This is a genomic window from Nocardia sp. NPDC051570, from assembly GCF_044454005.1.
Classification (GTDB): domain Bacteria; phylum Actinomycetota; class Actinomycetes; order Mycobacteriales; family Mycobacteriaceae; genus Nocardia.
The window spans coordinates 277,630-332,949 of record NZ_JBITDI010000010.1 but is presented as its reverse complement, the minus strand read 5'-3'; the positions used below and the strand labels follow the sequence as shown (position 1 = coordinate 332,949).

Here is a 55,320-nt window from a genome sequence, read left to right as displayed (position 1 = left end):
CGCCGATTTCACGCCGGTCGGCTCCTGCTCCGGCACCACATGCTCCCGTATGCCTCGTTCGACTGTCTGTGCCTCGCAGGCTAACCGGCGGCGGACATGTTCTCAATGGCGAATGCCGCCGGTCATAGCGGATCGCATCCCTATATGTGAACGGATCTCTGATACCCGTTCGGCATGTGCCGATGCCCAATTGATGTTGGACTGGCATCAAAGGCCGCTCCTAGCCTGCAGGGGAGCAGATTCATGCGACCGAAGGACCGATCGTGACCGCCATGTTGTCCCTGGAACAGGTGCGTGGGTTCGTCGCGGTCGCCGAGGAGGGCAACTTCCGCCGCGCCGCGCAGCGATTGCGGATGACCCAGCCGCCGCTGAGCCGCCGGATTCAGAAGCTCGAGCGCGATATCGGGGTGCCACTACTGGACCGCACCCAGCGGCAGGTGGCATTGACCCCCGCCGGGGCGGTCTTCCTGACCGAGGCGCGCCGGCTCCTGGCGCTGGCCGAGGCGGCCCCGAGCACCGCGCGATTGGTCGCCGCGGGCCATACCGGCACCGTGCGGATCGGCTTCACCGCCACCGCCGGATTCGGCTTCCTGGGCCCGTTCCTGAATCGGATCTCCGCCGCCCTGCCCGCAGTCGAACTGATACTCGGTGAACAGGTCAGTGCCGTGCAATTCGACGAATTGGCCAGCGGCAGACTGGATCTCGCACTGGCCCGGCCACCGTTCGACCACGCCGAATTCGACGGGCGGCTCGTCCATCGCGAACCGCTGATGCTGGCCGTGCCCACCACCCACCGGCTCGCCACCGCCGATCCGATCCCGGTGCGCGAGCTGGCAGGGCAGCGCATGCTGGTCTACGCGCCCGGCCCCGCGCGCTACTTCGCCGAGTTGATGACCCGGGTGCTCGCCGGGGTGTCCTACGACCCCGCCGACCGGCTCACCCAGGTGCACACCATGCTCGCGCTGGTGGCGGCCAGTCGCGGCCTGGCGCTGGTGCCGGAGACCGCACGCCATCTGCATCCGGACGGGGTGCGCTATCGGCCGCTGGCGGGGGTGAGCGATCGCGCGGAACTCTATGCGGTGTGGCGGCGGCGACCGGCCAATCCGGCCCTGCGCCGCGTCGTCGATCTGGTACAGACCTGGACCGACCTGTTCGAGGAGGAAAACGGTGTCGCAGCTGTCCGCCGATGAGCTCGGACCGGCATTGGGCCGCGGCCTGCTGTCGTTCCCGGTCACCCATTTCGACGAGGAGCTGGCCTTCGACGAGGCCGCCTATCGCGAGCACATCGACTGGCTCGCGCACTACGACGTGGCGGGCCTGTTCGCCGCGGGCGGCACCGGTGAGGGATTCTCGCTGACCAGCGGCGAGATCGATCGCGTGGTGCGCGCGGCCGTGGCCGAGACCGCCGGGCGGGTGCCGGTGATCGCGCCCGCGACCGCCGGAACCGCGGTGGCCGTGGAGCAGGCGCGGGCCGCGGAAGCCGCTGGGGCGCAGGGCATTCTGCTGCTGCCGCCCTATCTGACCGAGGCCGGGCCGGAGGGACTGATCGAACATGTGGCGGCGGTCTGCGCGGCCACCTCGCTCGGGGTGATCTTCTACAGCCGCGCCAATGCCGCCTGTGACGATGTGACCGTGGCGCGCATGGCCGAGCGCTGCGCGAATCTGATCGGCTTCAAGGACGGCATCGGCAATATCGAGACGATGACCCGCATCTACGCCCGGCTCGGCGACCGGCTCACCTATATCGGCGGCCTGCCGACGGCGGAGACCTTCGCGCTGCCCTACACCCAGATGGGCGTCACCACATACTCTTCGGCGATCTTCAACTTCGTGCCGGAGTTCGCCCTGGACTTCTATCGGGCAGTGCGCGCGCAGGACCACGAGGGCGTCTATCGGCGGCTGCGAGCGTTCGTGCTGCCATATCTCGATATCCGCGATCGCGGGCCAGGCTATGCGGTCTCGATCGTCAAGGCGGGTCTGATGGCGGCGGGACGGCCGTCGAGCCGGGTGCGACCACCGCTGACCGATCTGACCGAGGCCGAACTGCGCGAACTGACACAACTGGTGAAAAGCATTGTCTGACAGGGACTCCCCCGGGCTCGATCGGATAACCGGAATTCGGCTCTCCTCGATCGCCGTGCCGCTGGGGCGCGGCATCGCCGGTATCAAGATCAAGGTCGGGCATCCGGACCGGGACTTCGATACACCGATCGCCACCGGTGAGATGTCGACCAACGTCGCGGCCCATGCCGAATTGGTCCTGGCCGGTGTGGACGGGAGGCGCTGATGTCCGTTGCCCTGCCGTCGATTACCGGGGTGCGGCTGACCCCGATTCTGATCGCCGATCCGCCGCTGCTGAATCTGTCCGGGGTGCATCAGCCGTATACGCCGCGGCTGATCGTGGAGGTGCTGACCTCCGCCGGGGTGATCGGCCTGGGCGAAACCTACGGTGACGCGGTCTATCTGGAGCGCGCCGCCGCGCTCTCGCGGGAGCTGATCGGGATGTCGATCGGCGCGGTCAATGCCGTGGCCGGGCTCGGCCGGGGCGCCGATGCGCTCCTGAACGACGCACCCGCGGCGAGCGGATTGCGGGGTGTGCTGACCACCGACAAGGTCCGATCGAGTGTGGTGTCGGCGTTCGAGGTGGCGGTATTCGACGCGCTGGGAAGGCATCTCGGCGTTCCGGTCCATACGCTGCTCGGCGGGGCGGTGCGCGATCGGGTCGAGTACTCGGGCTATCTGTTCTACAAGTGGGCCGAACATCCGGTCGAGGGTGCGTCGAGCGACGACTGGGATGCGGCGCTGGATCCTGCAGGCATCGTCGCACAGGCCCGGAAATTCCTGGCTTACGGTGGATTTCGATCCTTCAAGCTGAAGGGCGGGGTGCTGCCACCCGAACAGGAGATCGCGGCGATCCGCGCACTGGCCGCCGAATTCCCCGGCGCACCACTGCGTCTGGATCCCAATGGCGGCTGGTCGATGCGGACGGCGCTGCAGGTGGCCGAGGAGCTCGCCGGGACGATCGAATACCTCGAGGACCCCACCGCCGGACTCGACGATCTCGCCGAACTGCACCGACGCACTGCGATCCCGTTGGCCACCAACATGATCGTGACCTGCTTCGACGAGATCCGCCCCGCCTTCGACCGCGACGCGGTCCAGATCGTCCTGTCCGACCATCATTTCTGGGGCGGCCTGCTGGCCACCCGCGATCTGGCCGCGATCTGCCGGACCTATGGCCGAGGACTGTCCATCCACTCCAACACCCATCTCGGCATCAGCCTGGCCGCCATGACCCAGGTGGCGGCCACCGTCCCCGACCTCGATTACGCGTGCGATACCCATTACCCCTGGCAGTCCGAGGATGTGCTCACCGAGCGGTTCCGCTTCACCGACGGCTGTGTCGCCGTGCCGGATGCCCCCGGCCTGGGCGTGGATCTCGACCGTGCCGCCATGGCCCGGTTACACGAGCGATGGAAGGCCTTGCCGGAGTATCGAAACCGCGATGACGTCGCGGCCATGCGCCGCGCCGACCCCGCCTACCGGGCACCGGCCGCACCCAAGTTCTGAGCGGATTACCCCGCGGGCTCGTTCAGCCAGGCCGTGGTCCAGGATCGGGCTATGCGCAGGGCGCGGGCCGGGGGCATGCGCTCGGGTTCGGTGACGACCGCGATGGCGAAACCGTCCAGCAGGGCGAGGAATTCCGCGGCCGCCTCGACGGCCTCGGACGCGCGGTCGGGGTTGGCCTCGGCGAGCACACGGGCGAGGATATTCTCCATATCCTGCCACTGGGCCCGGTGCAGCGCGGCGATCTTCGAATCGTGGGTGGAGCTGTACACCAGGGCCAGCCACACCCTGGTCAGGCGGTCGCTGCTGGCGGGCGGCACGAGCAGTTCGGTGAGGCGCTCCAGCTTCCGCACAGGGGGCGCGTCGACGATGCCCGACCCGAAGAAACGCTCGGTGTACTCGTGTCGCACATGCTCCCAAACACTCAGCAGCAGTTGGCCTTTGGTCGAGAAGTAATACTGCACGGTCCCGATCGAGACATGGGCGCGGGCGGCAAGGGTGCGAATGCTGACCCCCTCCATACCGCTCTCGGAGATCACATCCGCGAGCCGCTCGAGCAGTTCCCGCCGCCGGTCGCTCTGGACGCCCGATTCCGCTGCCTGCCTAGCGCCCATCGCGCCGACCCCTCTCTCGCCGGTTGCGGTCCTGATAGTAATGCCACGCCGCCACGCCGAGTTGTCGCGCGACGGCACCGGACAACCGTATTGGAGAGGGGGTCGATAGCTTCGCGCCCGAGGACGGGCGCTATTCGCCTGCGGCGCGGCGGATTTCGCCGCCGGCGGCGCGGTTGCGGGTGGCGCGGGCCGCGGCGGCGTCGAAGGGTTCGAGGTGGTCGAACATGGGGTCCTCGTCGTCCACGTCGAGCACCACGGCGCGGCGGCGCAGGGCGCGGGCGGTGTCGCGGTCGAGCGTCGGGCGCTCCTCGTGGGGCTGATCCTCGTCGTCCTCGTACTCGTCGTCGTCGGCTTGCGGGTCGCGCGACAGGCGCGCGGCGCGGCGGCGGCGGATCTCCTCCTCCATGCGCACCTGGCGGCGCAGGTAGATCAGATAGGTGACCAGCACGATGCCGGACAGCCCGCAGGCCCACCACAGCATCGGCGTGATCACCATCGCGAAGCCGCCGAACAGCAGCATGCTCAGCACCAGACCGAGCGTCGACCGCTGCCGGAACCGGTAGCGCGCGGCCCGCGCAATCGCGTCGGCCTCCGGATCGTAGCCGCCGCGGCCGCGCCGCGTCGGAACGAAATCGCCTGCCTCGGATTCGAATTCGTCCTCGGCTTCGTCGATATCCCGGGGCGCCGACGGGCGGGCGGGTAGCGCCGCGGCACGCGGGCGCTCGGGGACCTCCTCGCCGCGGTCGGTCTCGACGTTGTCGGCCGGGGCGACATCGGCTTCGGCCGCGATATCGCCGGACTCCTCTTCGTCACCGCCGTCCGTCTCCGCCTCGTCCACCTCGGCATCGATCACCTCGGCATCGGTGGCGGACTCGGCGACGGGCGTCTCGGCCGGATCGCCCGCACCGCCGGTCGTCTCGTCCTCGATGACGGGCTCATCGGCCGATGTCGTCATCCGATCCTCCGCATCATCCCCGTGGGAAAGCTTTCTCTGCACGCGAGCCGGTATCCAGTCCGGATCGGTTTCGTGCCCGGCACCGGGTCCCTTCCTCATGCGTCGCTTGGTGCCGCCGCGGTGCAACACCCGGGTGGCCAACGCCGCATCGGTGGTTCGCCGAATCCGCGGATGCCGGTCGGCCAGCATCGGAAACAGCACGAAGACCCAGAGCACGACCAGACCGATCCACAAGATCGAATTCGGCATCGCACCCACACCTCCGTCCCCGCCTGGCCGTTGTCCCTTCGACGGTTCTCACATCCAGCTCATGTCCCACACGGTGTCTCGGCAGCGCAGCACGTGTAATACGGCCGCAGTGTCGGGCCACTTCGCAGGCTCCCTTCCGATAGCGCGGAACGCACCACCGACGTCCGTAGGCTAGTTCGGCGCCACAGGAATATCCCGCAGGCGCGCCGTCCACATCCGCCACATAGGTAACAGGGGCACGGCCGTCAGGGCAATGTCACGCGACCGGCTCGGATGAGCCGGTCGACGACGGTTCCGGAGACCTCCTCCGCGGTCATCGCGACCAGGAGATGATCACGCCAGGCGCCGTCGACATCGAGATAGCGGCGCAGCAGACCCTCCTCACGGAAGCCGACGTTGCGCAGAACCGCTTGGCTGGCAAGGTTTTCCGGGCGCACCGTGGCCTCGACCCGATGCAGTCCGACCGGGCCGAAGCAGTGGTCCAGGCCCAGCGCCAGCGCCGCGGTCGCGACGCCCTGCCCGCCCATATCCTTGGCCACCCAGTAGCCGATCCAGGCCGAGCGCAGCGCGCCGCGCACGACATTGCCGATCGTCAGCTGGCCCGAGAACGACCCGTCGACCTCGATCACGAGCGGAATCATCGCGCCGCGGCGCGCCTCGGCCTTGAGGCTCGACCACAGCGACGGCCAGTTCGACGCGTGATTGCGCGCCTCCCAGGTGCCACGCCCGGTCGGCTCCCACGGTTCGAGATGGTCCCTGTCGCGCACGCGGATTCGGGCCCAGGCCGCGGCATCGCGCAGCCGGATCGGGCGCAGCGTGACGCGTCCGGCGGCGACCCGCACCTGGCCCAGATGCGCGGGCCAGCCCGGATGCTGGGCGGCCCGGAACATGTTCATATCCATCAGTGTCCCGCTGCGGCCGTTATCCGCGCTGCGCGAGGAAGGCGACCGGAACCTCGTCACCGGTGCGAATCTCGGTGACGTCCGGCTCGATGACGATCAGACTGTTCGCCTCGGCCAGGGTCGACAGCAGATGTGCCGAACCGTTCACGCCCAGTGGCTGAACCAGGTATTCGCCGGTCTGCTCGTCGCGCATGAGTTGTGCGCGGAGGTATCCGCGGCGGCCCGGCATCGAGCTGATCGGCATGATCGTGCGCGCCTGTACGATCCGGCGCATGGGATGGCGACGGCCCAGCGCGATCCGGATCAGCGGCCGCACCATGACCTCGAAAACTACCAGCGCCCCAACGGGATTCGATGGTAGTAGGAAGGTCGGGACCTCATCGCGGCCCAGCCGTCCGAAGCCCTGCACCGATCCGGGATGCATGGCGACGCGGGCGATCTCGAGCTCGCCCAGCCCCTCCAGCGCCTCGCGGATCTGCTCGGATACCCAGCCGCCGACCGCACCGGCGATCACCACGACCTCCGAGCGCACCAGCTGCCCCTCGACCACATCGCGCAGCCGCTTGGGGTCGGCGCTGACGATGCCCACCCGGTTCACATCGGCGCCCGCATCGCGCGCGGCCGCGGCGAGGGCATACGAATTCACGTCGTACACCTGGCCGGGGCCGGGCGTGCGATCGATATCGACCAGTTCGCCGCCGATGGAGATCACCGACAGCCGCGGGCGCGGATGCACCAGCACCTTGTCGCGTCCGACCGCGGCGAGCAGTCCCACCTGCGCGGGACCGATGATCGTGCCCGCACGCACCGCGATATCACCGGGCTGCACATCGTCGCCGATGCGACGCACGTAATCGCCGGTGCGCACGGGTTCGAAGACCTTGATGCGGGCCCGCCCGGCGTCGGTATAGTCCAGCGGCAGCACGGCATCGGCCAGCGTCGGCAGCGGCGCGCCGGTGTCGACGCGCACGGTCTGGCGCGGCTGCAAGCGGATGGGCTGACGCGATCCGGCCGGAACCTCACCGACCACCGGCAGCGTGAGATCGACCGGATTACCGTCCTCGTCGCGGATATCCACACCGGCGCCCTGCACGTCCACGCTGCGCACGGCATAGCCATCGATCGCCGCCTGATCGAAACCCGGCAGCGGTCGTTCGGTGACGACGTCCTCGGCACACAGCAAACCCTGGGCCTCGGAGATCGCGACCCGCACGGGCCGCGGGGCGACGGCCGCCGCGGTCACCTTGATCTGCTGGTCCTCAACCGAGCGCATGCAGCCCTTCCCTCATGTCCAGTGTTCAACGCGGCCGACCGGACCCGGCCGCCCGCGTCACTCGGACGAGGTCAGCTGCGGGTTCCAGTCGGGAGCCAGCCGACGTTCGAGCCACTCGCGCAACTCGGGGCCGTATTCGTCTCGCTCCAATGCGAAATCGACCGCAGCTCGAAGATAGCCGCCAGGGTTGCCCAGGTCGTGGCGCGACCCACGGTGCACCACAACATGAACCGGATGCCCCTCGGCGATCAGCAGTGAAATCGCGTCCGTGAGCTGCAGTTCCCCGCCCGCACCGGGTTCGATGCGCCGCAACGCGCCGAAGATCTCCCGATCGAGGATGTAGCGGCCCGCGGCGGCATAGGTCGAGGGCGCCTCCTCGAGGCTCGGCTTCTCCACCATGGCCTTGACCCGCAGGACATTCGGATTGACCGCGTCCGGCACCGGCGCGACGTCGAATACGCCGTAAGAACTGACCTGATCCTTCGGCACATCGATGGCGCACAGCACCGAGCCGCCGCGCTTGGCCCGCACCCGGCACATCACCTCCAGCACACCGCTGGGCAGTACCAGATCGTCGGGCAGCAGCACCGCGATGGCGTCCTCGTCGGCGTCGAGCACCGATTCCGCCTGGGCCACCGCATGACCGAGGCCCAGCGGCTCCTCCTGCACGACCGAACTCACGTCGAGCAGCCCCGGCGCGCGGCGGACCTTCTCCAGCAAATGGAACTTGCCGCGCGCGGCCAGCGTGCCCTCCAGCACCATATCCTCGACGAAATGCGCGACCACGCCGTCCTTGCCGGGCGAGGTCACGATCACCAGCCGATCGGCGCCCGATTCGGCGGCCTCGGCGGCGACCAGCTCGATGCCGGGCGTATCCACCACAGGCAGCAGCTCTTTCGGCACGGTCTTGGTCACCGGCAGAAAACGGGTCCCCAGCCCGGCCGCCGGCACCACCGCGGTGCGGAAGCAGGACGGCGTGGCCGATCCGGCATCTGCAGTCATAAGGCACACCCTATCCATCGACGTGGTCTCCGGCACCGGCTTCGAGCGGGCCCGGCATCCCGGAAAGCCTAGGGGGCCTCGGTGGTTGCGGCGAGGCCGTTCCGGACTGCTTGGATCGATTCCCCACCGGCGCGCTCGCGAAACCCCCGAACCCGATAGCTCACATAGGGTGGCGCTGTGGACGTGGCCGGTCAGCGTGACAAAAGGCAGTGGCGGACGGAGTTGCTCGCGCGGCGGGCGGCGGTGCCGGACGATATCCGGGCGGCGGAATCGGCGGCGCTGGTGACTTCGGTCTCGGCGCTGCTGGCCGACGGTCCCGAATGGGTCGCGGCCTATGTACCGGTAGGGGGCGAGCCGGGGTCGACCGCCATGCTCGACGCGCTGCGCGCCGGCGGGGTCCGGGTGCTGCTTCCGGTGACCGGTCCGCCGGGGCCGCTGGACTGGGCCGAATATCAGGGGCCGGGCTCCTTATATCCGGCCCGGTGGGGACTGCTGGAGCCCATCGGTCCTCGAATGTCCTGTGCGGCAATCGAATTAGCCCAGGTCGTGCTGATCCCGGCACTGGCGGTGGATCTGCGCGGCGTCCGGCTCGGGCGGGGAGTCGGATACTACGACCGGACCTTGCCCGCGGCCCGGGCGCAGGCCCGGCTGATCGCCGTGGTGCGCGACGACGAGCTGGTCGAACGACTGCCCGAGGAACCGCACGATCGGCGAATGGGATGGGCCCTGACACCGGGCGGCGGGCTGCGACATCTGGACGGGAATTAACTCCGGATTGGTACCGTTGGCACTGTCGGTTGTAGAGTGCTAGCCGACGGAGACTGTGGAGGTTGGAGTGCCTACTTACTCGTATCAGTGCACGCAGTGTGGCGACAAGTTCGATATCGTGCAGTCGTTCTCGGACAATGCGCTGACCACCTGCGAGAAGTGCGACGGCAAGCTGCGCAAGCTCTTCAATTCGGTCGGCATCGTATTCAAGGGCAGCGGGTTCTACCGCACCGACAGCCGCAACGGCTCCTCCACCGCGAGTGAACCGGCCAAGGCGAGCGAACCGGCCAAGAGCGGGACCAGCGCGTCGAGCTCGGATTCGTCGTCCTCGTCGTCGAGTTCGTCGACGAGCTCCTCCAGCACGTCGACCGCGGGCACCGCGGCCTGATCCGCATCCGGCCCGCCGCGCTCCGCGGCGAGTTGTCCACAGCCGGTTCGTTATCCACAGCTCGGTACTGAGCAGCGGTTTTCCGGGCGGTACGGCCCTGCCTCGGCCGTAGTGTCGCGGCCATGCGACTGCGTCCGAATCCCGGTGAACGAGGTGGTACCGCCGATCTCGGGCGGGAACCGCCCTGGGAATTCCTGCTCCGGCATCGGCCGTCCTGGGCCGATCTCACCCTCCTGCGGCGGGTGCTCGCCGCCGCACTCGCCGTCTTCGCCGCCGTGCTGTTCGTGCGCGGCGATCCGGCCGCGCGATCGATCGATGTGGTGATCGCCACGCGCGATCTGGCACCCGGTCGAATCGTGTCCGCCGAGGATCTGCGCCGGGTCGCGCGCCCGGCCGGACTCCTGCCCGAGGGCAGCGTGCGCGAGATGTCGGCGTTGCTGGGTGCGACCGTCTCCGGGGCCGTCCGCGCCGGCGAGATTCTCACCGATCTCCGCGTGGTCGGCGCCCGTCTGGCGCAGGTGGCGGCGGGGGTCGTCGATGCGCGCATCGTGCCGATCCGCCTGGCGGACAACGCCGTTGCCGATATTCTGCGCGTCGGCGATCGGGTCGATGTGGTCGCGGCCGAGCGAACCGATACCGACCCGACGCGCGCGGGGCCGCCACGCACCCTGGCCACCGATGCGGCCGTGGTGTTGGTCACCACCGCCGATCGCCGATCCGGACCGAGCGGCGAGCGGATCGTCCTGATCGCCCTCGATTCCACCCACGCCCTCGGCGTCGCGGCCGGATCGCTGCGCACCGAACTGACCGTGGTGTTCCGCTGAAAGCTCGGGCTTCGCCGGACATTTGCCACAGAACTCCATTAACATCCCGACTATCCGGTTCGATAGTGATCGGTGATCGTCCCGGTGGCCTTGACCAGATCGGCGGCGCGGCAGCGGCCACGCCGAATGAGACAGGAGCCGCAATGCTGAAGGGTTTCCGGGATTTCCTGCTTCGGGGGAATGTCATCGACCTGGCGGTCGCGGTCGTGATGGGCACCGCATTCGTCGCGATCGTGACGGCATTCACCACCGGGATCGTCAACCCGCTGCTGGCCGTATTCGGCGGCACCGGCGAACTGGGGCTCGGGTTCCGACTGGTCTCCGATAAACCGGCCACGTTCATCGCGGTCGGCCCGATCATCACCGCGGCGATCAACTTCGTGATCATCGCGGCCCTCCTGTACTTCGCGGTGGTGCTCCCGGCCGCGCATGCCAAGAAACGCTGGGGCAAGTCCGACGAATCCGCCGTAACCGACACCCAATTGCTCACGCAGATCCGCGATCTCCTCGCGGAGAGCCGCGACAGCGCGGGCGGGCGTCACGAATCCTGAAGCGGAGCAGGGGAATACGGCACTCGATGCGAAAACGCCAATGGGCCCGGCGATTTCGCGCCGGACCCATTGTCAATCGCGTGTTGGTAGCGGATATCAGCCGAGGCTGAACGGCTGACCCCACACCGTCGTCCAGGTGATGACGTTGTCGGTCTCGACCTCGACGCTCACGAAGTTGCGAGCCTGTGCGTAGCCCGCACAGCCGGTCAGGCCGATGGTCTCGTCGGACCAGGCGACCGAGCCACTGCCGTTGTGGAACGGGTTCTTGGTGGAGTGGCTCTCGTTGCCGTAGTCATCCGGCGCCTCGCGGTCGAGGATGTAGAACGCCTGCGCCACGCCGGGGCCGAGGGTCAGGTTGCCACCGCCGCCCATGCTGGGCGTGACGGCGACACTGTTCTGGCCCTTGCTCCAATCGACTCCGACACTCGGCTGGGCGCTCGCGTCGCCACCCGAGATGTTCACCTGGCAGCCGACCACGTAACCGGGACGGATGATGCCACCGACGGCTGCGTTGTTGCCCGACAGCTGAATATGGGCGGTGCCGGAGACCCACGCGTTGCGATGCAGCGGGGTGGAGCCCATGGACGGGTTGATGTTGGCCGACTCGCCGTCGACCCAGAGGTGCACGACGGTGCCGTCGGACAGGGTCTTGGTCAGGTCCGCGCCCGGCAGCGGCATGAAGGTGTCGGCGTTGGCGGCGCCGGTGGAGAACAGGCCCAGGGCGGCGGTCGCGACAGCACCGATGCCGGCCGCGCGAGCCACGGTCTTACGGATGTTCATGTTTTGGTCCCTCATAGGGTGAATCGCTATATGCGAGAAAAGGATTGGCAGGAGACGACCACATCAGCCGATGCTGAACGGCTGCCCGTAGAGGGTGGTCTTCGAGTAGTGGTCGCCAATGACCTCGACGACGGTGATCGCGCGCGCCTGGGCGTATCCCGCGCAGTTCTGGATCTGGATCTCGGCGTCCTGGTACTCGACCGAGTAGGTACCGGGCTTGGTGATGTCCTTGCTATCGATCTGCACGAACGCCACCTGGCCGGGGCCGAGCTTCAGACCGATCGAACCACCGAGGGTGCCGCCGGTGAGGTTGATACTGCCGGAGACGCCGGCCGAGATCGCGTCACTACCGATGTTGACCTGGCAGCCGACAATGTAGCCGGTGGTCACCGCAGAGGCGCCGTGCGTGGACGAGCCTTCGGTGCCCGGCGCATTGGTCGCGCCGTTGTACGGGCCGACCTTGCCGATGGGAGCGTTCGGCACATCGGCGATCGCATTACCCGAAACCCAGACGGTACGACCAGAGCCGTTGTCCGCCAGCGAGGGCGAGACTGTGGCATGTTCACCGGTGCGGGTGATCACAACGCCATCGGGACCAAGCTTCTGACCGTCCGGCAACGGTACGAAGACGTCGGCGTTGGCAGCACCGGTAGAGAAAAGGCCAAAGGCCACGGCCGCGGCCGCGCCGATGCCCGCGATACGGGCACCACGCCGCAAACCGTTGGTGCGGTTCTCGCTCATACTTCCCCTCATCAGGTTCTAACAGTCAGCCTCGACCATCGAGGCTGTAAGCGGTCCCTTTCAGGCGCAGCTCAGTTTGTCGGCGGATTGTTGCCGTCGTGTAACCGACGATCAATTTCCCGCCAAACTGCCGGAACCGGGCCCAGTTCCGATGAGGTCGACGCGAGGCGCCTTCCCCGAGCCTTCGAGAACCGCAGGTGGAGCAGCCCGAAGCCGAACATTAAACGGCGCGGCAACTACATGACAACGTAAGCGTCCGTAAAGGCAGTGTGATCTGGATCACATAGGAATCTCGTTCATATTACGAATCGCGCATAAATGCAGTGAGAACTCGGAAACACGAGGCGTCCTGTCGATGGCGCACTCGTGACGGTTCGCTCAACCGTGATGCGGGGGAACCTGGGAGCGCAACCAGTCGTCCGACGAATTCGGCCGCTCGCCGTCGGTGGATCGTTCGTCACTGGTTGTTTGCGGCAGGGTTTCGCCGAAGATGCGAGCCAGCCGGGCCGCCTCGGCGGCCGAACGCGACGAACCCCTCGCCCGGCGCGGGCGAGGGGTCTGATCGTCGTCTGCGGGAGGAGGGGTTTCGTCCTCGGGGCGTGGTGTGCCGATCACTCGTCCAATCCGGAGAGTTCATCGATGACCTTGCTGGCGAGCGGGCCGAGGGTGGCCATACCGTCGCGCACCGCGGCGCGGGTGCCGGGCAGATTGACCACCAGCGTGCTGCCCGAGACCCCGGCCAGGCCGCGAGACAGTCCCGCATCCAGCGAGCCGGCCGCCAGACCGGATGCGCGCAGCGCCTCGCTGATACCCGGCAGCTCCCGGTCGAGCACCTCGGAGGTGGCCTCCGGGGTGACATCACGCGGGGCCATGCCGGTACCGCCGACCGAGATCACCAGGTCGACGCCGCCGATCACGGCCGTGTTGAGCGCGTTGCGGATCTCGACCTCGTCGTTGGACACCGACACCGTGGCATCCACCAGGAACCCTGCCTCGGTGAGCAATTCGGTCACCAGGGGACCCAGCGAGTCGACCCCGCCGTGGGCGGTTCGGTCGTCGACGACCACGACAAGTGCACGGCCGGCCACAGCGGCATCGATTTCCATGGTGCTCACCGTAGCGTCCATGACCGACAGCGGTTCCTGTCCCCCGGCAACGGATTCCGGAAGCAGCGTCAGGGTTCGGGGGCGGTGGATCATCGTGGGGCCTCCGCGGGTGCGGCCGCGAGGGTCACCTCGACGGTCTTGGGATTCTGGCCGTTGGGGTCGGTGTAGGTGACCTTGACCTTATCGCCGGGCTGATGCGCGCGGATCGCGGCGACCAGCGCATTGCCGGTATCGATGATCTGGTCGTCGACCTTGGTCACGATGGCGCCGCCCGCGATGCCCGCCTTGGCGGCCGGGCCGTCCGGCGTGACGTCCTGCACGCGGGCGCCGTTGCTGGTGTCGTCGGGGCGGCGGCTCACCGTGATCCCGACCTGGGCGTAGGTGGCATGCCCGGTCTTGGTCAGCTGATCGGCGACCCGGCGGGCCTGATCGACCGGAATGGCGAAGCCGAGGCCGATCGATCCGCTCTGCTGGCCGGACATATCGGCGGCGCCGAGCGTCGCGATCGCGGTATTGATGCCGATCAGCCGCCCGTCCATATCCACCAGGGCGCCACCGGAGTTGCCCGGGTTGATGGGTGCGTCGGTCTGGATCGCCGAAATGACCGTCGCCGTACCGTTGTTGCCACCCTCACCGCTCGTCGATACCGGACGGTTCAGCGCCGAGACGATGCCCGTGGTCACCGTTCCGGCCAGGCCCAGCGGCGAGCCGATCGCGACCACCGTCTGGCCGACCTGGAGATTGGCCGAGGAGCCCAATTCGATCGGGGTGAGGCCGGACTTGTTGGCGGCCTTGATCACCGCGAGATCCGAGACCGGATCGACGCCGACGACCGAGGCCGAGGTGGTGGTGCCGTCGCTGAACTGCACCTCCATCTTGGCGTTCGGTCCGGCGCCGCTGGCGACGTGATTGTTGGTGAGGATCAGCCCATCCGAGGACAGGACCACACCGGAACCCTCGCCCTCGGCGCGTGCGCCGGCGACCCGGATCATCACGACGCTCGGCAACACCTTCTGTGCCACGGCCGGAACCGTGCCCGCGGGGGCGTTGGCGGCGGGTGCGGCCTTGGGCGGCGGCGCGGACAGGGCGTTGCTGACCGGGACCGAGGCGGTGTCGTTGCGGCTCACCAGCGCGCCGACCGCGCCGCCGATGCCGCCGCTGATCAGCACCAGCGCGATGGCTCCCGCGATCAGGCCCGCAGCGCCCCGGCGTCGCGGCGGTGAGGGAGGCGGATAGGCGCCCGGGATCGGACCCCCCGGGCCCATCGGCGGCTGCCCGGCCATACCGTAAGCGCCCTGGTACGGGGGCATCGGCGCGGTGTGGGCAATGCCCGGATCGTAGGTCGGGTAGTAGGGCGTGGTCGGCTGTTCGCCCATACCCGGTGCGTAAGCCTGACCCGGTGCATAAACCTGCTGCTCGGGGGCCGGAGCCGACGGAAGCTGCTCGGTGGGCTGGTGCCCGCTCGCCTCCGGCTGCTGTGCCGTCGGCTCGTCGCGCCTGTCCTTCGATTGCTCGGTCATTTCCCTCGTTTCTCCTCGAGTCTGTCGACCAGCTTGATGACCACGACTGAGAGCGGACTGAGACGGCCCTATCAGTTCTCCGAGATTATGGGCACAGCACCCATACCGGGCAGCACGATGCGGATCAGCGCGCCGTCGCGATCGGACGTGTCGATTGTGATCGTCCCTCCGTGTTTCGTCACCACCTGTTTGACGATGGCGAGTCCCAGCCCGGAGCCCGGCATCGACCGCGATGCCGTGGTCCGATAGAAGCGTTCGAACACCAACTCTCGCTCGGGCGGGGGAATACCCGGCCCGGCGTCGTCTACCGCGAATTCCAGCAGACCCGGACCGGTTTCGCGCATGGCGACGCGCACTTGTTGCCCGGATGGGCTCCACTTCGCGGCATTGTCGAGCACATTGAGCAGCGCTCGTTCCAATCCGGCCTCGTGTCCGTAGACGAACCACGGACGCAGTTCGGCGACGAATTCGATGCCGCTGCGACGGCGGCGCGCCCGTTCCAGCGCGCGCTCGGCGACCTCGCCGATATCGAGCTGTTCATAGACGGTCTCCGGGGCGTCCTCCCGCGCGAGGTCCACCAAATCACCCACCAGCGTGGACAATTCCTCGATTTGCGCCATGACGTCCGCACGCAGTTCGGCCATGTCCTGTTCCGGAATCGCCGGTGCGCCCGGGCGGGACGAGGCGATGAGCAGTTCCATATTAGTGCGCAAAGACGTCAATGGCGTACGTAATTCGTGCCCGGCATCGGCGACCAGGCGTCGTTGCCGCCCCCGGGATTCGGCCAGCGCGCGCAGCATCGCATTGAAACTCTCGGTGAGCCGAGCCAATTCGTCGTCGCCGGTGACCTGGATCGGCGTCAGATCCTCGTTGCGGGCGACCCGCTCGGTCGCCGCGGTCAGCCGAGCGATCGGCCGTAATCCGGTGCGACCCACCGCGGCGCCGGCGGCGCCCGCCACCACGACCCCGCAGCCGCCGACCACGAACAGCAGCCACGCCAGCCGATCCAGCACATCCTTGGTCGGCTGCAGCGGCTCCCAGATCGCCAGCGTGGCACCGGTTTTCATCTTCTCGGCCAGAACCCGCTGATTCTTGCTGGTGCGCAGCGAGAACTTGGCCTCGCCGCGCGCCACCGCATTCTCCGACTCCCCGATCGGCGGATCGTACTGACGCGGCAGCGCGATCCAGCCGGAGGTACCCGGATAGTGCAGGGCGATGGACACATCGCTGGAATACAGGCTGCCCAGCATCAGCACCTGCTGATAGTCGAGCTGGTCGAGATCGTTGCTGATCATGCCGGCGGCCCGGGCCTGCAGCTGCTTGTCCACATCGGCGTACAGCGATCGCGCCACCATCGCATAGGCGGCGATCGAGGTCAGCGCGACCGCGACCAACACCACCGAGGCGGCCAGCAGCGTGACTCGCCAGCGCAGCGATACCGAACTCGTGAGCGGCGTCGGCGGACGCATCTCGATGCCGTCGGCCGAGGGATCGAATCCCGGGATCATCGGCTGGCGCGGATTGGTTCTTCCCACGGTGACGGCGCTCCTACGGGGGCGTCTCGCGCAGCACGTAACCGACACCGCGCACCGTATGGATCAGACGCGCCTCGCCCTCGGCCTCGGTCTTGCGGCGGAGGTATCCGATGTAGACCTCGAGCGCATTGCCGGAGGTGGGGAAGTCGTAACCCCACACCTCCTCGAGGATCCGGCTGCGGGTCAGCACGCGGCGCGGGTTGGCCATCAGCATTTCCAGCAGCGAGAACTCGGTGCGGGTGAGGCTGATCGACCGTTCGCCGCGGGTGACCTCGCGGGTGACCGGGTCCAGCGACAGATCCGCGAAGCTCATCGCCTCCGAGGCCTCCACGGCCGAATCGACGGTGGTGCGGCGCAGCAGGGCGCGCAGGCGCGCGAGCAGTTCCTCGAGCGCGAACGGCTTGGGCAGATAGTCGTCGGCGCCGGCGTCGAGACCCGCTACCCGTTCGGAGACCGAATCGCGGGCGGTAAGAACCAGAATCGGCAGATCGTCGCCGGTGCTGCGGAGTCTGCGGCACACCTCGAGCCCGTCCAGCCGCGGCATCATCACATCGAGAACCAGAGCATCGGGCCGCCCCGCGGACACCTTGTCCAGAGCATCGACCCCGTCCACCGCCAGATCGACGGAGTAGCCGTTGAACGTGAGCGACCGTCGCAGCGATTCGCGAACCGCGCGGTCGTCGTCGACTACCAGAATGCGCATAGCCACCAGTCTGACCGTATCGACTGAGAGTCGACTGAGAAGCAAACATCCGACACGCCAGTGTATCCGCCGGGATGACCTGCGTGTTCGGGTCGCGAGGTGCCCTTTCCTTTTCGACCGGCGACGAAAGTGCTTGCGTACAGCGAATTTCGGCGAACCACGGCGTGAACGATCGAATTGCCGCGACGGTGTTCACACGGTATGTTGCCTGCGGTAAAAGTAGACCTCTAGTTGGTTCTCAACCCGTTGGACCAGTACGGTCGACAGTTCATGAGTGCGAATTCGAACACCCACCGGGGAAGGCGCCTCTCGTGAGCGGGGCCTCGGGCAGCGTGGTCGGGGCCCGGGGCAATTGCGCGAGTGGAGGCGACTGAAGCGGGATGGGCACTGCACCGCGGCCATGGCAGAGGAGTCTGTCCAACCTGTCCGTGACCAGCAAGGTCGGCATCGTCTTGCTGCTGCCCGTCCTCCTGGCCTCGACATTCGCCGTCTTACGGATCAAGGACGAACTCGGCCGGATCGCCCAGTTCGACACCGCGAGCGAGCAGGCACGGATCATCCGCCCCACGCTCGCCTTCGCCGCGGCCGCCGATCAGCTCGCGGTCGTCGCGGGCGGCGATCGGGTCGCCGACACCACCCTCGACCAGGCCTCGACCCGGTTCGATCAGGCATCGGCCGAGCTGCAGTCGACGCTGAAGGTGACCAACGGCGAACCACGCGCCCTCGCCGAATTGAATCAGGCACTCGAGGCCGGGCGAACCCTGCGCAACAATCCGCGCGCCACGACCCCGGCCGCGATCGGCCAACAGGCCGATGAGGTTTCGCGCCATGTCAGCACCGCGCTCACCGCACTGCCGACCCCGCAGGACGCCGCGATCGAGCATTACTTCGGTCAGCTGGGCGCGATCGCGGCCGCGCGCCGGCAGTTCACCCAGCAGCAGTTGCTGATCAGTGCCGGTGAGATCGGCAACAATCCGGCCACCCTGGCCCGCGTGCTCAGTGCCACCGGCGCCGAGCAGACCATGATCAACCACTACGTCCAGGTGGCACCCGATACCGCGGTCAAACCGGATGTGCTGCTCGGGGCGCTGCAGATCCGGATGGCCGCGCTGAGCCAGAACGCGGTCGAGCCGATCACCGTGCCCGGCGTGGCGGATTCGATGCGGACCAGCGCCGATACCTACAACCAGGCCACCGATCAGCTTGCCACGCAGATCGATTCCGGGCTGTCGCATCGTTCGATCGACGCGCGCACCAACGTGCTGCGCGATGTGGCGCTGGTGGTGGTGACGCTGCTCGTCGGCCTCGCGCTGGCGCTGGCGGTCGCGCGCTCGCTGGTCGTGCCCGTGCGGCGGCTGCGGCGCGACGCGCTGCAGGTCGCCCACACCGATCTGCCCGCCGAGCTGGCCGTCGTGCGCGAGGGCGGGGCGACGCCGGAGATCGTGCCGGTCGATGTGCACACCACCGAGGAGATCGGTCAGCTGGCCCGCGCGGTCGACGATATGCACCGCCAGGCCCTGCATCTGGCCGCCGAACAGGCCCGCCTGCGGCTGCAGATCGGCAACATGTTCGAGACGCTGTCGCGGCGCAGCCAATCGCTGGTGGAACAGCAGCTGGGGTTGATCGAGGATCTCGAGCGCGACGAGGACGACTCCGACCGACTGCAGAGCCTGTTCCGGCTCGACCATCTGGCCACCCGCATGCGCCGCAACGGCGACAACCTGCTGGTGCTCGCGGGCACCGCGCTGCGCCGCGGCCTGCTGCCGCCGACGCCGCTGTCGGACATGCTGTGGAGTGCGGTCTCTCAGGTCGAGGACTATCAGCGGGTGGAGATCGGCACGGTGCCCGACGGCATCGTGGCCGGTGAGCCCGCGGTCGATATCGAACATCTGCTGGCCGAGCTGATCGACAATTCGCTGCGCTATTCGCCGCCCGACACCCCGGTCGCGGTGTCGGTGACCCGTGCGGTGGACGGCGGCTATCTCATCGAGATCACCGATCGCGGGCTGGGCATGTCGTCGGAGGATCTGCGCGCGATCAACGAGCGCCTGGCCTCCGGTGGCGAGGTGACCGTCGAAACCGCCCGCCGCATGGGTCTTTTCGTGGTCGGCCGGCTGGCCAAGCGACATACGGTCACGGTGAGCCTGCGCCGCACCGCGACCGCGGGCCCACAGCCGGGCGTCACGGCCAGCGTGCATCTGCCCAACGCCCTGGTGTCCCCGCTGCCGGAATCCGCGACGGGCCCGCAACCGATCATCGCCCCCTTCCCCAGCCCGATCGGCCCCACACTTCTGACCGCCGTCCCCGACCCGGAGACCACGGCCCTGTTCGCCCGCCCCGAAACCGAACTGCCCCAGCGCCGTCCGGGCGAGGCCGCCGACTTCGGCCCCCCGATCCCGGCCGACGACCTGTTCGCCCCGCACGAGCCCGACGATCACGCCCCCGCACTCACCGACGGACTGTTCACCCACCGCAGCACGGGCGAGCTGTTCACCCACCGCGAATCCGCCTTCGGCGAGGGCGTGATCACACCACTGCACCGCGCCCCCGCCGAATCCGCGCCCGAGCCGGCCGAATCCGCATCGCACGAGCCCGACGAACCGAATGATCCCTTCACACCACGGGATCCGGACCCGGCCGATGCGGACGACGAGTTCATCCACCCGAATTCGGCCCCCGTCCGGGCGGACGATGTCTTCACTCGACACGATCCGGAGACGGACCGGGCGGGTTACGGCTTCACGCAACACGATTCCGAGCCGGACCGGGCCGGTTACGGCTCCACGCAACACGATTCCGAGCCGGACCGGGCCGGTTACGGCTTCACACAACACGATTCCCAGCCGGACCGAGCGGGCCACGACTTCACGCAACATGATCCCGAGGCAGACCGGCCCGGTTACGACTTCACGCAACACGATTCCGAGGCAGACCCGCCCGGTTACGGCTCCACACAACACGATTCCCAGCCGGACCACCCGAGCCACATCTTCACGCAACACGATCCCGAGCCGGACCACGTGGATGAGGGTTTCGCACGGTGGGGTTCGGGAACCGGTCGGGCGGATGATGGCTTCGCACTGGCGGACTGGGGGCAGGATCGAGGCGGGGGCGCTTTCGGTGATGAGGCGTTCACGCATCGGGTGACGCCCACCGAAGCGGCTGCGGGGCACCACGATCGGGAGCCGGACGTGCGGCCGCTGGATATCTGGGCCGAGACCGCCGACTATCCGCCGGGCCGGGCCGGTCATTCCGTGTCGTCCGAATCCGACGTCGCCGCACCAGATTTCGCCTCCTCGACCGCCGAACCGGAACCGGACCGCGGTGAATCGCCGATCTACCAGCGCATGGTCTCGGAATGGCTGGTCGAACCCTCCTCGAGCGGACCCGGGAACGGATGGACCTCCTCCGCCGACGCGGGCTGGGCGGCCGCGGCCGAGGCCAGCAGTCCCGCCTCCGCCCGGCATACCGAGGGTGGTCTGCCGATCCGCCGCCCCGGCGCGCAGCTGGTGCCCGGCGGCCTGTCCACCACGACACGATCCGGTGCCCCCGATCCGGAGGAGATCCGCACCAACTTGTCCAGACATCTGAGCGGCGTCCGCAGCGGACGTGCGGATGCTCAGCACTACGACGGAGGCTCAGCATGACCGACACCCAGCAGACTCCCACCGGAACCGATGAAAACCTGAACTGGCTGGTCACCCGCTTCACGCGCGATGTGCCGGGCGTATCCCACGCGGTACTGGTCTCGGCCGACGGGCTACTACAGGCCACCAGCCCGCACCTACCCACGGATCGGGCCGAGCAGTTGGCGGCCGTCACCGCCGGCCTGGCGAGCCTGTCCTCGGGCGCGGCCCAACTGTTCGACGGCGGCAAGGTCATGCAGTCGATCGTGGATATGCAACGCGGTTATCTTCTGGTGATGAGTGTGGGCAACGGTTCCCATCTGGCGGTACTGGCGAACAAGCAGCACGACATCGGCCGCATCGGCTACGAGATGGCGCTGCTGTCGGATCGAGTCGGTTCGGCCGTGCAGGCTACGGCCCGCTCGGCGGTCTGAGAGTGCGATGTCGAGTTCCCTCGGGGCCGGCTCGGGCCGGCCAACCACACGTGTCCGACCCTATGCACTGACCGCGGGTCGGACCGAACCCGCCGTCGAGCTGCCGCTCGAGGCGGTGGTCGAAACCCTGCCGTACGCCAACCAATTCGACTGGCCGCACGGCGATATCCGCACCGACATCCTCCGGCTCGGAACGGCCCGGCTGTCGGTGGCCGAGATCGCCGCCCATATACAGCGGCCGCTGGGCATGGTCCGGGTCGTGATCGGCGATCTGGTTGTGGCCAAGACCATGCGGGTACACACCACGCTGAGCGAATACGCCAGCTTCGACGAGCGCCGCGATCTGATGGAGAGGACCCTGCGTGGACTGCGCGCCCTCTGAACCCGGATTACCGAAACGCACTGCGACCAGCCAGAATTCCCCCCTCCCGCCCAAAGCACCAGGACCGTACCAGAATTCCTTCATGCCGCAGCAGAATCCCCTACCCCCCTCCCCGCCTTCGCCGAATCCGGGCTTACCACAGCCGAATCCGTTCTCCGTGGACATCGACGGCCGGACAGCCTCCACGAAAATCGTTGTGGCGGGCGGATTCGGCGTCGGGAAGACGACCTTCGTGGGCGCGGTCTCGGAGATCGTGCCGCTGCGCACCGAGGCCATGGTGACCGGGGTCTCCGACGGTGTCGATGATCTGTCGGCCACCCCGGACAAGGAAACCACCACGGTCGCCATGGATTTCGGCCGCATCATCCTGCCGGGCAATCTCGCGCTGTACCTGTTCGGCACGCCCGGACAGCGGCGGTTCTGGTTCATGTGGGACGACCTGATCCGCGGCGCGATCGGCGCGGTGGTGCTGGTAGATACCCGCCGCATCGAGGACAGCTTCGCCTCGGTGGACTTCTTCGAGGCCCGCGGGCTGCCGTTCCTGGTGGCGGTCAACCGTTTTCCCGAGGCGCCGCGGTTCCCGGTGACCGAGATGCGCGAAGCCCTGTCGATCCGCGACGGTGTGCCGATCGTGGATATCGATGCCCGCGACGCGGGCGAGGTGCGCGGGGCGCTGGCCGCGGTCACCGAATACGCGATCCAGCGACTCGGGGCGGCACAGCGGCAGTCCGTCGGACAGGGCGTCTCGTGAGTTACTTCACGATGGGTTTGTGGGTTCTGGTGCTGTCGCTGGGGGTTTCGCTGGCGGGCGCCCTGGTCGGGCTGGCCTGTATCCGGCAGTCCATGCTGTCGGTGACGGCCAAGTTCCGGCTGGTGTGGCTGACCGCCGCTGCGGTATCGATCGGCGCGGTGGGTACATGGCTGGCCGTCTACGTCAACATGCTAGGTGTCGGTGTGCCACACGGCGATCTGCGATACGACGTCTGGCAGGTGGCTCTGGCCGCGGTGCTCGCGGTGGTCTCGGTGCTGGCCGGACTGCTCGTCGCCGGTCGCTCACCCTCGGTGCGCAGGCTCGCGGGCGGCAGCGCGGTGATGGGTCTCGGGCTGGGGTCGATGCATCTACTCGGCATGGACGCGATTCGGGTGCAGGGTTCGGTCACGCTGAATCCGTTGGCGGCCTTGGGCGCGACGGTGACGGCCATCGCCGCGGCGGCGCTGCTGCTGATCACCACGACCCGGCCGCGCACCCTGATCACGCTCGCGGGCGCCGCGCTGGGGTTCGCATTCCTGATCTGCACGCTGCACTACCTCGGCCTGACGGGGGTGCGGGTGCGGATGGATCCCGCGATGCGCCAACCCGCCGGCGACGATCTGTTCACCCTGTTCGTGCCGGTCTTCGTACTGGGCACGCTGTCGCTGGCGGTGCCGATCACCGCCGTGCTGGTCGCGCCGGATCGATCGGGCAGCGCCCGCGCCGCGCAGACGACGAAGCCGCGCACGAGGCGTCGTCCCCTGGTATCGCAATCGTCCTGAGCGAGAACGTGTTCGGGCCGGATCGCCAAGGCGATCCGGCCCGAATTCCGTTGCGGCTCGGTTACTTCGACGGAGTCGGAGCCGGCGGGGTCGCCAGATCCGCGAAGAACTGGAACAGCGCCACCGCCGTGACGGGACCACCGATGATGATGGTGCCCGCGACCGCGCCAATGGCCGCCAGCGCCGCGCCGGTGACCAGGCAGCCGCCGAGGGCGGCCGGAACCGCCAGGGTGCCGATGGTGACCGCGGCGCCAGCGGCGCCCGCCACCACGCCACCGGCGATGCAGCCGATGCCCGCGCCGATCGCGGTGCCGATCAGGGTGCCGATGGCCACGCCGATCGCCACCTCACTGGACAGGTTGCTCACCGCCTGGTTGAAGTTCGGGTTGGCGGTGGCATCGACATTGCGCAGATCCGGAACCTGCGCGGCGACCGGGGTGGCCTGCGCGGGGTCGGTGCTCGGGGTCAGCGTCGCGGTGTGGCCGTCGACCGCCGCGGCGATCGGGAAGCTCTGGCCGCCCCGCTGATAGCTCAGCGGCAGAGCAGCAACCACCTGGCCACTGCCATCGAGGAATTGAAACTGACCGTCGCGCGCCGCCATGGACCCGCTGTCGGTGCTGACGACTACCGAATGATCAACCAAGCTGGCCTTGTAGTGAATCCCCGGCAGGAGATCGGTCTGCAGGGTCGAATTCGACGCGGGCGTCGAGGGGACATCGGCGTAGGCCGTGCCGGCCGAGATGCCGACAGCCGCGATGACCAGCGCCGACGTCGCGGCTAACTTCGTGAACCTCATCAGAAAAGCTTCCTTCAGCAGGGGGCGCCACCAACCTCTGGCGCGCAGGCTACAAATCGAACCCTCAAGCATGCTGTCTGGCTATTATTACGTCTTGGTAACAAGACCCGTCAGCAAATCGCCAAGATTGTGCCGTTCTTGTTAAGAAGCCGGAAATTCGGACCATCTGGCCACACCGAGAGCACAGCAAACACTCAGCCCGCTCTCGAGGTATCACATCTCCCCCACGCGCACATTCGTGTCGAGAAGGCCGAAGGCCTCGCCCTGCGGGGCGGCGACGATGGCCATCCGGCCCACCGGGGAATCGATCGCGGGCATCATGATCGCGGCACCGAGTCCACCGGCGCGGGCCAGACCCTCGTCCACGTCGTCGTATTGGAACCAGGTCAGCCAGTAGCTGGGCATGGGTTCGCCCGGCATCAGGGTGTCGTCGTTGATTCCGCCCACGGCCCGTTCGGCATCGGGTGGGGTGAACATGGCGTAGCGCATCGATGTGCCGTCGCCGACATGCTCATAGGTGTAGCCGAAGACGTCCGCGTAGAACTTCTCCGCGGCCTCGAACTGCCTGGTGTGCAATTCGTTCCAGCAATACGTGCCGTGTTCGTTGAAGACGGTGGCGCCGTGATGCGCACGGGCCTGCCAGACCCCGAACATGCCACCGGTCGAATCGGCCGCGACGAACATGCGACCGGCGTCCATCACATCGAACGGCGGCATCATGACCTGCCCGCCGGCCCGGACCACCCGCTCCGCGACGGCATCGGCATCGCCCGCGGCCAGATAGGTCGTCCACACCGAGAGCATTCCCGGCTGTGGTTTCGGGCCGATCCCGGCGACGGACTCGCCATCCTTCATGGCCATCAGATAACCCCCGGCATCCTCCCCCGCGCCCCGGATCTCCCAGCCGAACAACCCCGCGTAGAACTCGCTCTCCTTGATCGGATCATCGACCTGGCAATCCACCCAACTGGGCGTCCCCTCCGGCCACGGTTCCCGCCGAACAGACATCGTCCTCTCCATTCCCTGCCGTCCACCACCAGCACTCGCGAATCGATCAGCAAAGTGACGTCGATCACACACCTGCTAGTAGTGAACCAGCCCTCGCCGACAAGTACCGCGAGTCGACACTCCGGGGCCGCCCGCCCGCGGTGCCGAATCCCTCATGCGCCAGCGAGTCCTCGGCCTGCGAATTACAGTGGGATCCATGCGTTTCGGCTTGGACTACGCCGCGGCTCGGCCGGGTGGTAGCGCCATCCGGGCCGCAGGGTACGACTTCGTGGTTCGTTATCTGTCGCCCGGCGGGGCGACGCTGCCGGACAAGCTGTTGACACCCGAGGAGGCGGCCGACCTGCGCGCGTACGGGGTCTCGATCGTGTCGAATTGGGAGACGACGGCCACGCGCATGCTCGACGGCTACGCGGCGGGCGTGACCGATGCCCGCGCGGCGCTGGATCAAGTGCTGCGCTGCGGCGGGCGCACGGATCGGCCGATCTACTTCTCCGCGGATTTCGACGCCACCGCCGAACAGCAGTCCGCGATCGATGCCTATCTCGACGGCGCCGCGAGCGTGCTCGGCCGCGCGAATACCGGTCTCTACGGCGGCTATTGGCCGGTGAGCCGCGCACTGGACGCCGGTTCGGCGCGCTGGGCCTGGCAGACCACGGCATGGTCAGGCGGCAAGGTCGAGCAGCGTCGACAGCTGTCCCAGACCGGCGGGCAGGTATTGGTCGCGGGCGTGGTGTGCGATGTGAACGAGGCCGAGACCGAGGATTTCGGTCAATGGGACTTCATCGAGGGAAAGGAACCGGATGTGACCGGGGAACAGGACGCGATCCTGCGCGATATCCAGGTCCAGCTGCGTGGACCCGGCCTGGCCGGTTGGCCGCAGCTGGGCGTCGATACGAACGGCGACAATCGTTCGCTGGTGGAGGCCCTAGCGGCGGCGCTGGCGCAGATCGCCGAATTGCGTACGGAGATCAGCGATCTGGAGGCGGCGACCGCCGAGCTGAGCACACAGGTCCAGGAGCTGTCGCAGCATCATTGGCCCTGGCCGCTGTCGCTACTGTCCGGTCCGGCCACCGTCGTCACCGAGGGGCTGACCCGGCTGGAGGCCCTGTTCGACGAGCTGCCGCGGCCCGGGCACGGCGGCGATGACGATGCGCGGTAACCGGGAAAACGCCCGAACGGGCGCAGAAGTGGCGATGAGCGGGTTCTTCCGATGCTCCGGAAGAACCCGCCCTCCCGCACGAGGGTACCGGCGCCGGGACACGAAAGCATCACTTCGAGCAGACTTTTCTGTTCCTGAATAACCAACCAGCCGTAGGTAATTCAGGATACAGCTATTCTCTCGCTATCGAGATTTCTCGCGGTCGACTCGATTACTCGGGGCGGATCGGTAACTACTCCGTCGCTGAATCTGGACAAATAAGCCATATTCGCCCATCCATTACCGACCGAACAGTCTTGTAAGCCCGCATATCCAGCACATCCGCCGCTACAGCTGCTCCGGATCGATCACCCCGCGGCGCACGGCCGCGACCAATCGGCGCGGAATCCGGCGCACCACCCCGTCGACCCGAACCGGAACCAGATCCGGCGGCGTCGCCTTCCAATGAGCCCGCCGGCTCCGGGTATTGGCCCGCGACATCCGTCGCTTCGGCACCGCCATGGCTCAGCCCTCCTTCGGTGCGGCCGAATCCGCCTGGGCGCGAAGGCGTTTGCCGTATTTACGTTCGAACTTCTCGACCCGGCCCTGGGTATCGAGCAGGCGGTTCGCGCCGGTCCAGAAGGGATGCGAATCGGAGGTGACGTCGACGGTGATGATCGGATAGGTCTCGCCGTCGGACCACTCGACGGTCCGCAGGCCCGTCGCGGTGGATCGGGTGAGGAAGCGCTTACCGGTGCTCGCGTCCTCGAATACGACCAGATGGTAATCCGGATGAATGCCTGATTTCACGGGCCTACCTTTCCTTCGCGCGCTGCTCGCCGACCAGCGAGGCGCTGGGTTCACTTGTGTCACAAGGGTCTTCGTGCCAATCGCCGAACGGGTCGTCCCAGCGCGCGACCAACTCCGGCGCGGCGCGCACCAGCAGCAGTTCGGCCTCGTCGACCAGGGCCCAGTGCAGGGCACGACGGATCTCGTCCGGATCGGCGTCGCAGGTCAGGATGGCCAGCGAGATATCGCGATCGCCGGACCACTCGTCCCAGCGCAGCGCCGCCAGTGCCCGGCGATCCGGGTCGGCCTCCGCCGATTCGCCCGGAGTCATGGCGGCCAGCCATCGCCCGGCGCTACCGACCCGCAGCCCGCCACCGGCCGACTCCAGCCACACCACCTCGTCGGGCTGGGTGGCCAGCCAGATCCGGCCGCGCGCGGTGACCACGCCGTCGAACAGGACATCCAGGGCCTCATGTAACCGGCCCGGATGAAACGGCCGATTCGTGGCGAATTCCACCAGTGCCACACCGGATTCGGCATCCAGCGGCGGCTGTCCGCGCAGCAGCGGAGCATGTGCGTCGAAGATCCGGCCGCGCCGGGAATCGGCCGGGAGACGGTTCAGCAGATCCGCTATCTCGCCGGGGCTCAACATCTTCGAATCACCCACCCAGGCCACCGGGGCCCGCGGAATCAGCCGCTCCAGTACGGCGCCCAGCTGCGCCCGCTCGTGCACGGTCACCGCGTCGACGCCGAGAACCACTGCGGCATCGGCGAATTCGACCTGACCGACGGTGACCTGTGCGACGGTCCGCTCATCGTCGGCATCGGCCAGGCCGCGCTCGGCGAGGCTGTCGCCACTCAGCGCGTCGGCCAACCAGGTCCGGGCATCCAGGCAGGTCAGTACGGCCTCGATGCGCACATCGCGCCCGGCCGGACCGTCCACCCGGCCCAGCACCCCGGCGACCGGCACATGCTCGACGGCATGGCAGACCGCCTCGGCCTCGAAGGCCGGATCGAGCGCGATCACGATGCGCCGCACCGAATCCCGCGCGGCAAGCAGACATAGCAACGGCAGCAGATCGGCACGCAGGGTGCACGACGCTGTGTTAATTGCGCCGCCTTCGGCGGCGCGGGTTCGCGGCCCCTGAGGCTCGTTTCTTCCCTCCTCCGCTCCTCCGCTTCGCTCCCCCGCTCCGTCAGTCCAGAAACGAGCCGGGCCGCGAACCTCCGACGTGTTGGACCAAACAGCCCGACGGACAATCCCTGCACTCAGCTCCGTCAGATCGTGGCGCACCACCACGGTGCCGGGCGCGTCCCGAAGCATCCGCGCCAGATGGTCCACACCGGTCGTGGCCGGACCCGGGAGGCCCGCCAGCACCACGACGGGCGTGCGGCGGTCGGGATGAGATGCCACCGGAACCCCTTTCGACAATGATTTTCATTTACTTCGGGATCACGCTACAGTGTCGAGCGAGCGTTGTCGAAAACGATTGTCATGTTGTATAGGAGGAGGAATGTCGACACACTGCCAGGTCACCGGGCGTAAGCCGGGCTTCGGCAAGTCCGTATCGCATTCGCATACGCGGACCAACCGCCGCTGGGATCCCAACATCCAGCGCAAGACCTACTACCTGCCCAGCGAGGGCCGCCGCATCACGCTGACGGTCTCGGCCAAGGGCATCAAGACCATCGATCGCGACGGCATCGAGGCGGTCGTCGCGCGGCTGCGCGCGCGGGGAGAGAAGATCTGATGGCCCGCAACGAGATTCGGCCCCTCGTCAAACTCCGCTCGACCGCGGGCACGGGCTACACCTACATCACCCGCAAGAATCGGCGCAACGATCCCGACCGCATGGTGCTGCGCAAATACGACCCGGTCGTCCGCAGGCATGTCGATTTCCGCGAGGAGCGCTGAATGGCCAAGAAGTCCAAGATCAATCGCAACGAGCACCGTAAGGCCGTCGTCGCCCGCTACGCCGAGCGTCGCGCCGCCCTGAAGGAGGCCATCCGCTTGGCCTACGTCAACCCGCAGTTCGCGGCCCGGCTCGTTTCTGGACTGACGGAGCGGGGGAGCGAAGCGGAGGAGCGGAGGAGGGAAGAAACGAGCCTCAGGGGCCGCGAACCCGCGACGCCGCAGGCGGCGCAGATTGTCACAGCCGCTGCTCAGCGGGGCCTGCAGAGGCTGCCGCGCGATGCCAGTCCGGTACGATTGCGCAATCGGGACGCCACGGATGGACGCCCCCGTGGGCACCTCCGCAAATTCGGCCTCTCCCGGGTCCGGGTGCGTGAGCTGGCCCACCGAGGGGAGCTGCCCGGTGTGCACAAATCGAGTTGGTAGACCTCCGCAGATCTCGTGAGTGAGAAGGAACCCCGGGCACGAGCGGTCAGGGCCCGAAGGCGGCAGCCTGCGTAACCACGTAGGGCCCAGAGCTCGTGCCGAGAAAGGATACTGACATGCCAGTGAAGCGAGCACCATCGAAGAAGGTCCGTGCCGATCAGGCGCGCCGCCCGAAGAAGAACCCGCTCATCGCCGCCGGCGTCGAGACCGTGGATTACAAGGATGTGAACCTGCTGCGCACATTCATCTCCGACCGCGGCAAGATCCGCAGCCGCCGCGTCACCGGCCTCACCCCCCAGCAACAGCGCCAGGTCGCCATCGCGGTGAAGAACGCCCGCGAGATGGCCCTGCTGCCCTTCACTAGCCGCTGATCCCGGCGAAGAGCATGCCGGGAACATAAAGAGGGAAGCATGCCGGGACCATAAAGAGGGAAGAGTCCGGGAACACGAGAACGATGCGCCCAGGAACGTGAGAAGGTTCGAGGCCCCGACGCGTGGAGCGCCGGGGCCTCGTCGTTTCCGGTGACCTACGGGATCGTCAGGACCTGGCCCACATCGATGGCGTCCGGGTTGTCGACGCCGCTGGCGGCGGCGATATCGCCGTAGCGGTTGCCGTCGCCGTAGAAGCGTTCGGCGATGGCCCACAGGGTGTCGCCGGGCTCGACGGTGTAGGTCTGCGCCTGCGGGGCGGGCGCCTGTTCGGCGGCCCGGGCGGCGACCGGCTCTTCGACCCGGATCGGATTATCGGTCTTGGTGTCCGAGGCCCACACCGCGCTGCCGTCCTTGGCGTACAGCACCACATTGCGGTCGGCCTGCACGATCAGGCGGTCGACATCCTTACCGTTGGTGTCGGTGGCCCAGGCCGCATCGCCGTCCTTGTACAGCACGAAGTTGCCATCGTTCTGCAGGGCCGCGCGCTTGACACCCTGGTCATGGGTGTTGGTCGCCCACACGACGCCGCCGGGCTCGGACAGCACGAGATTGCCGTCGTTCTGCAGCGTCAGGGTGTACGCACCACCCTGGAGGGATTGGCCGAGACCGAGTTCATCGCCTACGTTCAGCGTGTCGCCCATCGGAGGGTCCTTTCGGGACAGGGGTTCGCTTGCTCATAAGTCGACGGCGCAGAACTGCATTCGCTCATCATTTGCAGACACTACTGGCGAGTAGCCCGGAACGCACCGGTTCCGCGCAGTCGTTGTAGAAAGTTCACTGTCGGGTCCCAGACGGCCGCGACCGGGCCCCGGCCGGACCTACTAGGGTGGGGCGCCATGAAACCCCTCTCGGGATCGCGTCGCGCGGGCGTCGCCGTCGCCACCCTGCTCACGCTGCTCGCCGCCGGCTGCGGCCACGCGAACAACGATGGCACGCAACCGAATACGAGCGCGAATCCGACCTCGGGCCCGAGCACTCCGACCGAACAGACGACTCCGCAGCCCGGTCGCCCGTTCACCGCGAACCCCGCGATCGTCAACCCACGCCCCGTCCCGTTCGACAGCTGGACGCCCGTGGCGCCCGATCGGATCGCGGTGAACTTCCAGATCGGCTCGCCGGAATGCTATGGCGTGGACGCGAGTACGACCGAGACCGACAGCACGGTAACGGTCGAGTTGCGGGCCGGCACACTGCCGGAGGCGGCCGGGCGGATGTGCACAATGATCGCCGTATTCGGCACCTTGGAGATCCCGTTGAAGCAACCGCTGGGCAACCGAAAGGTGCTCAGCGCCAGATGAATACGAGCGCACCGAGAATTCACAGTGATGTAACTCACAATTGAGTATTGCGCTGCGGTTATAGCTTTTCTGTCTTCCGCATGGCCATTGCGAAGGTGATACGTTCCCTGCTCTGGAGGCACCCGGTGCACGCGCCGGGATGACGAAACCTGGCAGTCGGGATGGCTATGGCTCGGCGACTGGATGGCGAGGGCCCCTGTGCGGAGACCGCGTCCGCACAGGGGCCCTCGATGTCTGCTCAGTGCGCGAAGTGGCGCGCGCCCGTGAAGTACATCGCGACGCCGGCCTCCCGGCAGGCATCGATGGTCAGCTGATCGCGCACCGAACCACCTGGCTGCACAATGGCTTTCACGCCCGCGGCGATCAGCTGCTGCGGACCGTCCGGGAACGGGAAGAAGGCATCGGAGGCCGCCACCGACCCCGCGACCCGATCTCCCGCGCGCAGCACCGCCAGATGCACCGCGTCCACCCGGTTGACCTGCCCCATGCCGACGCCGACCGAAGCACCGTCGTGCGCAAGCAGAATCGCGTTCGACTTCACCGCACGGCAAGCGCGCCAGGCGAATTCGAGATCGGCGAGGGTCGCCGCATCGGCCGGATCGCCGGAGACCAGGGTCCAGTTGGCCGGATCGTCGCCCTCGGCGTCGAGGATATCGCGCTGCTGCAGCAGCGCACCGCCGCTGATCGGGCGCAGTTCCGCACCGCCGCGTACCGGCTCGTCGGCCACCAGGATGCGCACATTCTTCTTGCGCTGCAACACTTCCACCGCGCCGTGCGCGTAGCCGGGAGCCACGATCACCTCGGTGAAGATCTCCGCGACCTGTTCGGCCATCTCCACGGTCACCTCGCGGTTGGCCGCGATCACGCCGCCGAACGCGCTGACCGGATCGCAGGCGTGCGCCTTGCGGTGTGCCTCGGCGATATCGGCGCCGACCGCGATGCCGCAGGGGTTGGCGTGCTTGACGATCGCGACCGCGGGCGCGGCGTGATCCCAGGCGGCCCGCCAGGCGGCATCGGCGTCGGTGTAGTTGTTGTACGACATCTCCTTGCCGTGCAACTGCTTTGCCTGCGCCAGGCCCGCCGGGCCGGACTCGTCGACGTACAGCGCGGCGGCCTGATGCGGATTCTCGCCGTAGCGCAGCACGGACTCGCGGGTCCAGGTGCCGCCCAGCCAGGACGGGAACCGCTGTGCCGCTTCGGGATCGGCCGCGAGCACGCCGGTCATCCAGCTCGCCACCGCGACGTCGTAGCTTGCGGTGTGCTGGAATGCCTTGGCCGCCAGGCCCGTTCGCTCGGTGAGGGTGAAGCCGCCCGACTTCACCGCCGTCAGCACATCGTCGTAGTCACCGGTGTCGACGACCACCGCGACCGACGGGTGGTTCTTCGCCGCCGCGCGGACCATCGACGGGCCGCCGATATCGATCTGCTCGACGCATTCGTCCGGGGTCGCCCCGCTCGCGACGGTCTGGGTGAACGGGTAGAGGTTCACCACCACCAGTTCGAATGCGGCGACGCCCAATTCGGCCAGCTGCGCGGCATGTTCGGGCTTGCGCAGATCGGCGAGGATTCCGGCGTGCACCCGGGGATGCAGGGTCTTCACCCGGCCGTCCAGGGTCTCCGGGAAGCCGGTGAGGTCCTCCACCTTGGTCACCGGAATTCCGGCGTCGGCGATGCGCGCCGCGGTCGAGCCGGTCGACACCAACTCCACGCCCGCGGCGTGCAGGCCGGTGGCCAGTTCGACCAGTCCAGTCTTGTCGTAGACGCTTATCAGCGCCCTGCTGATCGGCTTGCGCTCACTCACCGGAGAACTCGCTCATCTGGAATAACTGCCTTTCGTCCATCGGAGACAATGCCTCGGGTCGCGACGGCCGCGACGACCTGCGCCAGCAACCGCCGTTCGACGACCTTGATCCGCTCGTGCAGGGTGTCCTCGTCGTCGTCGGGCAGCACCGGCACCGCCTCCTGCGCGAGGATCGGTCCGGTGTCGACGCCCGCGTCGACCAGATGCACGGTGGAGCCGGTCACGCGCACGCCGTAGGCGAGCGCGTCGCGCACCCCGTGCGCGCCCGGGAAGGACGGCAGCAGCGCGGGGTGGGTGTTGACGATGCGGCCGCCGAAGCGCGCCAGGAACGTCGGTCCGAGGATCTTCATGAAGCCCGCCGACACCACCAGATCGGGTTCGTAGGCGGTCACGGCCGCGGTCAGGGCGGCGTCCCAGGCCGCGCGGTCGGGATGTTCGCCCAGCGCGATCCGGAAATGGGAGATGCCGGCGTCGCGCGCGTGTTCGATTGCGGCGCAATCCCGGTCGACGCCGACGGCCACGATCCGGGCCGGATACTTCGCATCCCGGGTGGCCTCGATCAGCGAGCGCAGCAGCGAGCCGGTACCCGAGGCGAGCACGACGACGGATGCGGGCGCCGTCGGCGGCACCAACTGGGCGGGCGGGGTCGTCAGCGCTCTACTCCCTGTGTGCGGCGGTGCGGGATGGCGGCGGAGAAGCCGGGCCGCCGCGTTAGAGCCTAACGACCGTCCACTTCGTTGCTGTCCGGCAGGTCCGCCTCTACCACTTCGGCGTCGAGAATGTCGGTGTTTTCGGCGGTCTTCGCCGCACTGGCGACGGTCGACAGCGCGAGCGGCTCCTCGATCAGCTCACCGTCGACGACCGCGGAGTCGGGATCGTAGGCCTCGAAGGTGTAGTCCTCGCCGGGATCCTCGTCCGCGTACTCGTCATCGGAGTAGTCGTCGGCGGCGTACTCGTCGTAGCCGTCCGAATCGTCGTAATCGTCGTCGGGCGAAGTGTCGGCGACGGCCGCGGGCGCGAGGAGATACCACTGCGTCGCCAGCAGGCCGAGATATCCGGCGACGGCCATCCAGACAAGGGTCGCCCCCGCGAACAGCCACACCGTGGGCCCGAGATCGCCGAACGAACCCGCCCTGCCACCGGCCAGGCCGCCCAGCACGGCCGCCGCCGGCGCGGACAGACCGGCGGCGGTCAGGGTGGCCCAGGGGGTGCGGAGCCGGTCGTCGGATTCGCGGGCGCAGTCGACTCCGGCCAGCACACCCACCGCGGCCGGAATCAGCAGCACCACCGGCCACCACGCGGCCGCGGGACCCGAAGGCACGGCCACCAGCACCGGCAGCGCCGGAATTCGCGCTCCCACAACGGAGAACACGCCGAGTGACCCCGCACCGAGGTGCACATCGGCGCCGACCAGCACGCTCGTCGCATCGATCACGACATTGGGCAGATAGGCCAGCGACAGCGCGGTCAGGCCGAGCACGCCCGCGAAGTTGCCCGCGGCCCGATAGGTTTCGCCGAGGCGGGACCAATGCACGAGAAACGATACGAGGGTGAGCACGGCACCGGAGACCAGCAGTCGCCGCATCGCGCGCAGGGCCACCCGCGCGCCGGACAGCGCCCACCCGGGCAGGTAGCCGGTGATCAGCTCGGGCCGTCGGCTCAGGATGCCCGCACCGGCGGCCAGCAGATGCAGACCGCCCACCCAGCCGAAGGCGGCCAGCGTATTCGGCGGCTGCAATTCCACCACCGAGGAGGCGTCCTCGGCCACGGCCAGACAGACCGCGGTGATCAGTAGTGGACCCGACAACGACGCGCCGACGATCCAGCCGAGATCGGCGCGCGAGGACCGTGGTTCCACCGCTCGGGCGCAGTCACGCGCCGAGAACCACACCACCAGCCCGGTCGGCAGCAGTGGCAACAGCCCGATCGAGGTGGTCCCGATCACCAGCGGAACCTGATGCACCGCAAGCCAACCGGCCGCGATCGCACCCGACGCACCCGTCAGACCGCTGCCCGCGGCGAGCAGCGTCGCGAGTACCAGCGCCACGATGACGATCACGGTGAAACTCGAGGTGCGCGCCGCGACGATGAGCAGCACCTTGGCCCGCTCGGGGGTGAGCGAGAGAAAGATGTTGTCCTCGGGCCGATTCGGCTCGCCGGGCGGTGCCGGCGAATCGACACGCCGCTGCCCGGAGTCATCCCACCTGACCAACGACGACCTCACCAGACCCTCCCGATGACCGTCCACCGCGGGCGCCGAGTCGGAGGTCCACTCGTGTGCGTGCCCATGGGAATTCAGCGTGGCAGGTTCGCGAGCGCCGACGAGTCAGGCGCGCCGCTCGCGACCCGACTCGCCGACGATCGACGGTGATTACTGGTTGGTGTCGTCCTCCGGACGGAATGCCTTGGTGGCGTCCGCGGCCGGATTGGCGGGCTGCTCGCCGCCGAATGGATTGGCCTGGGTGGGCGGCTGAGTCGACTGGGCGGGCTGACCGTAGCTCGGGCTGCCGTAGGACTGCCCGGACTGCGCGGCGCCGAAGTGCTGCGTGGCGACATCCTCACTGGAGGACTGCTGCGGACGCGGCTGCTGCGCACCGTAAGGCTGCTGGGCGCCTTGGCCATACGCCGGGGTCTGACCGTACTGCGGGGTCTGGCCGTAGGACTGTTGGCCGTAGGGCTGCTGACCCGGCTGACCGTAAGACGCCTGCTGACCGTATTGGCCATAGGGCTGTCCGGCCTGCTGACCATAGGTCGGCTGCTGTCCGTACTGTCCGTAGGAGGGCGGGTTCTGGCCGAACTGCCCCGGCTGGCCGGGCTGGTTCTGACCGTAGGCCGATTGCTGAGCATAGCCACCCGGACCGCCGAATCCGCCCTGCGGCGCAGCCGGTTTCGGCGCGGGCGGGGTCAGGATGCCACCCTCGAGCAACACTGCGTACACACCGGCCGCGGTCTGCACCAGACCGAGGAACAGCACCACCCAGGCGCCCCACGCGAGGCTGTACCCCTCGCCGAGGGTGAACGACTGGAACAGCAGGCCGAGGAATCCGGCACCGGCCGCGGCGGCCGCCGCGCCGATCCAATTCTGCTTGGGCAGCACGGAAAGTCCGGCGAGCAGACCGCCCAGGAGCAGCAGCGCCAGCAGCGGCGTGATGCCACCGGCCGTGAAGAAGCTCGCGGTCTGCTCCGGAATCCGCAGCCCCAGCCCCGAGCCGTCGCCCGGCTTGAAGGTGGCATAGGAGGTGAATCCGAGCAGGAAGTTGATGACGCCCAGTGCGGCGACGCCGACGGTCAGATAGAACGGCAGCCCCTTCGCACTCGATTCCGGAGTCGCGGATCCAGCGGCGGCGCCGCCCGTCGGCTGCTGGCCGAAGCTGGGTGCGGAGGAGGGCGTCGGTGTGGGTGCGTTGTACCCGGAGCCCCCGGTCGGGTATGACATGGCGTCGTCTCCTATCGAGTCCTTCATGGTCTACACGGCTGGATGCCCTCTCGACGCTACTGCACTCGGGCGATCCGGTCACGATTCGCCGAACCGGGCTTAACCCCGGCTAATAGCCGAATCGTGGTGCCTGCGAGGCACGCACGGCGAAGGCCGCCCCTGCGTCAGGGGCGGCCTCAACCAATTCTTCGTTGTCCCACTGCGCTTTCCGCCGGGACAATCAGGCGTTGACGGCGGCCTTCTCCAGGATCGCGCGCGCCAGCGCGGCAGTCTCGGACGGCGTCTTGCCGACCTTCACGCCGGCGGCCTCGAGGGCCTCCTTCTTGCCCTGGGCGGTGCCCGCACCGTCGGAGACGATCGCGCCCGCGTGGCCCATGGTCTTGCCCTCGGGGGCGGTGAAGCCCGCGACGTAGCCGACGACCGGCTTGGTGACGTTGGCCTTGATGTAGGCCGCGGCCCGCTCTTCGGCGTCGCCGCCGATCTCGCCGATCATGACGATGAGCTTGGTCTCGGGATCCTTCTCGAACGCCTCGATGGCGTCGATGTGGGTGGTGCCGATGATCGGGTCGCCGCCGATGCCGATGGCGGTGGAGAAACCGAAGTCCCGCAGCTCGAACATCATCTGGTAGGTCAGGGTGCCGGACTTGGAGACCAGGCCGATCGGGCCCTTGCCCGCGATGGTGGCGGGGGTGATGCCGACCAGCGACTCACCCGGGGTGATGATGCCGGGGCAGTTCGGGCCGATGATCCGGGTCTTGTTGCCCTTCTCCACGTTGTAGGCCCACGCGTACGCGGAGTCCTGCACCGGGATGCCCTCGGTGATGACCACGAGCAGCGGGATCTCCGCGTCGATGGCCTCGATGATGGCGTCCTTGGAGAAAGCCGGGGGCACGAAGGCGATCGAGGTGTCGGCCCCGGTCTTCTCGATGGCCTCGGCGACGCTCGCGAAAACGGGGAGCTCGACGGTGTTGCCGTCCTTGTCCACGTGCGACACGGTGGTGCCGGCCTTGCGAGCGTTGACGCCGCCGACGACATTGGTGCCGGCCTTCAGCATCAGTGCGGTGTGCTTGGTGCCCTCACCGCCGGTGATGCCCTGGACGATGACCTTGTTGTCCTTGTTCAGGAAGATAGACATGTTCGTGTCCTTACTTGGCGGCGGCCAGCTCGGCGGCCTTGTCGGCGCCTTCGTCCATGGTCTGAGCGAGAGTCACCAGCGGGTGGTTGAAGTCGGCGAGGATCTTGCGACCCTCGTCGACCTTGTTGCCGTCGAGGCGGACGACCAGCGGCTTGGCGGCCGTGTCACCCAGGGTCTGCAGCGCGCCGACGATGCCGTTCGCGACCGCGTCACAGGCGGTGATGCCACCGAAGACATTCACGAACACGCTCTTGACCTGGGCGTCGCCCAGGATGACATCGAGGCCGGCGGCCATGACGGCGGCCGAGGCGCCACCACCGATGTCGAGGAAGTTGGCCGGCTTCACGCCGTTGTGGTTCTCGCCGGCGTAGGCGACGACGTCCAGGGTCGACATGACCAGGCCGGCGCCGTTGCCGATGATGCCGACCTCACCGTCGAGCTTGACGTAGTTGAGGTCGTTCTTCTTGGCCTTGAGCTCCAGCGGATCGGTCGCGTCGATATCCGCGAAGGCGGCGTGATCGGCGTGCCGGAACTCGGCGTTCTCGTCGAGGGTGACCTTGCCGTCGAGGGCCAGGATCTCGTCGTTGGGGGTGCGGACCAGCGGGTTGACCTCGACCAGGGTGGCGTCTTCCTTGATGAAGACCTCCCACAGCTTCTGGATGGTCACGGCGGCGGCATCGAGAATGTCGGCGGGCAGGTGGCCCTGCTCGGCGATCGAGCGCGCGAACGCGAGGTCGACACCCTTGACGGCGTCGACGGAAACCTTGGCGAGGCGCTCCGGCTTGGTGGCGGCGACCTCTTCGATCTCCATACCGCCTTCGACCGAGCACATGGCCAGGTAGGTGCGGTTGGAGCGGTCCAGCAGGAAGGAGATGTAGTACTCGGAGGCGATGTCCTTCGCCTCGGCGACGAGCACCTTCTTGGTGATGTGGCCCTTGATGTCCAGGCCCAGGATGTTCTGGGCGTGGGTGAAGGCGTCATCCGGAGTCGCGGCATACTTCACGCCACCGGCCTTACCGCGGCCGCCGGCCTTGACCTGGGCCTTGACCATCACGGGCTTGCCGATCTCGGCCGCGATCGCACGGGCTTCCTCGGCCGAGTCCGTGACCCGGCCTTCCGACGAAGGCACTCCGTGCTTCACGAAGAGCTCCTTCGCCTGATATTCGAAGAGATCCATGTACTCACCGTCTCGTCTGCGTTGTTGTGACAACGACTTTGTTGGCGGCCCGTCGTCGGAGGCGGGTCGGGTCGGACTCTAATCAGTCACATGGATGCGAAATCAGCCGCATACAGCCTAAGTGGCGCAGGTCACGGGACTACATCCGCATCCCCAAAACGCCTGGCCAAGACTACTCGCGAGTAGGTTTCTACCGTGCGGCAGGTGAGCGGGCGCGACGGGATTTATACGACAATTCGTCGTAGACGCACCACGTGCGGTTGCCCGCAGCACAGTTCTATATTCCGTGCTGCTACCGTGATGAATCTCACATGTGTGGCTAGATGGTCCTCAGCGCTTGCCGACCTGCAATCGTTTCGTTACCGTCGGTGCGGTCGATGTCACAGCACGGTCACGACTGGGGTCATGGGACGAGGAGGACGGCAGACTTGTTGCAGCACAGCGCTCCGCAGGTAGAGTGCCGCTCCGCAGGCGACTTGTCGACCGACCGGTTCCGATCGAAACCGGAATCGCATCGATGAGCAACGGCCTCTTTCAACACAGTTCCCGCGCTCAGTCGGCCGGACGCTATCGGCCCGAGAGCGAATCCTTCGGTAATCACCCGTATTTCGGCGACGCCGGATCGTTCGGCGGATACGCCGGCGAGCCGCAGACCGAGCACCTCGACTCCTGGCACGACGCATCCCCCGCGCAGTGGGACGCGACCCAGGACTCCGGGTGGGACGCATGGGATTCGGCCGAGGCCGACGATCAGCACGACGCCTACGACTATCCGGCCGACGAGGCCGAGCCTTTCGATATCGCCCGGCTCGGAGAGGCGTGGCCACAGAAGACCGCTCGCACCGACGGCGTGGCGGGCCGCTCGAACAAGCTCGGCGCCCGGCGTTCCGGTGCGCATCGCATGCCCCCGCCCCCGGCCGCGATGAAGGGCCGTGCGGCCGTACTGGCCGTCGCCGCGGGTGCGGTGGTCGCCGCCGGACAGGCCGGAATGCAGTCGGGCGGAGGGCAACACACCGCCACCGCCGATTTCAACCAGGCCGACGGACAGGTGCACGAGATCGCGGCCCAGGCGGTCAGCACCGATACCGCGAGCGCACAGACCCCCCAGGTGCTCAATGTGGCACCGGTGGCCGATGCGAGCCAGTTCCAGGACATCCTGCAGCACGGCCAGCAGTTCGCGGCCGAGCTCGCCGCACAGGAGGCCGCCAAGCTGCGGCCGCTGTTCACCAAGTTCGCCAGCGGCACCTTCACCTCCGGCTTCGGAACCCGATGGGGCGTCCAGCATCTCGGTGTCGACGTCGCCGCCCCCATCGGTACCCCGATCTACGCCGTCGAGGACGGCACGGTCCTCGACGCGGGGCCCGCCTCCGGCTTCGGCATGTGGGTCCGGCTCAAGCACGACGACGGCACCATCACCGTCTACGGCCACGTCGACACCGCCACGGTCTCGGTGGGCCAGCGGGTCATGGCCGGCGATCAGATCGCCACCGTCGGCAACCGCGGCTTCTCCACCGGCCCGCACTGCCATTTCGAGGTCTGGCTCAACGGCGTCGACAAGATCGACCCGCTCCCCTGGCTCGCCTCCCGCGGCATCTCCCTCGGCCCCGAACGCGACTGACGCGCCGAAACCTTCGCACCGGTTCCCGCACCTCGCACCCGCTATAGCTGCCTGGAAGGGGTGCGAAGCGCGGGAACCGGTGCGAGGTTCCCGCGTCCGGTTAGAGCTTGACCAGGGTGCGGCTGTATTGGGGGATCAGGCGGATCTTGCCCGCTGTGCCGAAATCGATGGTGACCGTGGCCAGGGAGCCGAAGCCCTCGGCGGCGATCACTCGGCCCAGGCCGTACTTGTCGTCGGTCACCCGGTCGCCCACCGCCAGAACTAGATCGGTGTTGTTGCGTTTGCCCGCGGCCGCGGGGGCCGGGCGGCGCGGTCCGCGATCGCGCACGCCGGGGCGCTGATCGGACCAGCCGTCGCCGCGGGTCCAATCCCGGTCCATGCCCTCGTCCTCGCCGCGGCGGCGCAGACCGCGCGCCTGGGGCGAATTCGCGGGCTCGAGCCGCTGCCAGTCGACGAGATGGCCCGGAATCTCCTGCAGGAAGCGCGATTCCGGATTCGAGACCGGCTGACCCCAGCCCGAGCGGACCACCGCGCGGGTGAGATACAACCGCCGCCGGGCGCGGGTGAGGCCGACATAGGCCAGTCGGCGTTCCTCGGCCAGTTCGGCCGGATCGCCGAGCGCGCGCATATGCGGGAACTGCCCGTCCTCCCAGCCGGTGACGAAGACGACCGGAAACTCCAGCCCCTTCGCGGTGTGCAGGGTCATCAGCGTGACCATTCCGGTGCCCTCGTCGGGAATCTGATCGGCATCGGCGACCAGTGAGACCCGCTCCAGAAATGCCGCCAGCGAGCCCGGATCCGGTTCGCCCTCACCGGCCTCGGGCAGCAGGCCCTCGGCGCGGGCGGCCTCCACACTGTTACGCGCCTCGGAACTGAATTCCCGTGCGACGCTGACCAATTCGTTGAGGTTGTCGAGCCTGGCACCGTCCTGCGGATCGTCGGAGGACTCCAGCTCCAGGCGGTAGCCCGTCTTGTCGAGCACCGCCTCCACCACCGAGCCGACGTCGGGGAACTCGACATCGTCCTGCTCACCGGCCGCGCGGATCTCGTCGAGCAGCTCGAGGAAACCCGAGATCGCCCGCTGCGCACGGGTATTCAGCAGCGCGACCTGACCCTCGGCGGCCGCGCGCAGGGCCTGCGCGAAGCCGACCCCGTGCTGTTCGGCGTGTACGGCCACACAGGCCTCGGCCCGATCGCCGATGCCGCGGCGCGGCGTATTGAGCACGCGCCGCAGGCTTACCGCATCGTCCGGATTCTCCAGCACCCGCAGGTAGGCGACGATATCGCGCACCTCCTTGCGCTCGTAGAAGCGCACGCCGCCGACCACCTTGTACGGCAGCCCCATTCGGATGAAGATGTCCTCCAGCGCGCGGGAGTTGTTGTTGGTGCGGTAGAACACCGCCACATCGCCGTAGTTGCAATCGCCTTGGTCGACCAGTCGATCGATCTCACGGGCCACGAACGACGCCTCATCGTGCTCGTTGTCGGCGACGTAGCCCACGATCAGATCGCCGTCACCGGCGTCGGTCCACAGCTTCTTCTCCCGGCGGCCCTCGTTGCGCGAGATCAGCGAGTTGGCCGCGGACAGGATGTGTTGCGTCGAGCGGTAGTTCTGTTCCAGCAGAATGATTTTCGCATCCGGGAAGTCGCGCTCGAATTCCTCGATATTGCGGATGGTGGCGCCGCGGAAGGCGTAGATGGACTGATCCGCATCGCCCACCACACACAGCTCACTCGGCGGCACGGCGTCGCCGCGCTGGGCCGGGGCGAAGTCGGGATCGGCGGCCGCCGCGCCGGCATCCGCGTCGTCGAGCCGCAGATGATGGCCGACCAGCTCCCGCACCAGCACGTACTGCGCGTGGTTGGTGTCCTGATACTCGTCGACCAGCACATGCCGGAACCGGCGGCGGTAGTACTCCGCGACCTGGGGGTGGTGCTGCAGCAGCGCGACCGTCTCACCGATCAGATCGTCGAAGTCCAGGGCGTTGGCCGCGCGCAGCCGCCGCTGGTACTCCGCGTAGACCCGCGCGACGATGCGGGGCAGCTCGCTCTCGTCGGATTCCGCATCGGCCGTGGCGGTTTCGGGATCGATGAGCTCGTTCTTCAGATTCGAGATGGCGGTGGACAGCAGGCGCGGCGAGTACTTCTTGGCGTCCAGATCCAGATCGCGCCCGATCATGGCCAGCAGGCGCCGCGAATCGTCGGCGTCGTAGATGGAGAAGTTGGAGTTCAGCCCCGGCAGCAGGGCGGCCTGGGTGCGCAGGATGCGCACGCAGCTGGCGTGGAAGGTCGACACCCACATACTCGCGGCGCGCGGGCCGATCAGGCTCGCCACCCGCTCGCGCATCTCGGCGGCGGCCTTGTTGGTGAACGTGATGGCCAGAATCTGGCCGGGCGTGACCCCCCGGGCGGCCAGGAGATAGGCGATGCGGCGGGTCAGCACCGCCGTCTTGCCCGAGCCCGCACCCGCCACGATCAACAGGGGCGAACCCGCATGCAGAACCGCCGCCCGCTGCTGGGGGTTCAGGCCCTCCAGCAGGCGTTCGGCCGCCGCAGCGCCGTCTCGATCCCTGTCCTGTGCGCGCCCGCTCCGCGCCTTGTCAGCCACCGTCGTATCCATCGTTCATCCACGCTACCGGCGGACACCGACACGGATGTAGTTCCGGTGCATTCTCAGCGGCCTCTCAACCGAAACTGTTTTGCTTCGCTTATGGCCCGTGGCAGACTGGCCACATGACCAGCGCTCACGCGTCCTCTGCTGTTGGGGTGACCACCGGCGATTCCGGTCACCGATCGTGCACTTGAGCGGCACAATCGACGGGGAACAATGAAGGCCCACCGGGTCTGATTCACGGTGAAAGAACCGATCGGTAACGGGTCGGGGCCGCCTGCCGATCGAAGTTCTGACACGAGGAGAGAAAGTATGAGCACCTCTACGACCGCGACCGGTTCCGACGCCGCGCTGCCCAGCAGCGAGGCGGAGATCGACAAGCTTCGCAAGGAAATCGACCGGCTCGATGCCGAGATCCTGGCGGCCATCAAGCGGCGCACCGAGATCTCGCGAATGATCGGCCGCACCCGGATGGCCAACGGCGGCCCGCGCCTGGTGCACTCCCGCGAGATGAAGGTGCTGGAGCGTTTCAGCGAACTGGGCCAGGAGGGCCATACCCTGGCCATGCTCCTGCTGCGCCTCGGCCGCGGCCGCCTCGGCCACTAGGACCACGAACTCAGACCGCCCCGGGTGAACCCACCCCGGGGCGGTTGTTTTGTCTCTGCGTGGTGGCCTACTGCAGCGCGATGTACTTGGTCGACAAGTACTCCTCGATGCCCTCGGAGCCGCCCTCGCGGCCGAAGCCGGATTCCTTGACACCGCCGAAGGGGGCGGCGGGATCGGAGATGACGCCTCGGTTGACGCCGACCATGCCGCTTTCCAGGCCCTCGGCGACACGCAGGGCGCGGTCGAGGTCGCGGGTGTAAATGTATGCGACCAAACCGAATTCGGTGTCGTTGGCGGCGGCCAGGCCCTGTTCCTCGGTGTCGAAGCCGACGATGGGGGCGACGGGGCCGAAGACCTCCTCGCTCAGGATGCGGGCCGAGGCGGGGACCTCGGACAGGAGGGTCGCGGGGTAGTAGTAGCCGGGGCCGCCGGGGGCCTTGCCGCCGACGCGCACCTGCGCGCCCTTGGCCACCGCGTCCTCGACCAGCTCGCTGACCGCGGTCAGCTGCTCCTCGTTGATCAGCGGGCCGAGCGTGGTCTCCGGATCGGCGCCCGCGCCGAGCTTCACATCCGCCATGGCCGCGGCGAACTTCTCGGTGAACTCCGCGCGCACCGAGTTGTGCACGTGGAAGCGGTTGGCCGCGGTGCACGCCTCGCCGCCGTTGCGCAGCTTCGCCAGCATCGCCCCCTTGACGGCCTCGTCGATATCGGCATCCTCGAAGACCACGAACGGGGCGTTGCCGCCGAGTTCCATCGAGGTGCGCAGCAGCTTGTTCGCCGACTTCTCCACCAGCTTCTTGCCGACCGGGGTGGATCCGGTGAAGGTGAGCTTGCGCAGCCGGGAATCGTTGATCAGCGGCTCGGTGACCGCGCCGGAACGGCTGCTGGTGATGACCGACAGCACGCCGTCGGGCAGTCCGGCCTCGCTGCACAGCTGGGCCAGCAGCAGCATGGTCAGCGGCGTGGCCGAGGCGGGCTTGACGATCATGGTGCAGCCCGCGGCCAGCGCCGGGCCGATCTTGCGGGTGCCCATGGCCAGTGGGAAGTTCCAGGGTGTGATGGCCAGGCACGGACCGACCGGCTGCTTGTGCACGATGATCCGGCCGGCGCCGGTGGGCGCGGTCTGATAGCGGCCGTGGATGCGCACGGCCTCCTCGCTGAACCAGCGGAAGAACTCCGCGCCGTAGCGCACCTCGTTGCGGCTCTCCGGCAGCGCCTTACCCATCTCCAGGGTCATCAGCAGCGCGAAATCCTCGGTGCGCGCGATAATTCGGTCATAGACCGCGCGCAGGATCTCGCCACGTTCGCGGGCCGGGGTCGCGGCCCATGCGTCCTGCGCCGCGACGGCCGCGTCGAGGGCGCGCACGGCATCGGCGGGCGAGGCGTCGGCGACATGCGTGAGCGCCTCGCCGGTGGCCGGATTCTCGACGGGGAAGGTGGCACCACCGGTGGCATCCACCGGCCCACCGATCCAGAGCTGTGTGGGTACGGACGCGAGAAGTTCACTTTCGGACACCATGGTTTCCACCCTAGGCCGCACCCGTGCCCCAGGGTGCCGACAATCGTCGCGAGACGACCCGGCTTCCCGACAGTCTGTAATCTCGGCCAACCGACCGAGCCAGCGACATCGCCTGCGCGGGTCTTCAGCGGGCTGTAATCTTGGCGTACGTGAGCAGCGACATCGCCGCGACGGCGGCTTGGCGGAAACTGCGGGATCACCATGCGGCCCTGGCCGATCGGCATCTTCGCGATCTGTTCGCCGAGGATCCCGATCGCGGGCGCGAGCTGATCGTCGCGGTCGCGGATCTGCGGATCGACTACAGCAAGCATCGGATCACCCGCGAGACCGTCGATCTGCTGGTGCGACTGGCCGAGGTGGCGGATGTCGAGGGCCGCCGCGATGCCATGTTCGGCGGCGAGCACATCAACACCTCGGAGGATCGCGCGGTCGGCCATGTGGCCCTGCGCCTGCCGCCCGGTGCGGCGCTGGCCATCGACGGCGCCGACGCGGGCGCCGAGGTGCACGAGGTGCTGCGTCGCATGGGCGAATTCACCGATGCGCTGCGGTCGGGCGAATGGCGCGGCGCGACCGGCGAGCGGATCGCGACGGTGGTGAACATCGGCATCGGCGGCTCCGATCTGGGTCCGGTGATGGTGCATCAGGCCCTGCGGCATTACGCGGACGCCGGCATCTCGGCCCGGTTCGTCTCCAATATCGACCCCGCCGATCTGATCGCGAAGCTCACCGGGCTGGACCCCGCGACCACTCTGTTCATCGTTGCGTCCAAGACGTTTTCGACGCTCGAGACGCTCACCAACGCGACCGCCGCGCGCCGCTGGCTGGTGGCCGCCCTCGGCGAGGAGGCCGTCGCCAAGCATTTCGTCGCGGTATCCACCAATGCCGAGCGGGTATCGGCCTTCGGCATCGACACCGCGAACATGTTCGGCTTCTGGGACTGGGTCGGCGGCCGCTATTCGGTGGATTCGGCGATCGGCCTGTCCGTCATGGCGACCATCGGCAAGGAGCGCTTCGCCGAATTCCTGGCCGGGATGCATGCGGTCGACGAGCATTTCCGCACCGCGCCGCTCACCGCGAACGCGCCCGTGCTGCTGGGCCTGCTCGGGGTCTGGTACTCGAACTTCTTCCGCGCGGAATCCCGTGTGGTACTGCCGTATTCGAACGATCTGGCCCGCTTCCCCGCCTATCTGCAGCAGCTGACGATGGAGTCCAACGGCAAATCGGTGCGGGCCGACGGCACCCCGGTCACCACCTCGACCGGCGAGATCTTCTGGGGCGAGCCCGGCACCAACGGCCAGCACGCCTTCTATCAGCTCCTGCACCAGGGCACCCGGCTGATCCCGGCGGATTTCATCGGATTCGCCCGTCCCACCGACGATCTGGCGACCCGCGACGGCACCGGCAGCATGCACGACATCCTGATGAGCAATCTGTTCGCGCAGACCAAGGTGCTCGCCTTCGGTAAGACCGCCGAGGAGATCGCCGCCGAGGGCACCGATCCGTTGCTGGTGCCGCATAAGGTGATGCCCGGAAACCGGCCCAGCACAACGATTCTCGCGCGGCAGCTCACACCGTCGGTGGTCGGCCAGCTGATCGCCCTGTACGAACATCAGGTGTTCGTGGCGGGCACCGTCTGGGGCATCGACAGCTTCGATCAGTGGGGCGTGGAGCTGGGCAAACAGCAGGCCCTGGAGATGGCGCCGCTGCTCACCTCGGCGGAAGATCCCGAGCCGCAATCGGATTCCTCGACCGATGCCCTGATCCGCTGGTACCGCGCGCAGCGCTGAGTCGCATCGCCGCGTCCCCCTGATTCGGAACAGCGGAAACCGGGGCATGGAATTGGGGGCGTGCCCGCGGCGCCCGGCACTGTGATCCTGGATAAGAAGGAGACTTCACCACCGGGGGAACCATGACGACCAGACTGCGCGCCGCCGCGCCCGCATTCCTTTCGACCGCAGACCTGGGTCCGCTGCAGGACCTGCCGGGCACCTGGATGGGTTCCGGCCTCAGTGTCGCGGAGCTACCGGATCATCGGGGCGGCGCGCCGTATCGATTGCGGATCAACGCCACTCGCGAGACTCTCACCTTCACCGAGATCGGCGCGCCGATTCCCGGCCGGGGCAACAACCAGGACGATATCGTCCTGCGCGGCCTGCACTACCTGCAACAGGTCAGCGATGCCCGGACCAATGAGGCGCTGCACGTGGAGACCGGGATGTGGCTGTTCGTCCCGCCGACGACCGTGCCGATCGCGGTGGCGACGATCGTGCGCACCGCCAACGTGCCGCACGGCAGCGTACTGCTGGCACAGGGCACACCGCTCCCGGATGTGGCCGGTGCGCCGGATATCCCGCCGCTGGACACCACACCGGTCGGGTTCACCTTCGGCGACGGATCCTTCCCGCCGCCGGACGTCCGGCTGCCGCCCGATGTGCCCGAACAGGCGTTGCGCGATCCGTCGGTCCTGCTCACCGACGCGCTCAAGGAGCTGACGATCGTCCACACCACCACACTCGATGTGCGCACCGGCCTCGACGATATCCGCAATATCGGCTTCGTCACCGCCAACGCCCAGGCCACGAAGCTGTCGTCCACCTTCTGGGTCGAGACACTGAGCGGACCCGACGGGGTCGAAACGCTGCAGCTGCAATACAGCCAGCGCACGACCCTGCGCTTTCCCGCAGGGCCGCGACCGGATCCGGCGCGGCCGATCGACTGGCCGCATATCCAGGTCGCGACGCTGCTCAAGCAGTAGCCCCGCCGGGATCAGACGTACGCGCGCTCCAGGATCGCGCCGATGTCCACACCGGTCGGCAGGGTGCCGAAGGCGATACCCCAGTCACCGCCGAACCGAGTGGCGCAGAACGCATCCGCGACCGCGGCGTGGCCGTGGCGCACCAGCTGTGCGCCCTGCAGCACCAGCGCCATCAGCTCCACGACGCGTCGGGCGCGGTACTGGATCTCGCCGAGATCGGTGAGCTCCTTGCCGATTCGGTCGATGGCATCGTCGAGATGACGGTTCGCACCGCGCGCCAGCGACACCTCGTTGAAGTACGCCTCGACCGTCTCGGGCTGACGACCCATGGCGCGCAACGCATCCAGGGCGGCGACATTGCCCGAACCCTCCCAGATCGACATCAGCGGCGCCTCGCGATACAGCCGCGGCATACCGGATTCCTCGACAAATCCGTTGCCGCCGAAGCATTCCAGCGCCTCGGCCGCATGGACGGGCGCCCGCTTGCACACCCAATACTTGGTGACCGCCAACGCGATTCGCCGCAGCGCGGCCTCAGCCGGATCGCTGGACGCGCGATCGGTGGCACCGGCCAGACGCATCATGACCGTGGTCGCGGCATCGGATTCGATCAGCAGATCGGCGAGCACATTGCGCATGGCGGGCTGATCGATCAGCTTGGCGCCGAACGCCTCTCGATGCCGGGCATGATGGGCCGCGAAGACCACGCCGGTCCGCATTCCGGTGGCCGAGCCGATCACGCAGTCCAGTCGCGTCATGTTGACCATCTCGATGATGGTCTTCACGCCCGCGCCCTCCGCGCCGACCAGCCAGCCGACCGCATCCTCGTATTCGATCTCCGAGGAGGCGTTGGACTTGTTGCCGAGCTTGTCCTTGAGCCGTTGCAGCCGTAGTGCGTTGCGGGAGCCGTCGGGCAGCACCCGCGGCAGCAGGAAACAGGACAGTCCGCCGGGCGCCTGGGCGAGGGTGAGGAACATATCCGACATGGGCGCCGAGGTGAACCACTTGTGGCCGACGACGCGATAGGTGCCGTCGGATCGCGGTGTGGCCGTGGTGGTGTTGGCGCGGACATCGGATCCGCCCTGCTTCTCCGTCATCGACATTCCGGCGATCAGACCGGCCTTCGAGGACGGCTCGCGCAGGCCGTAGTCGTAGGTGCGCGAGGCCAGCAGCGGCTCGAACCGCGCCGAGAGCTCCCGATTGTGCCGCAGCGCGGGAACCACGGCGTAGGTCATCGAGATCGGGCACATATGGCCCGCATCGGCGATGCCCCAGGTGGCGAACTTCGCCGCGCGGGCAGTGTGTGCGCCCGGGCGGTCGTCGACCCACGGGGTGCCGTGCAGCCCGTGCGCCACGGCGACCTCCATCAACCGATGCCAGTGCGGATGGAATTCGACCTCGTCGACGCGGTTGCCGTAGCGGTCGTGGGTGTGCAGGACCGGCGGATTCTCATTCGCCAGCCGCCCCCATTCCTGCGCCTGCGAACCGCCTGCGAGAGCGCCCAATTCGCGCACCTCGGCCTCGGCCCAGCCGGCGCCCTCCCGGTGCAGGCCCTCGATCAGCGCCGGATTGTGGGAGAAGTCGAACGGAACGATGTCCGGAACCTGATTGAACACTTCGTGGGTGGGCATGTGGAGCTCCTATTCGTGCAGTCCGAGGGCGCGCAGGGCGAAGGCGACGAGTTCGGGCACCACCGATTCGCTCTCGAGCGCCTGCGCCAGCGGTCCGACCAGGACCTCACCGATGGCGCCGACCAGGGCGGTGGCGGTGGTACGCGGATTCTGCGGTGGCAGTTGGCCATTCGCGACGCCGGTGGCGACGGCGGATTCGAAGGTTTCGGCGAAGGCGCGGCGGAACCGCAACCGCTCGGTGTCGACCGCGGCGTCCACGGGCTCGGCGAGCAGCACATACGCCAGCTTCGGATTCTTCAGGGCGCGACCGGCGAAGGTCTCGACCGCGGCGGTGACCCGCTGCACGGGACCCCCCTCGGCGCCGGCCGCGGCGACCGCGGCCACCTCGCGGGTGACGACCGCGCGGAACACCGCCGTCACCAACTCGGCTTTACCGCTGAAGTTCTTGTAGACGGTGCCGGTCGCCACGCCAGCCTCGGCAGCGACGGCGGCCATCGACAGACCCGAAAACCCCTCGCGGGACAGCACCTTCATGGCGGCGTGCGTGATCGCACCCGCCTGTGCGTCGAGCCGGGCCTGAACGGCCGGGGTTCTGCGGTAGGCCACGCAAGAAGTGAACCATGAATTCATTTCTTGACGCAAGGGTGGGTTTACGTCGTATGGTCGAGCCCGAACCAGGCCCCGAAAGGACAGAGCGCATGAGCGTACGAATCGAGCGGAACGGCCCGGTTCTCACCGTCGTCCTGGACCGCCCCGAGGCGCGCAACGCCGTCGACGGTCCGACCGCCGCGGCGCTGGCCGACGCCTTCCGCGAATTCGACGCCGATCCCCGAGCCGCGGCGGCCGTGCTGTGGGGCGCGGGCGGCACGTTCTGCGCCGGCGCCGATCTGAAATCCCTTGGCACACAACGATCCAACCGGGTGGCCGAGGACGGCGACGGACCGATGGGCCCGACCCGCATGCGGCTGTCCAAACCGGTGATCGCGGCGGTGTCCGGCTATGCCGTGGCCGGTGGGCTGGAGCTGGCACTGTGGTGCGATCTGCGAGTCGCCGAACAGGACGCCACCTTCGGGGTGTTCTGCCGGCGCTGGGGCGTGCCGTTGATCGACGGCGGCACGGTGCGGCTGCCGCGCATCATCGGCGCGGGCCGGGCCATGGATATGATCCTGACCGGCCGCGCGGTCGGTGCGCCCGAGGCGCTGCAGATGGGGCTGGTGAACCGCGTCGTGCAGTCGGGCGAATCCCGCAGCGCCGCGGAGACTCTCGCCGCCGAGCTGGCCGCGCTCCCGCAGACCTGCCTGCGCTCGGATCGGATGTCGGCGCTGGAGCAGTGGGGGCTGGACGAGGACGCCGCGATCGGTAACGAATTGCGCCACGGCATGACCGCGCTGTCCGATGCCAACGGCGCGCTCGCCGGGGCGCAGCGCTTCGCCTCCGGCGCGGGCAGACATGGCCGGCCCGCCTGAGGCGATGCACCGTGGCAGCATGGCGACCGTGTACCCTGCGCGATTGAGTGTCGTCGACGAGATCTTCCTGCGCACGCACCGGGGCATGGGGACGCCGATCGCATTGCAGGGGCTGTGGCGGACCGCCGGGCCGGTGGAGCCGGAGTTGTTGCGGCAGGTGCATTCCGCACTGCGCGTGGGTCCGCTGGGCCGGCGGGTGGTGCGGGGACGGGTACCGGGGGCGCGCCGATATTGGCGGAACAACGACCGGGCCCATCCGCTGCGGATCGAGCAGCGGCCGCTGCCGATGGACGAGCTGTGGCAGTGGGCGGATGCACAGGGCGCCGAACTGGATCCGGAGTTCGGTCCCGGCTGGCGGCTGTCGGCCGCGCGGCTGACCGACCGGAGTTCGGTTGTGTCGCTGACCTGTTCACATGCGCTGGCCGATGGGCGCGGACTGGTGATCGCGGTCGATCGGGCACTGCGCGGCGCAAGTGATACGGAAGCTCTTGTCGTACAGTCCGATTGGGCGGATGCTCGACGGCAGTGGTCGACGGTGCTGAGCGGTACACTCGGCGCGCTGCGGCACGGAATCCCGAGCCGCCCCGCCACGTCCGCGCCGCGGGAAGATTCCGACGCGACCACGCACAGCGCGGTGCTCCAGATACCGGCCGCGGACTGGGAGCTGACCGCCGCGGCCCGCAGCGGCACACCCAACAGCTTGTTCGTCTACGCGGTCGCACAGATGCTGTGGGACAGCGGTTTCGGCGAATCGACGATCACCGCCAGCATCCCGGTGGACACCCGCGGCGAACCGCGCGTGGACAACGATATGGCGATGACCGAGATCGCGGTCACCCGCTCCGACACCCCGGATACGATCCGCGAAAAGTGCCGCGCCGCATACGAACACCGCATGACCAGCCCCGGCGGCCTACCCGAGGAGATCCTTCAGGTACTTCCCGACCGCTGGGCCCATGCGCTGTCGCGCGGAGCGGGCGAACGAGACATCCTGTGCTCCAATATCGGCGCCCTGCCCGCCTCGCTGTCCCAGCTGGGTCCGCATCGCTGCACCGGCGTCGCCGCCCGGGCCATCCATCCCGGCCTGAGCCCCGCACATCTGCCCCGCACCCGGCTGTCGGCCTACCTCTCCCGGACGGCCCACAGCTACACCCTCGCCCTGGTCAGCCTCGACCCCGCGCGCATCCGATCACATACCGCCCTGCGGGATCTCGGACTCGACGTCCTCGGAGATCTCGACCTGCCCGCGAACCCGTGGTGACGGGTCAGAGGTCCCCGACCTCGCGGCGGCGGTCGAGGTCGGCCTGGCGGGCGTCCTCCTGGCGGCGAGCCTCGCGCCGCTGGGATTCGGCGCGCTCCCGGAGACGACGCAGGAACGCCTCGTCGTCCTCCGGATTCTGCGCGACATAGCGACCCGGGCGGTCGTACTCGGGATAGGCCCGAGTCGTGGACCGCGGCGTGGTCGTGATCGGGCGACCGATCAGCAACCACAACAGCGCGCCGATCGTGGGTATCAGGATCACGATTATCAGCCACAGCCCCTTGGGCAGTTGGCGGATCTCCGATTCCGGGCTCGTGATCACGTCTATCAGGCAGTACACCCAGAGGACCAGAGTGATCAGTCCGACGGCCGCATACGGCATACGCCACCTCCTCGATGCCGCGGTGATCCCCCCGCCGGCGCTCGGTGTCAACAGTTAGTGGCTAGTGTGCAGTAACCAGGTCGGATGACCAAATTGGTGATCTTGCTTACCTCTCCATCGCCGGAATGCGATCCGGTGCGACCCGGTCGCGCACGTAATCCGGGATATCGATGCCCGGGGTGAGATCGGCGTTGGGTACCGGCGCGCCGAAGCTCTGATGCACCGGGAGGACGCCCGCCCAGACACCGTTGTCGAGGTCGTCGGGATCGTCGCCGCTGTCCCCGGCGCGGGTCTTCACCGAGGCCTCGGTGAGGTCCAGGGCCAGTACCCGGGTGGCGGCCATCTCCTTGTTGGTGGGCGGGCGGACGATGCCCCATGCGCCGGGCGCGTTGTGGTCGACGATGACGCGCAGCGCGTGCAGGCGTTCCTCGCGATCGGTGACCTCGGTGGGGCGGCCGTGGATGACGGCCGAACGGTAGTTCATGGAGAAGTGCATGGCCGAGCGCGCGTAGACGATGCCGTCGAGCAGCGTGACCGCCACCGAGACATCGCCGCTCAACGCCGCCCGCAGATTGCCCGCGCCGGTGGAACCGTGCAGATAGAGGATGTCCCCGTCGCGGCCGTAGACGGTCGGCAGCACGACGGGCGCGCCGTGCAGCACCACCCCGACGTGGCACAGCAGTCCGGCGTCGAGGATCGCATCCAGATCGCCGCGATCGGCGGCAGCACGCTCGCGATAGCGGGTCAGGGTGCTGCGCGGCGACGGCGAGAGCGGGGTCCGGGCGATAACTGACTCGGTCATGAGATCAGATTCCCCGATGAAATGGCATTCTTGAATGGCCAATTCATCGAAATTCCGACAGGCCACTACGGATGAGCAACGCCCTGGACGAACTCCCGCTGATCATCGACCGCACCGCACCCACACCGCTCGCGGTCCAGGTCGCCGACGGTCTGCGCGCCGCCGCGACCGCGGGCCCGCTGCGCGCCGGGGATCGACTGCCGTCCTCGCGCGCCCTCGCCGCCCGGCTGGGCGTGAGTCGCACCGTGATCACCGCCGCCTACGACCAGTTGCACGCCGAGGGCTGGCTGTCGGGCCGCCACGGCTCGGGCACCTATCTCACGGCCTCACCCGCGCCACGGCCCGAGCGCCGCCGGGTCGCCACCGAACCGGACCCCGAGGACACCTGTCTCGACCTGGGCGCGGGCGCACCCTGTGTCGAGGCGATCGATCGCGCCGCATGGCGGCGGGCCTGGCGCGCGGCCGGTGACCGAATTCCGTTGGTGCGCAGGGATAGAGCGGGCGATCCGGAATACCGGGTCGCCGTCGCCGAACATCTGCTGCGGCATCGCGGGCTCGGCGCGGGGAGCGATACCGTGGTGCTGGCGACGAGCGGGGCCAGCCATGCGGTGGGTGAGCTGGCCGCCGCGCTGCTGCGGCCGGGCGCCACGGTCGCCATGGAGGATCCCGGATATCAGCGGGCGGTCGGCGCGTTCCGTGCGGCCGGTGTGCGGGTGCTGCCGGTACCGGTGGACGGCGACGGGCTGCGGGTCGAGGATATCCCGGCAGGCGTCGATGCGGTGTATTGCACTCCGGCACATCAGTTTCCACTCGGCGCCCGGATGCCCGCGGCCCGCCGGATCGAGCTGATCGAATTCGCCCGGCGCACCGGCGCATTGGTCATCGAGGATGATTACGACGGCGAACTGCGCTACGACACGGCACCTTTGCCGCTGCTGGCCACCCTCGGCCCGGATGTGGTCGTCCACCTCGGCACGACCTCGAAGATCCTCGCGCCGGTGCTGGGCATCGGCTGGCTGGTGGGGCCGCCGCGGATCACGAAAGCCGTGCTGTCGCACCGGGAGACGACCGGCACCGGGCCCGCCGCGGCCGGTCAGCAGGTGGTGGTCGAGCTGGCTCGCCACGGCGATCTGTCCCGGCACCTGCGCCGATTACGCCGCGATATGCCGCCGCGCCGGGCGATCGTCGTCGACGAGTTGCGTAGCCGGGGTTGCGATGTCGTCGGCGACGATGCCGGAAGCCATCTGGTGACACCGCTGCCCTCGGCGGCCGCCGAGCGGCGGGTCGTCGCCGCGGCCCGGCGGCGCGGCATCCTGCTCGAGGGCCTGGGCCGTCATCACATCGGGCCGCAGCTCACCTTCGGCATTCCGCTCGGCTACGCCGCCGTCGCCCGCGCCGATCTACCCGGGGCCGTGCGCATCGTCGCGGATTATCTTGTCCGAGAGGGTTTTTCGGATCAGGATCCGCCCTCGGGCAGACCCGCGAAACGCGCGGCGAGGTAATCGACCCCCGCCTCGATACCCACGCCCCTATTCATTGCCACAGGTTAACCACATGAATGCACGCCACCGATCCGACGCGCAGCGGAACGTCCGGCCGAAGTCCTGGGCCCGGCGAAGATCGGCCGTAGCATGGACCGCATGACCGAACAGGACATTCTGGCTCGCATCAAGGATCTGGTGGATCAGGAGCACGAGCTGCGATCCAAGGCGGTGGGCAAGGAGCTGGATCCGGAGATCGAGCGGCAGCGGCTGGCCGATCTCGAGGTGATGCTGGATCAGTGCTGGGATCTGCTGCGGCAGCGGCGGGCGCGGATCGATCAGGGCGTGGATCCGGATGAGGCGCAGGCCAACTCGGCCAAGCAGGTCG

58 protein-coding genes (2 of these 58 cut by a window edge) are annotated in these 55,320 nt (G+C 68.1%); 27 read left to right on the top strand and 31 right to left on the bottom strand.

Annotated elements, in window-relative coordinates; genetic code table 11:
- Positions 1 to 36: the 5' end (the start) of an IclR family transcriptional regulator gene (locus ACIA76_RS25955; protein WP_397154972.1), read on the bottom strand. Its footprint begins 738 nt before the window's first position; 36 of the gene's 774 nt are visible here — the first part of the coding sequence; its start codon is at positions 34 to 36; its stop codon lies off the left edge, out of view.
- 236 nt (positions 37 to 272) lie between these two features.
- Here ACIA76_RS25955 and ACIA76_RS25950 point away from each other — a divergent pair, with 236 nt between their 5' ends.
- From ACIA76_RS25950 to ACIA76_RS25935, 4 genes are read left to right on the top strand one after another with little or no spacing between them, the layout of a single operon-like run.
- A complete protein-coding gene (locus ACIA76_RS25950) occupies positions 273 to 1,190 on the top strand; it encodes a LysR substrate-binding domain-containing protein (RefSeq protein WP_397155082.1) in 918 nt (305 codons plus the stop codon).
- A complete protein-coding gene (gene kdgD / locus ACIA76_RS25945; RefSeq protein ID WP_397154970.1) occupies positions 1,168 to 2,082 on the top strand; it encodes a 5-dehydro-4-deoxyglucarate dehydratase in 915 nt (304 codons plus the stop codon). The genes ACIA76_RS25950 and kdgD overlap by 23 nt, the downstream gene beginning before the upstream one ends.
- Entirely contained in the window at positions 2,075 to 2,287 is a 213-nt protein-coding gene (locus ACIA76_RS25940; RefSeq protein WP_397154969.1) for a hypothetical protein, read from the top strand. Before kdgD ends, ACIA76_RS25940 begins: the two co-directional genes overlap by 8 nt.
- Complete coding sequence (locus tag ACIA76_RS25935; protein ID WP_397154967.1) at positions 2,287 to 3,570, top strand: glucarate dehydratase family protein; 1,284 nt, start codon at positions 2,287 to 2,289, stop codon at positions 3,568 to 3,570. Before ACIA76_RS25940 ends, ACIA76_RS25935 begins: the two co-directional genes overlap by 1 nt.
- A 5-nt stretch (positions 3,571 to 3,575) precedes the next feature.
- Here ACIA76_RS25935 and ACIA76_RS25930 read toward each other — a convergent pair whose 3' ends face one another.
- From ACIA76_RS25930 to ACIA76_RS25910, 5 genes are all read right to left on the bottom strand, one after another.
- Entirely contained in the window at positions 3,576 to 4,181 is a 606-nt protein-coding gene (locus ACIA76_RS25930; RefSeq protein ID WP_397154965.1) for a TetR/AcrR family transcriptional regulator, read from the bottom strand.
- A gap of 130 nt (positions 4,182 to 4,311) precedes the next feature.
- Complete coding sequence (glpR, locus tag ACIA76_RS25925; RefSeq protein ID WP_397154963.1) at positions 4,312 to 5,385, bottom strand: gephyrin-like molybdotransferase receptor GlpR; 1,074 nt, start codon at positions 5,383 to 5,385, stop codon at positions 4,312 to 4,314.
- Between the two features lie 245 nt (positions 5,386 to 5,630).
- Positions 5,631 to 6,281: a GNAT family N-acetyltransferase gene (locus ACIA76_RS25920; RefSeq protein WP_397154961.1), complete on the bottom strand. Its 651-nt coding sequence runs from the start codon at positions 6,279 to 6,281 to the stop codon at positions 5,631 to 5,633.
- A gap of 25 nt (positions 6,282 to 6,306) precedes the next feature.
- Positions 6,307 to 7,560: a gephyrin-like molybdotransferase Glp gene (gene glp, locus ACIA76_RS25915; RefSeq protein ID WP_397154960.1), complete on the bottom strand. Its 1,254-nt coding sequence runs from the start codon at positions 7,558 to 7,560 to the stop codon at positions 6,307 to 6,309.
- Between the two features lie 57 nt (positions 7,561 to 7,617).
- Complete coding sequence (locus ACIA76_RS25910; protein WP_397154959.1) at positions 7,618 to 8,562, bottom strand: UTP--glucose-1-phosphate uridylyltransferase; 945 nt, start codon at positions 8,560 to 8,562, stop codon at positions 7,618 to 7,620.
- A gap of 177 nt (positions 8,563 to 8,739) precedes the next feature.
- Between ACIA76_RS25910 and ACIA76_RS25905 the strand changes: the two genes are divergently transcribed.
- The 4 genes from ACIA76_RS25905 (at position 8,740) to mscL (ending at position 11,093) form a co-directional block, all read left to right on the top strand.
- Complete coding sequence (locus ACIA76_RS25905; RefSeq protein WP_397154957.1) at positions 8,740 to 9,330, top strand: 5-formyltetrahydrofolate cyclo-ligase; 591 nt, start codon at positions 8,740 to 8,742, stop codon at positions 9,328 to 9,330.
- Positions 9,331 to 9,397: 67 nt separating this feature from the next.
- Entirely contained in the window at positions 9,398 to 9,718 is a 321-nt protein-coding gene (locus tag ACIA76_RS25900) for an FmdB family zinc ribbon protein (protein WP_397154955.1), read from the top strand.
- 122 nt (positions 9,719 to 9,840) lie between these two features.
- Positions 9,841 to 10,542 carry an SAF domain-containing protein gene (locus ACIA76_RS25895; protein WP_397154953.1) on the top strand — a complete coding sequence of 234 codons (702 nt, stop codon included), beginning with the start codon at positions 9,841 to 9,843 and terminating at the stop codon, positions 10,540 to 10,542.
- 143 nt (positions 10,543 to 10,685) lie between these two features.
- Positions 10,686 to 11,093, top strand: a complete 408-nt coding sequence (mscL, locus tag ACIA76_RS25890) for a large conductance mechanosensitive channel protein MscL (RefSeq protein ID WP_397154951.1) — start codon at positions 10,686 to 10,688, stop codon at positions 11,091 to 11,093.
- A gap of 96 nt (positions 11,094 to 11,189) precedes the next feature.
- Here the strand turns inward: mscL and ACIA76_RS25885 are convergent, their stop codons facing one another.
- The 7 genes from ACIA76_RS25885 to ACIA76_RS25855 form a co-directional block, all read right to left on the bottom strand.
- Positions 11,190 to 11,873, bottom strand: a complete 684-nt coding sequence (locus tag ACIA76_RS25885) for an MspA family porin (protein WP_397154950.1) — start codon at positions 11,871 to 11,873, stop codon at positions 11,190 to 11,192.
- Positions 11,874 to 11,936: 63 nt separating this feature from the next.
- Positions 11,937 to 12,614, bottom strand: coding sequence for an MspA family porin (locus ACIA76_RS25880; RefSeq protein WP_397154948.1), 678 nt, complete (start codon positions 12,612 to 12,614; stop codon positions 11,937 to 11,939).
- Between the two features lie 378 nt (positions 12,615 to 12,992).
- Complete coding sequence (locus ACIA76_RS25875; RefSeq protein ID WP_397154946.1) at positions 12,993 to 13,229, bottom strand: hypothetical protein; 237 nt, start codon at positions 13,227 to 13,229, stop codon at positions 12,993 to 12,995.
- Positions 13,226 to 13,720 (bottom strand): molybdenum cofactor biosynthesis protein B, encoded by a 495-nt coding sequence (locus ACIA76_RS25870; RefSeq protein ID WP_397155081.1) that lies wholly within the window; start codon positions 13,718 to 13,720, stop codon positions 13,226 to 13,228. Before ACIA76_RS25870 ends, ACIA76_RS25875 begins: the two co-directional genes overlap by 4 nt.
- Before the next feature lie 89 nt (positions 13,721 to 13,809).
- Complete coding sequence (locus tag ACIA76_RS25865; protein ID WP_397154944.1) at positions 13,810 to 15,240, bottom strand: S1C family serine protease; 1,431 nt, start codon at positions 15,238 to 15,240, stop codon at positions 13,810 to 13,812.
- Between the two features lie 71 nt (positions 15,241 to 15,311).
- Positions 15,312 to 16,748 carry an ATP-binding protein gene (locus ACIA76_RS25860; RefSeq protein WP_397155079.1) on the bottom strand — a complete coding sequence of 479 codons (1,437 nt, stop codon included), beginning with the start codon at positions 16,746 to 16,748 and terminating at the stop codon, positions 15,312 to 15,314.
- A gap of 40 nt (positions 16,749 to 16,788) precedes the next feature.
- Entirely contained in the window at positions 16,789 to 17,478 is a 690-nt protein-coding gene (locus ACIA76_RS25855; RefSeq protein ID WP_397154942.1) for a response regulator transcription factor, read from the bottom strand.
- Between the two features lie 428 nt (positions 17,479 to 17,906).
- Between ACIA76_RS25855 and ACIA76_RS25850 the strand changes: the two genes are divergently transcribed.
- From ACIA76_RS25850 to ACIA76_RS25830, 5 genes are all read left to right on the top strand, one after another.
- Entirely contained in the window at positions 17,907 to 21,125 is a 3,219-nt protein-coding gene (locus ACIA76_RS25850; protein WP_397154940.1) for an ATP-binding protein, read from the top strand.
- Positions 21,122 to 21,538 (top strand): roadblock/LC7 domain-containing protein, encoded by a 417-nt coding sequence (locus tag ACIA76_RS25845; protein ID WP_397154938.1) that lies wholly within the window; start codon positions 21,122 to 21,124, stop codon positions 21,536 to 21,538. Before ACIA76_RS25850 ends, ACIA76_RS25845 begins: the two co-directional genes overlap by 4 nt.
- A gap of 7 nt (positions 21,539 to 21,545) precedes the next feature.
- On the top strand, positions 21,546 to 21,920 hold the full coding sequence (locus ACIA76_RS25840) for a DUF742 domain-containing protein (RefSeq protein WP_397154936.1): 375 nt from the start codon (positions 21,546 to 21,548) through the stop codon (positions 21,918 to 21,920).
- Between the two features lie 82 nt (positions 21,921 to 22,002).
- Positions 22,003 to 22,671: a GTP-binding protein gene (locus ACIA76_RS25835; protein ID WP_397154934.1), complete on the top strand. Its 669-nt coding sequence runs from the start codon at positions 22,003 to 22,005 to the stop codon at positions 22,669 to 22,671.
- Positions 22,668 to 23,453, top strand: coding sequence for an MHYT domain-containing protein (locus ACIA76_RS25830; protein ID WP_397154932.1), 786 nt, complete (start codon positions 22,668 to 22,670; stop codon positions 23,451 to 23,453). The genes ACIA76_RS25835 and ACIA76_RS25830 overlap by 4 nt, the downstream gene beginning before the upstream one ends.
- A gap of 61 nt (positions 23,454 to 23,514) precedes the next feature.
- Here the strand turns inward: ACIA76_RS25830 and ACIA76_RS25825 are convergent, their stop codons facing one another.
- The gene (locus ACIA76_RS25825; protein WP_397154930.1) at positions 23,515 to 24,249 is read right to left on the bottom strand and encodes a hypothetical protein; all 735 of its coding nucleotides are present in this window, start codon (positions 24,247 to 24,249) and stop codon (positions 23,515 to 23,517) included.
- A 213-nt stretch (positions 24,250 to 24,462) separates the two neighbouring features.
- Positions 24,463 to 25,257 (bottom strand): VOC family protein, encoded by a 795-nt coding sequence (locus ACIA76_RS25820; protein WP_397154929.1) that lies wholly within the window; start codon positions 25,255 to 25,257, stop codon positions 24,463 to 24,465.
- Between the two features lie 196 nt (positions 25,258 to 25,453).
- Between ACIA76_RS25820 and ACIA76_RS25815 the strand changes: the two genes are divergently transcribed.
- Entirely contained in the window at positions 25,454 to 26,416 is a 963-nt protein-coding gene (locus ACIA76_RS25815) for a DUF1906 domain-containing protein (RefSeq protein ID WP_397154927.1), read from the top strand.
- A gap of 327 nt (positions 26,417 to 26,743) precedes the next feature.
- Here the strand turns inward: ACIA76_RS25815 and rpmF are convergent, their stop codons facing one another.
- The 3 genes from rpmF to mrf are packed head-to-tail and all read right to left on the bottom strand — an operon-like array spanning position 26,744 to position 28,598.
- On the bottom strand, positions 26,744 to 26,917 hold the full coding sequence (rpmF, locus tag ACIA76_RS25810) for a 50S ribosomal protein L32 (protein ID WP_397154925.1): 174 nt from the start codon (positions 26,915 to 26,917) through the stop codon (positions 26,744 to 26,746).
- 3 nt (positions 26,918 to 26,920) lie between these two features.
- Positions 26,921 to 27,205, bottom strand: a complete 285-nt coding sequence (locus tag ACIA76_RS25805) for a type B 50S ribosomal protein L31 (RefSeq protein WP_397154923.1) — start codon at positions 27,203 to 27,205, stop codon at positions 26,921 to 26,923.
- Positions 27,206 to 27,209: 4 nt separating this feature from the next.
- Complete coding sequence (mrf, locus tag ACIA76_RS25800; RefSeq protein ID WP_397154921.1) at positions 27,210 to 28,598, bottom strand: ribosome hibernation factor-recruiting GTPase MRF; 1,389 nt, start codon at positions 28,596 to 28,598, stop codon at positions 27,210 to 27,212.
- Positions 28,599 to 28,698: 100 nt separating this feature from the next.
- Between mrf and rpmB the strand changes: the two genes are divergently transcribed.
- The 4 genes from rpmB (at position 28,699) to rpsR (ending at position 29,893) form a co-directional block, all read left to right on the top strand.
- The gene (rpmB, locus tag ACIA76_RS25795) at positions 28,699 to 28,935 is read left to right on the top strand and encodes a 50S ribosomal protein L28 (RefSeq protein ID WP_397154919.1); all 237 of its coding nucleotides are present in this window, start codon (positions 28,699 to 28,701) and stop codon (positions 28,933 to 28,935) included.
- On the top strand, positions 28,935 to 29,099 hold the full coding sequence (rpmG, locus tag ACIA76_RS25790; protein WP_397154917.1) for a 50S ribosomal protein L33: 165 nt from the start codon (positions 28,935 to 28,937) through the stop codon (positions 29,097 to 29,099). Before rpmB ends, rpmG begins: the two co-directional genes overlap by 1 nt.
- Entirely contained in the window at positions 29,100 to 29,522 is a 423-nt protein-coding gene (gene rpsN / locus ACIA76_RS25785) for a 30S ribosomal protein S14 (RefSeq protein ID WP_397154915.1), read from the top strand.
- Positions 29,523 to 29,638: 116 nt separating this feature from the next.
- The gene (gene rpsR, locus ACIA76_RS25780; RefSeq protein WP_397154913.1) at positions 29,639 to 29,893 is read left to right on the top strand and encodes a 30S ribosomal protein S18; all 255 of its coding nucleotides are present in this window, start codon (positions 29,639 to 29,641) and stop codon (positions 29,891 to 29,893) included.
- A 155-nt stretch (positions 29,894 to 30,048) separates the two neighbouring features.
- Here the strand turns inward: rpsR and ACIA76_RS25775 are convergent, their stop codons facing one another.
- Positions 30,049 to 30,594: a LysM peptidoglycan-binding domain-containing protein gene (locus ACIA76_RS25775; protein ID WP_397154911.1), complete on the bottom strand. Its 546-nt coding sequence runs from the start codon at positions 30,592 to 30,594 to the stop codon at positions 30,049 to 30,051.
- Positions 30,595 to 30,789: 195 nt separating this feature from the next.
- On the opposite strand from ACIA76_RS25775, the gene ACIA76_RS25770 reads away from it, so the two are divergent.
- Entirely contained in the window at positions 30,790 to 31,251 is a 462-nt protein-coding gene (locus ACIA76_RS25770; protein ID WP_397154909.1) for a hypothetical protein, read from the top strand.
- 238 nt (positions 31,252 to 31,489) lie between these two features.
- On the opposite strand, the gene purH is transcribed toward ACIA76_RS25770, so the two are convergent.
- From purH to sucC, 6 genes are all read right to left on the bottom strand, one after another.
- Positions 31,490 to 33,052, bottom strand: a complete 1,563-nt coding sequence (gene purH, locus ACIA76_RS25765; protein WP_397154907.1) for a bifunctional phosphoribosylaminoimidazolecarboxamide formyltransferase/IMP cyclohydrolase — start codon at positions 33,050 to 33,052, stop codon at positions 31,490 to 31,492.
- On the bottom strand, positions 33,049 to 33,681 hold the full coding sequence (gene purN / locus ACIA76_RS25760) for a phosphoribosylglycinamide formyltransferase (protein ID WP_397154905.1): 633 nt from the start codon (positions 33,679 to 33,681) through the stop codon (positions 33,049 to 33,051). The genes purH and purN overlap by 4 nt, the downstream gene beginning before the upstream one ends.
- Before the next feature lie 89 nt (positions 33,682 to 33,770).
- On the bottom strand, positions 33,771 to 35,276 hold the full coding sequence (locus ACIA76_RS25755) for a DUF6350 family protein (RefSeq protein ID WP_397154903.1): 1,506 nt from the start codon (positions 35,274 to 35,276) through the stop codon (positions 33,771 to 33,773).
- Positions 35,277 to 35,423: 147 nt separating this feature from the next.
- A complete protein-coding gene (locus tag ACIA76_RS25750; RefSeq protein WP_397154901.1) occupies positions 35,424 to 36,488 on the bottom strand; it encodes a DUF5336 domain-containing protein in 1,065 nt (354 codons plus the stop codon).
- Positions 36,489 to 36,708: 220 nt separating this feature from the next.
- Complete coding sequence (sucD, locus tag ACIA76_RS25745) at positions 36,709 to 37,623, bottom strand: succinate--CoA ligase subunit alpha (protein WP_397154899.1); 915 nt, start codon at positions 37,621 to 37,623, stop codon at positions 36,709 to 36,711.
- Positions 37,624 to 37,633: 10 nt separating this feature from the next.
- Positions 37,634 to 38,800 carry an ADP-forming succinate--CoA ligase subunit beta gene (sucC, locus tag ACIA76_RS25740; protein ID WP_397154897.1) on the bottom strand — a complete coding sequence of 389 codons (1,167 nt, stop codon included), beginning with the start codon at positions 38,798 to 38,800 and terminating at the stop codon, positions 37,634 to 37,636.
- A gap of 517 nt (positions 38,801 to 39,317) precedes the next feature.
- Here sucC and ACIA76_RS25735 point away from each other — a divergent pair.
- A complete protein-coding gene (locus tag ACIA76_RS25735) occupies positions 39,318 to 40,418 on the top strand; it encodes a M23 family metallopeptidase (protein ID WP_397154895.1) in 1,101 nt (366 codons plus the stop codon).
- Positions 40,419 to 40,518: 100 nt separating this feature from the next.
- On the opposite strand, the gene pcrA is transcribed toward ACIA76_RS25735, so the two are convergent.
- Positions 40,519 to 43,038, bottom strand: coding sequence for a DNA helicase PcrA (pcrA, locus tag ACIA76_RS25730; protein WP_397154893.1), 2,520 nt, complete (start codon positions 43,036 to 43,038; stop codon positions 40,519 to 40,521).
- Between the two features lie 303 nt (positions 43,039 to 43,341).
- On the opposite strand from pcrA, the gene ACIA76_RS25725 reads away from it, so the two are divergent.
- Complete coding sequence (locus ACIA76_RS25725; protein ID WP_397154891.1) at positions 43,342 to 43,635, top strand: chorismate mutase; 294 nt, start codon at positions 43,342 to 43,344, stop codon at positions 43,633 to 43,635.
- A 67-nt stretch (positions 43,636 to 43,702) separates the two neighbouring features.
- On the opposite strand, the gene ACIA76_RS25720 is transcribed toward ACIA76_RS25725, so the two are convergent.
- A complete protein-coding gene (locus ACIA76_RS25720) occupies positions 43,703 to 45,154 on the bottom strand; it encodes an NAD-dependent succinate-semialdehyde dehydrogenase (RefSeq protein WP_397154889.1) in 1,452 nt (483 codons plus the stop codon).
- Positions 45,155 to 45,303: 149 nt separating this feature from the next.
- On the opposite strand from ACIA76_RS25720, the gene pgi reads away from it, so the two are divergent.
- Positions 45,304 to 46,941, top strand: coding sequence for a glucose-6-phosphate isomerase (pgi, locus tag ACIA76_RS25715; RefSeq protein ID WP_397154887.1), 1,638 nt, complete (start codon positions 45,304 to 45,306; stop codon positions 46,939 to 46,941).
- Positions 46,942 to 47,063: 122 nt separating this feature from the next.
- Positions 47,064 to 47,909, top strand: a complete 846-nt coding sequence (locus ACIA76_RS25710) for a heme-binding protein (protein ID WP_397154885.1) — start codon at positions 47,064 to 47,066, stop codon at positions 47,907 to 47,909.
- A gap of 11 nt (positions 47,910 to 47,920) precedes the next feature.
- Here ACIA76_RS25710 and ACIA76_RS25705 read toward each other — a convergent pair whose 3' ends face one another.
- Together ACIA76_RS25705 and ACIA76_RS25700 are read right to left on the bottom strand one after the other, a co-directional pair.
- Entirely contained in the window at positions 47,921 to 49,540 is a 1,620-nt protein-coding gene (locus tag ACIA76_RS25705; RefSeq protein ID WP_397154883.1) for an acyl-CoA dehydrogenase family protein, read from the bottom strand.
- A gap of 9 nt (positions 49,541 to 49,549) precedes the next feature.
- Positions 49,550 to 50,146 carry a TetR/AcrR family transcriptional regulator gene (locus tag ACIA76_RS25700; RefSeq protein ID WP_397154881.1) on the bottom strand — a complete coding sequence of 199 codons (597 nt, stop codon included), beginning with the start codon at positions 50,144 to 50,146 and terminating at the stop codon, positions 49,550 to 49,552.
- 92 nt (positions 50,147 to 50,238) lie between these two features.
- Here ACIA76_RS25700 and ACIA76_RS25695 point away from each other — a divergent pair, with 92 nt between their 5' ends.
- Positions 50,239 to 51,006, top strand: a complete 768-nt coding sequence (locus ACIA76_RS25695; protein ID WP_397154879.1) for a crotonase/enoyl-CoA hydratase family protein — start codon at positions 50,239 to 50,241, stop codon at positions 51,004 to 51,006.
- A gap of 19 nt (positions 51,007 to 51,025) precedes the next feature.
- Positions 51,026 to 52,267, top strand: coding sequence for a hypothetical protein (locus ACIA76_RS25690; protein ID WP_397154878.1), 1,242 nt, complete (start codon positions 51,026 to 51,028; stop codon positions 52,265 to 52,267).
- 4 nt (positions 52,268 to 52,271) lie between these two features.
- Here ACIA76_RS25690 and ACIA76_RS25685 read toward each other — a convergent pair whose 3' ends face one another.
- Together ACIA76_RS25685 and ACIA76_RS25680 are read right to left on the bottom strand one after the other, a co-directional pair.
- A complete protein-coding gene (locus ACIA76_RS25685; RefSeq protein ID WP_397154876.1) occupies positions 52,272 to 52,649 on the bottom strand; it encodes a PLD nuclease N-terminal domain-containing protein in 378 nt (125 codons plus the stop codon).
- A 106-nt stretch (positions 52,650 to 52,755) separates the two neighbouring features.
- Positions 52,756 to 53,451, bottom strand: coding sequence for a pyridoxamine 5'-phosphate oxidase family protein (locus tag ACIA76_RS25680; RefSeq protein ID WP_397154874.1), 696 nt, complete (start codon positions 53,449 to 53,451; stop codon positions 52,756 to 52,758).
- A gap of 71 nt (positions 53,452 to 53,522) precedes the next feature.
- Here ACIA76_RS25680 and ACIA76_RS25675 point away from each other — a divergent pair, with 71 nt between their 5' ends.
- Positions 53,523 to 54,953 carry a PLP-dependent aminotransferase family protein gene (locus ACIA76_RS25675; protein ID WP_397154872.1) on the top strand — a complete coding sequence of 477 codons (1,431 nt, stop codon included), beginning with the start codon at positions 53,523 to 53,525 and terminating at the stop codon, positions 54,951 to 54,953.
- A gap of 138 nt (positions 54,954 to 55,091) precedes the next feature.
- Positions 55,092 to 55,320, top strand: the 5' portion of a protein-coding gene (locus tag ACIA76_RS25670) for a DUF2630 family protein (RefSeq protein ID WP_397154870.1). The gene runs 17 nt beyond the window's last position; only the first 229 of its 246 coding nucleotides appear in the window; it begins with the start codon at positions 55,092 to 55,094; its stop codon lies off the right edge, out of view.

What these genes read in the sequence shown, in the direction of transcription:
- ACIA76_RS25950 (WP_397155082.1), top strand. Translation starts at nt 273, where the DNA reads ATGTTGTCCCTGGAACAGGTGCGTGGGTTCGTCGCGGTCGCCGAGGAG.
- ACIA76_RS25935 (WP_397154967.1), top strand. Translation starts at nt 2,287, where the DNA reads ATGTCCGTTGCCCTGCCGTCGATTACCGGGGTGCGGCTGACCCCGATT.
- ACIA76_RS25930 (WP_397154965.1), bottom strand. Translation starts at nt 4,181, where the DNA reads ATGGGCGCTAGGCAGGCAGCGGAATCGGGCGTCCAGAGCGACCGGCGG.
- glpR (WP_397154963.1), bottom strand. Translation starts at nt 5,385, where the DNA reads ATGCCGAATTCGATCTTGTGGATCGGTCTGGTCGTGCTCTGGGTCTTC.
- ACIA76_RS25920 (WP_397154961.1), bottom strand. Translation starts at nt 6,281, where the DNA reads ATGAACATGTTCCGGGCCGCCCAGCATCCGGGCTGGCCCGCGCATCTG.
- glp (WP_397154960.1), bottom strand. Translation starts at nt 7,560, where the DNA reads ATGCGCTCGGTTGAGGACCAGCAGATCAAGGTGACCGCGGCGGCCGTC.
- ACIA76_RS25910 (WP_397154959.1), bottom strand. Translation starts at nt 8,562, where the DNA reads ATGACTGCAGATGCCGGATCGGCCACGCCGTCCTGCTTCCGCACCGCG.
- ACIA76_RS25895 (WP_397154953.1), top strand. Translation starts at nt 9,841, where the DNA reads ATGCGACTGCGTCCGAATCCCGGTGAACGAGGTGGTACCGCCGATCTC.
- mscL (WP_397154951.1), top strand. Translation starts at nt 10,686, where the DNA reads ATGCTGAAGGGTTTCCGGGATTTCCTGCTTCGGGGGAATGTCATCGAC.
- ACIA76_RS25885 (WP_397154950.1), bottom strand. Translation starts at nt 11,873, where the DNA reads ATGAACATCCGTAAGACCGTGGCTCGCGCGGCCGGCATCGGTGCTGTC.
- ACIA76_RS25880 (WP_397154948.1), bottom strand. Translation starts at nt 12,614, where the DNA reads ATGAGCGAGAACCGCACCAACGGTTTGCGGCGTGGTGCCCGTATCGCG.
- ACIA76_RS25870 (WP_397155081.1), bottom strand. Translation starts at nt 13,720, where the DNA reads ATGGAAATCGATGCCGCTGTGGCCGGCCGTGCACTTGTCGTGGTCGTC.
- ACIA76_RS25865 (WP_397154944.1), bottom strand. Translation starts at nt 15,240, where the DNA reads ATGACCGAGCAATCGAAGGACAGGCGCGACGAGCCGACGGCACAGCAG.
- ACIA76_RS25860 (WP_397155079.1), bottom strand. Translation starts at nt 16,748, where the DNA reads ATGATCCCGGGATTCGATCCCTCGGCCGACGGCATCGAGATGCGTCCG.
- ACIA76_RS25855 (WP_397154942.1), bottom strand. Translation starts at nt 17,478, where the DNA reads ATGCGCATTCTGGTAGTCGACGACGACCGCGCGGTTCGCGAATCGCTG.
- ACIA76_RS25845 (WP_397154938.1), top strand. Translation starts at nt 21,122, where the DNA reads ATGACCGACACCCAGCAGACTCCCACCGGAACCGATGAAAACCTGAAC.
- ACIA76_RS25840 (WP_397154936.1), top strand. Translation starts at nt 21,546, where the DNA reads ATGTCGAGTTCCCTCGGGGCCGGCTCGGGCCGGCCAACCACACGTGTC.
- ACIA76_RS25835 (WP_397154934.1), top strand. Translation starts at nt 22,003, where the DNA reads ATGCCGCAGCAGAATCCCCTACCCCCCTCCCCGCCTTCGCCGAATCCG.
- ACIA76_RS25825 (WP_397154930.1), bottom strand. Translation starts at nt 24,249, where the DNA reads ATGAGGTTCACGAAGTTAGCCGCGACGTCGGCGCTGGTCATCGCGGCT.
- ACIA76_RS25820 (WP_397154929.1), bottom strand. Translation starts at nt 25,257, where the DNA reads ATGTCTGTTCGGCGGGAACCGTGGCCGGAGGGGACGCCCAGTTGGGTG.
- ACIA76_RS25815 (WP_397154927.1), top strand. Translation starts at nt 25,454, where the DNA reads ATGCGTTTCGGCTTGGACTACGCCGCGGCTCGGCCGGGTGGTAGCGCC.
- rpmF (WP_397154925.1), bottom strand. Translation starts at nt 26,917, where the DNA reads ATGGCGGTGCCGAAGCGACGGATGTCGCGGGCCAATACCCGGAGCCGG.
- rpmB (WP_397154919.1), top strand. Translation starts at nt 28,699, where the DNA reads ATGTCGACACACTGCCAGGTCACCGGGCGTAAGCCGGGCTTCGGCAAG.
- rpmG (WP_397154917.1), top strand. Translation starts at nt 28,935, where the DNA reads ATGGCCCGCAACGAGATTCGGCCCCTCGTCAAACTCCGCTCGACCGCG.
- rpsN (WP_397154915.1), top strand. Translation starts at nt 29,100, where the DNA reads ATGGCCAAGAAGTCCAAGATCAATCGCAACGAGCACCGTAAGGCCGTC.
- rpsR (WP_397154913.1), top strand. Translation starts at nt 29,639, where the DNA reads ATGCCAGTGAAGCGAGCACCATCGAAGAAGGTCCGTGCCGATCAGGCG.
- ACIA76_RS25775 (WP_397154911.1), bottom strand. Translation starts at nt 30,594, where the DNA reads ATGGGCGACACGCTGAACGTAGGCGATGAACTCGGTCTCGGCCAATCC.
- ACIA76_RS25770 (WP_397154909.1), top strand. Translation starts at nt 30,790, where the DNA reads ATGAAACCCCTCTCGGGATCGCGTCGCGCGGGCGTCGCCGTCGCCACC.
- ACIA76_RS25750 (WP_397154901.1), bottom strand. Translation starts at nt 36,488, where the DNA reads ATGTCATACCCGACCGGGGGCTCCGGGTACAACGCACCCACACCGACG.
- sucD (WP_397154899.1), bottom strand. Translation starts at nt 37,623, where the DNA reads ATGTCTATCTTCCTGAACAAGGACAACAAGGTCATCGTCCAGGGCATC.
- sucC (WP_397154897.1), bottom strand. Translation starts at nt 38,800, where the DNA reads ATGGATCTCTTCGAATATCAGGCGAAGGAGCTCTTCGTGAAGCACGGA.
- ACIA76_RS25735 (WP_397154895.1), top strand. Translation starts at nt 39,318, where the DNA reads ATGAGCAACGGCCTCTTTCAACACAGTTCCCGCGCTCAGTCGGCCGGA.
- pcrA (WP_397154893.1), bottom strand. Translation starts at nt 43,038, where the DNA reads ATGGATACGACGGTGGCTGACAAGGCGCGGAGCGGGCGCGCACAGGAC.
- ACIA76_RS25725 (WP_397154891.1), top strand. Translation starts at nt 43,342, where the DNA reads ATGAGCACCTCTACGACCGCGACCGGTTCCGACGCCGCGCTGCCCAGC.
- ACIA76_RS25720 (WP_397154889.1), bottom strand. Translation starts at nt 45,154, where the DNA reads ATGGTGTCCGAAAGTGAACTTCTCGCGTCCGTACCCACACAGCTCTGG.
- ACIA76_RS25710 (WP_397154885.1), top strand. Translation starts at nt 47,064, where the DNA reads ATGACGACCAGACTGCGCGCCGCCGCGCCCGCATTCCTTTCGACCGCA.
- ACIA76_RS25705 (WP_397154883.1), bottom strand. Translation starts at nt 49,540, where the DNA reads ATGCCCACCCACGAAGTGTTCAATCAGGTTCCGGACATCGTTCCGTTC.
- ACIA76_RS25695 (WP_397154879.1), top strand. Translation starts at nt 50,239, where the DNA reads ATGAGCGTACGAATCGAGCGGAACGGCCCGGTTCTCACCGTCGTCCTG.
- ACIA76_RS25690 (WP_397154878.1), top strand. Translation starts at nt 51,026, where the DNA reads ATGGCGACCGTGTACCCTGCGCGATTGAGTGTCGTCGACGAGATCTTC.
- ACIA76_RS25685 (WP_397154876.1), bottom strand. Translation starts at nt 52,649, where the DNA reads ATGCCGTATGCGGCCGTCGGACTGATCACTCTGGTCCTCTGGGTGTAC.
- ACIA76_RS25680 (WP_397154874.1), bottom strand. Translation starts at nt 53,451, where the DNA reads ATGACCGAGTCAGTTATCGCCCGGACCCCGCTCTCGCCGTCGCCGCGC.
- ACIA76_RS25675 (WP_397154872.1), top strand. Translation starts at nt 53,523, where the DNA reads ATGAGCAACGCCCTGGACGAACTCCCGCTGATCATCGACCGCACCGCA.